General features: G+C 41.0%; 48 protein-coding genes, 1 other RNA gene, 5 pseudogenes and 1 other annotated feature (2 of these 55 cut by a window edge). Of the genes and pseudogenes, 21 read left to right on the top strand and 33 right to left on the bottom strand.

Annotated features, from left to right (window positions below):
• The 4 genes from AC4CVD_RS03645 to AC4CVD_RS03630 form a co-directional block, all read right to left on the bottom strand.
• On the bottom strand, window positions 1-144 hold the 5' end (the start) of the coding sequence (locus AC4CVD_RS03645; RefSeq protein ID WP_000920558.1) for a putative quinol monooxygenase. 159 nt of this gene lie to the left of the window's left edge; 144 of the gene's 303 nt are visible here — the first part of the coding sequence; it begins with the start codon at window positions 142-144; its stop codon lies off the left edge, out of view.
• A gap of 335 nt (window positions 145-479) precedes the next feature.
• Window positions 480-1,310 (bottom strand): S-formylglutathione hydrolase, encoded by an 831-nt coding sequence (gene fghA / locus AC4CVD_RS03640; RefSeq protein WP_490747962.1) that lies wholly within the window; start codon window positions 1,308-1,310, stop codon window positions 480-482.
• Between the two features lie 228 nt (window positions 1,311-1,538).
• A complete protein-coding gene (locus AC4CVD_RS03635) occupies window positions 1,539-2,651 on the bottom strand; it encodes an S-(hydroxymethyl)glutathione dehydrogenase/class III alcohol dehydrogenase (RefSeq protein ID WP_279692524.1) in 1,113 nt (370 codons plus the stop codon).
• A 21-nt stretch (window positions 2,652-2,672) separates the two neighbouring features.
• The gene (locus AC4CVD_RS03630) at window positions 2,673-2,948 is read right to left on the bottom strand and encodes a metal/formaldehyde-sensitive transcriptional repressor (RefSeq protein WP_001133624.1); all 276 of its coding nucleotides are present in this window, start codon (window positions 2,946-2,948) and stop codon (window positions 2,673-2,675) included.
• A gap of 468 nt (window positions 2,949-3,416) precedes the next feature.
• On the opposite strand from AC4CVD_RS03630, the gene AC4CVD_RS03625 reads away from it, so the two are divergent.
• Window positions 3,417-4,412 carry a zinc-dependent alcohol dehydrogenase family protein gene (locus tag AC4CVD_RS03625; protein ID WP_279692533.1) on the top strand — a complete coding sequence of 332 codons (996 nt, stop codon included), beginning with the start codon at window positions 3,417-3,419 and terminating at the stop codon, window positions 4,410-4,412.
• The gene (locus AC4CVD_RS03620; protein ID WP_279692535.1) at window positions 4,402-5,418 is read left to right on the top strand and encodes a zinc-dependent alcohol dehydrogenase family protein; all 1,017 of its coding nucleotides are present in this window, start codon (window positions 4,402-4,404) and stop codon (window positions 5,416-5,418) included. Before AC4CVD_RS03625 ends, AC4CVD_RS03620 begins: the two co-directional genes overlap by 11 nt.
• A gap of 50 nt (window positions 5,419-5,468) precedes the next feature.
• Here the strand turns inward: AC4CVD_RS03620 and AC4CVD_RS03615 are convergent, their stop codons facing one another.
• Complete coding sequence (locus tag AC4CVD_RS03615; RefSeq protein ID WP_279692547.1) at window positions 5,469-6,368, bottom strand: LysR family transcriptional regulator; 900 nt, start codon at window positions 6,366-6,368, stop codon at window positions 5,469-5,471.
• A gap of 135 nt (window positions 6,369-6,503) precedes the next feature.
• On the opposite strand from AC4CVD_RS03615, the gene AC4CVD_RS03610 reads away from it, so the two are divergent.
• From AC4CVD_RS03610 to AC4CVD_RS03600, 3 genes are all read left to right on the top strand, one after another.
• Entirely contained in the window at window positions 6,504-7,244 is a 741-nt protein-coding gene (locus AC4CVD_RS03610) for an SDR family oxidoreductase (RefSeq protein ID WP_279692537.1), read from the top strand.
• Between the two features lie 73 nt (window positions 7,245-7,317).
• Window positions 7,318-8,316: a zinc-binding alcohol dehydrogenase family protein gene (locus AC4CVD_RS03605; protein ID WP_279692539.1), complete on the top strand. Its 999-nt coding sequence runs from the start codon at window positions 7,318-7,320 to the stop codon at window positions 8,314-8,316.
• 20 nt (window positions 8,317-8,336) lie between these two features.
• On the top strand, window positions 8,337-8,621 hold the full coding sequence (locus AC4CVD_RS03600; RefSeq protein WP_004281848.1) for a putative quinol monooxygenase: 285 nt from the start codon (window positions 8,337-8,339) through the stop codon (window positions 8,619-8,621).
• Window positions 8,622-8,786: 165 nt separating this feature from the next.
• Here the strand turns inward: AC4CVD_RS03600 and AC4CVD_RS03595 are convergent.
• Window positions 8,787-9,745, bottom strand: a pseudogene (locus AC4CVD_RS03595) (IS5 family transposase).
• Window positions 9,746-10,291: 546 nt separating this feature from the next.
• Window positions 10,292-11,284, bottom strand: a complete 993-nt coding sequence (locus AC4CVD_RS03590) for a Fic family protein (RefSeq protein ID WP_279692542.1) — start codon at window positions 11,282-11,284, stop codon at window positions 10,292-10,294.
• A gap of 199 nt (window positions 11,285-11,483) precedes the next feature.
• Between AC4CVD_RS03590 and AC4CVD_RS03585 the strand changes: the two genes are divergently transcribed.
• From AC4CVD_RS03585 to AC4CVD_RS03570, 4 genes and pseudogenes are all read left to right on the top strand, one after another.
• Window positions 11,484-12,167, top strand: a complete 684-nt coding sequence (locus AC4CVD_RS03585; protein WP_279692544.1) for a cupin domain-containing protein — start codon at window positions 11,484-11,486, stop codon at window positions 12,165-12,167.
• Window positions 12,168-12,322: 155 nt separating this feature from the next.
• Window positions 12,323-13,054, top strand: coding sequence for a Fic family protein (locus tag AC4CVD_RS03580; RefSeq protein WP_279692545.1), 732 nt, complete (start codon window positions 12,323-12,325; stop codon window positions 13,052-13,054).
• A 284-nt stretch (window positions 13,055-13,338) separates the two neighbouring features.
• Window positions 13,339-14,558, top strand: a protein-coding gene (locus AC4CVD_RS03575) for an IS3 family transposase (RefSeq protein WP_490752047.1) whose coding sequence is annotated in 2 segments (ribosomal slippage) — window positions 13,339-13,615 and window positions 13,615-14,558 — 1,221 coding nt in all. Because the reading frame shifts where the segments join, the coding sequence is not laid out codon by codon here.
• Window positions 13,614-13,730: a sequence feature (AL1L pseudoknot), on the top strand. (Overlaps the previous gene by 117 nt.)
• 298 nt (window positions 14,559-14,856) lie before the next feature.
• A pseudogene (locus tag AC4CVD_RS03570) lies at window positions 14,857-15,072 on the top strand (Fic family protein); the annotation flags it as partial.
• A gap of 114 nt (window positions 15,073-15,186) precedes the next feature.
• On the opposite strand, the gene codA reads toward AC4CVD_RS03570, so the two are convergent.
• From codA to codB, 3 genes are read right to left on the bottom strand one after another with little or no spacing between them, the layout of a single operon-like run.
• Window positions 15,187-16,452, bottom strand: a complete 1,266-nt coding sequence (gene codA / locus AC4CVD_RS03565; RefSeq protein ID WP_279691010.1) for a cytosine deaminase — start codon at window positions 16,450-16,452, stop codon at window positions 15,187-15,189.
• Window positions 16,453-16,472: 20 nt separating this feature from the next.
• The gene (locus AC4CVD_RS03560; protein WP_026070411.1) at window positions 16,473-17,684 is read right to left on the bottom strand and encodes a PucR family transcriptional regulator; all 1,212 of its coding nucleotides are present in this window, start codon (window positions 17,682-17,684) and stop codon (window positions 16,473-16,475) included.
• A gap of 4 nt (window positions 17,685-17,688) precedes the next feature.
• Window positions 17,689-18,963: a cytosine permease gene (codB, locus tag AC4CVD_RS03555; protein ID WP_004730473.1), complete on the bottom strand. Its 1,275-nt coding sequence runs from the start codon at window positions 18,961-18,963 to the stop codon at window positions 17,689-17,691.
• A 1,493-nt stretch (window positions 18,964-20,456) separates the two neighbouring features.
• On the opposite strand from codB, the gene AC4CVD_RS03550 reads away from it, so the two are divergent.
• A protein-coding gene (locus AC4CVD_RS03550) for an IS3-like element ISAcsp5 family transposase (protein ID WP_100607972.1) occupies window positions 20,457-21,586 on the top strand; the annotation gives its coding sequence in 2 pieces (ribosomal slippage) (window positions 20,457-20,709 and window positions 20,709-21,586; 1,131 coding nt in all).
• A 287-nt stretch (window positions 21,587-21,873) separates the two neighbouring features.
• Here AC4CVD_RS03550 and AC4CVD_RS03545 read toward each other — a convergent pair.
• Window positions 21,874-23,103: a tyrosine-type recombinase/integrase gene (locus AC4CVD_RS03545; RefSeq protein WP_490752045.1), complete on the bottom strand. Its 1,230-nt coding sequence runs from the start codon at window positions 23,101-23,103 to the stop codon at window positions 21,874-21,876.
• Between the two features lie 179 nt (window positions 23,104-23,282).
• Window positions 23,283-23,641: a transfer-messenger RNA gene (gene ssrA, locus AC4CVD_RS03540) on the bottom strand.
• A gap of 130 nt (window positions 23,642-23,771) precedes the next feature.
• Here ssrA and glpK point away from each other — a divergent pair.
• A complete protein-coding gene (gene glpK / locus AC4CVD_RS03535; protein ID WP_078426398.1) occupies window positions 23,772-25,256 on the top strand; it encodes a glycerol kinase GlpK in 1,485 nt (494 codons plus the stop codon).
• Window positions 25,257-25,311: 55 nt separating this feature from the next.
• Here the strand turns inward: glpK and AC4CVD_RS03530 are convergent.
• From AC4CVD_RS03530 to AC4CVD_RS03515, 4 genes are all read right to left on the bottom strand, one after another.
• Window positions 25,312-26,402 (bottom strand): IS4-like element ISAba1 family transposase gene (locus AC4CVD_RS03530; protein WP_100607965.1). Its coding sequence is split into 2 segments (ribosomal slippage): window positions 25,312-25,862 and window positions 25,862-26,402, totalling 1,092 coding nucleotides; the frame shifts between segments, so codons are not numbered across the junction.
• Between the two features lie 138 nt (window positions 26,403-26,540).
• Complete coding sequence (locus AC4CVD_RS03525) at window positions 26,541-28,070, bottom strand: DHA2 family efflux MFS transporter permease subunit (protein ID WP_279691551.1); 1,530 nt, start codon at window positions 28,068-28,070, stop codon at window positions 26,541-26,543.
• Between the two features lie 6 nt (window positions 28,071-28,076).
• On the bottom strand, window positions 28,077-29,228 hold the full coding sequence (locus AC4CVD_RS03520; protein WP_279691553.1) for an HlyD family secretion protein: 1,152 nt from the start codon (window positions 29,226-29,228) through the stop codon (window positions 28,077-28,079).
• A gap of 247 nt (window positions 29,229-29,475) precedes the next feature.
• A complete protein-coding gene (locus tag AC4CVD_RS03515) occupies window positions 29,476-29,973 on the bottom strand; it encodes a thioesterase family protein (protein WP_004694841.1) in 498 nt (165 codons plus the stop codon).
• 108 nt (window positions 29,974-30,081) lie between these two features.
• On the opposite strand from AC4CVD_RS03515, the gene hemB reads away from it, so the two are divergent.
• Together hemB and thiO are read left to right on the top strand one after the other, a co-directional pair.
• Window positions 30,082-31,095, top strand: a complete 1,014-nt coding sequence (gene hemB / locus AC4CVD_RS03510) for a porphobilinogen synthase (RefSeq protein WP_005400146.1) — start codon at window positions 30,082-30,084, stop codon at window positions 31,093-31,095.
• A 27-nt stretch (window positions 31,096-31,122) separates the two neighbouring features.
• Window positions 31,123-32,232, top strand: a complete 1,110-nt coding sequence (thiO, locus tag AC4CVD_RS03505; RefSeq protein ID WP_279691556.1) for a glycine oxidase ThiO — start codon at window positions 31,123-31,125, stop codon at window positions 32,230-32,232.
• Window positions 32,233-32,248: 16 nt separating this feature from the next.
• On the opposite strand, the gene AC4CVD_RS03500 is transcribed toward thiO, so the two are convergent.
• The 3 genes from AC4CVD_RS03500 to AC4CVD_RS03490 form a co-directional block, all read right to left on the bottom strand.
• On the bottom strand, window positions 32,249-33,160 hold the full coding sequence (locus AC4CVD_RS03500) for a TIGR01777 family oxidoreductase (RefSeq protein ID WP_279691558.1): 912 nt from the start codon (window positions 33,158-33,160) through the stop codon (window positions 32,249-32,251).
• Window positions 33,161-33,218: 58 nt separating this feature from the next.
• The gene (locus tag AC4CVD_RS03495) at window positions 33,219-33,665 is read right to left on the bottom strand and encodes an ABZJ_00895 family protein (RefSeq protein WP_279691560.1); all 447 of its coding nucleotides are present in this window, start codon (window positions 33,663-33,665) and stop codon (window positions 33,219-33,221) included.
• A gap of 334 nt (window positions 33,666-33,999) precedes the next feature.
• On the bottom strand, window positions 34,000-34,977 hold the full coding sequence (locus tag AC4CVD_RS03490) for a GGDEF domain-containing protein (RefSeq protein ID WP_279670588.1): 978 nt from the start codon (window positions 34,975-34,977) through the stop codon (window positions 34,000-34,002).
• Between the two features lie 397 nt (window positions 34,978-35,374).
• Between AC4CVD_RS03490 and AC4CVD_RS03485 the strand changes: the two genes are divergently transcribed.
• Window positions 35,375-36,628, top strand: coding sequence for an exonuclease SbcCD subunit D (locus AC4CVD_RS03485; RefSeq protein WP_279691562.1), 1,254 nt, complete (start codon window positions 35,375-35,377; stop codon window positions 36,626-36,628).
• 9 nt (window positions 36,629-36,637) lie between these two features.
• On the top strand, window positions 36,638-40,234 hold the full coding sequence (locus tag AC4CVD_RS03480) for an AAA family ATPase (protein ID WP_279691564.1): 3,597 nt from the start codon (window positions 36,638-36,640) through the stop codon (window positions 40,232-40,234).
• Window positions 40,235-40,349: 115 nt separating this feature from the next.
• Here the strand turns inward: AC4CVD_RS03480 and AC4CVD_RS03475 are convergent, their stop codons facing one another.
• The gene (locus AC4CVD_RS03475; protein ID WP_279691566.1) at window positions 40,350-41,084 is read right to left on the bottom strand and encodes a hypothetical protein; all 735 of its coding nucleotides are present in this window, start codon (window positions 41,082-41,084) and stop codon (window positions 40,350-40,352) included.
• A 183-nt stretch (window positions 41,085-41,267) separates the two neighbouring features.
• Window positions 41,268-41,957: a YggS family pyridoxal phosphate-dependent enzyme gene (locus tag AC4CVD_RS03470; protein ID WP_490752042.1), complete on the bottom strand. Its 690-nt coding sequence runs from the start codon at window positions 41,955-41,957 to the stop codon at window positions 41,268-41,270.
• 122 nt (window positions 41,958-42,079) lie between these two features.
• On the opposite strand from AC4CVD_RS03470, the gene AC4CVD_RS03465 reads away from it, so the two are divergent.
• Together AC4CVD_RS03465 and AC4CVD_RS03460 are read left to right on the top strand one after the other, a co-directional pair.
• Complete coding sequence (locus AC4CVD_RS03465) at window positions 42,080-43,117, top strand: type IV pilus twitching motility protein PilT (protein ID WP_004694862.1); 1,038 nt, start codon at window positions 42,080-42,082, stop codon at window positions 43,115-43,117.
• Window positions 43,118-43,143: 26 nt separating this feature from the next.
• Window positions 43,144-44,265, top strand: a complete 1,122-nt coding sequence (locus AC4CVD_RS03460) for a PilT/PilU family type 4a pilus ATPase (RefSeq protein WP_004984301.1) — start codon at window positions 43,144-43,146, stop codon at window positions 44,263-44,265.
• A 60-nt stretch (window positions 44,266-44,325) separates the two neighbouring features.
• Here AC4CVD_RS03460 and fur read toward each other — a convergent pair whose 3' ends face one another.
• Window positions 44,326-44,763: a ferric iron uptake transcriptional regulator gene (gene fur, locus AC4CVD_RS03455; RefSeq protein ID WP_004694866.1), complete on the bottom strand. Its 438-nt coding sequence runs from the start codon at window positions 44,761-44,763 to the stop codon at window positions 44,326-44,328.
• A gap of 112 nt (window positions 44,764-44,875) precedes the next feature.
• On the opposite strand from fur, the gene AC4CVD_RS03450 reads away from it, so the two are divergent.
• Window positions 44,876-45,274: an outer membrane protein assembly factor BamE gene (locus AC4CVD_RS03450; protein ID WP_004694868.1), complete on the top strand. Its 399-nt coding sequence runs from the start codon at window positions 44,876-44,878 to the stop codon at window positions 45,272-45,274.
• Between the two features lie 46 nt (window positions 45,275-45,320).
• Here the strand turns inward: AC4CVD_RS03450 and AC4CVD_RS03445 are convergent, their stop codons facing one another.
• The 3 genes and pseudogenes from AC4CVD_RS03445 to AC4CVD_RS03435 all read right to left on the bottom strand — a co-directional run.
• The gene (locus AC4CVD_RS03445; RefSeq protein ID WP_104222298.1) at window positions 45,321-45,644 is read right to left on the bottom strand and encodes an RnfH family protein; all 324 of its coding nucleotides are present in this window, start codon (window positions 45,642-45,644) and stop codon (window positions 45,321-45,323) included.
• The gene (locus AC4CVD_RS03440) at window positions 45,644-46,726 is read right to left on the bottom strand and encodes a hypothetical protein (protein WP_279691571.1); all 1,083 of its coding nucleotides are present in this window, start codon (window positions 46,724-46,726) and stop codon (window positions 45,644-45,646) included. The genes AC4CVD_RS03445 and AC4CVD_RS03440 overlap by 1 nt, the downstream gene beginning before the upstream one ends.
• Window positions 46,727-46,868: 142 nt before the next feature.
• Window positions 46,869-47,177: pseudogene (locus tag AC4CVD_RS03435) on the bottom strand (bacteriohemerythrin); the annotation flags it as partial.
• Window positions 47,178-47,345: 168 nt separating this feature from the next.
• Here AC4CVD_RS03435 and AC4CVD_RS03430 point away from each other — a divergent pair.
• Both AC4CVD_RS03430 and AC4CVD_RS03425 read left to right on the top strand, forming a co-directional pair.
• Window positions 47,346-47,669 (top strand): helix-turn-helix domain-containing protein, encoded by a 324-nt coding sequence (locus AC4CVD_RS03430; RefSeq protein ID WP_326942925.1) that lies wholly within the window; start codon window positions 47,346-47,348, stop codon window positions 47,667-47,669.
• Window positions 47,670-47,706: 37 nt separating this feature from the next.
• A pseudogene (locus AC4CVD_RS03425) lies at window positions 47,707-48,099 on the top strand (transposase family protein); the annotation flags it as partial.
• A gap of 27 nt (window positions 48,100-48,126) precedes the next feature.
• Here the strand turns inward: AC4CVD_RS03425 and AC4CVD_RS03420 are convergent.
• From AC4CVD_RS03420 to AC4CVD_RS03385, 8 genes and pseudogenes are all read right to left on the bottom strand, one after another.
• Window positions 48,127-48,276, bottom strand: a pseudogene (locus AC4CVD_RS03420) (bacteriohemerythrin); the annotation flags it as partial.
• A 274-nt stretch (window positions 48,277-48,550) separates the two neighbouring features.
• Complete coding sequence (locus tag AC4CVD_RS03415) at window positions 48,551-49,399, bottom strand: class II glutamine amidotransferase (RefSeq protein WP_010326014.1); 849 nt, start codon at window positions 49,397-49,399, stop codon at window positions 48,551-48,553.
• 89 nt (window positions 49,400-49,488) lie between these two features.
• Entirely contained in the window at window positions 49,489-50,514 is a 1,026-nt protein-coding gene (locus AC4CVD_RS03410; protein WP_001988464.1) for an IS30-like element ISAba125 family transposase, read from the bottom strand.
• Window positions 50,515-50,657: 143 nt separating this feature from the next.
• Window positions 50,658-51,560, bottom strand: a complete 903-nt coding sequence (gene argB, locus AC4CVD_RS03405) for an acetylglutamate kinase (RefSeq protein ID WP_004984290.1) — start codon at window positions 51,558-51,560, stop codon at window positions 50,658-50,660.
• Between the two features lie 10 nt (window positions 51,561-51,570).
• Window positions 51,571-52,998 (bottom strand): phosphomannomutase/phosphoglucomutase, encoded by a 1,428-nt coding sequence (locus tag AC4CVD_RS03400; RefSeq protein ID WP_426977549.1) that lies wholly within the window; start codon window positions 52,996-52,998, stop codon window positions 51,571-51,573.
• Window positions 52,999-53,194: 196 nt separating this feature from the next.
• Window positions 53,195-53,647, bottom strand: coding sequence for a dUTP diphosphatase (dut, locus tag AC4CVD_RS03395; protein WP_004694889.1), 453 nt, complete (start codon window positions 53,645-53,647; stop codon window positions 53,195-53,197).
• Between the two features lie 43 nt (window positions 53,648-53,690).
• Window positions 53,691-55,730, bottom strand: a complete 2,040-nt coding sequence (locus AC4CVD_RS03390) for a UvrD-helicase domain-containing protein (protein ID WP_004694892.1) — start codon at window positions 55,728-55,730, stop codon at window positions 53,691-53,693.
• A 126-nt stretch (window positions 55,731-55,856) separates the two neighbouring features.
• Window positions 55,857-56,507 (bottom strand): YiaD family glycine zipper/OmpA-like lipoprotein, encoded by a 651-nt coding sequence (locus AC4CVD_RS03385; protein WP_078389445.1) that lies wholly within the window; start codon window positions 56,505-56,507, stop codon window positions 55,857-55,859.
• A gap of 256 nt (window positions 56,508-56,763) precedes the next feature.
• On the opposite strand from AC4CVD_RS03385, the gene yihG reads away from it, so the two are divergent.
• Window positions 56,764-57,671 carry the 5' portion of a 1-acylglycerol-3-phosphate O-acyltransferase, YihG family gene (gene yihG / locus AC4CVD_RS03380; RefSeq protein ID WP_490752039.1) on the top strand. It continues 25 nt past the right edge of the window, so 908 of the gene's 933 nt are visible here — the first part of the coding sequence; it begins with the start codon at window positions 56,764-56,766; the stop codon falls past the right edge of the window.

Below are 57,671 nucleotides of genomic sequence, written 5' to 3'. Positions count from 1 at the left end.
TGTAGGTCCAAGACGTAGGCCAAACCACGCAACTGTCGCAGGTTCTTCCATTACAATAGGTAAACCGGCTTTAAGGAAAGCTTCCACTTCGTCTTCTTTACCCGGTTTAGCTTCAAGACGGACATATAAAGCTGTTTTAAGCATGACTAAAACTCCACAATTGATTAAAATTAAAACTCATACTGACATTGATAATTTATGTATGTCAGAAAGTTTTGTTGTACAAAGATTAAAAACAATTTTCCATAGCAGAGCCAAAATTTGGATGTTTATTTCGACATAATGCTATGAATTTATTCAAGTTAAGATCATTAACATTTGAATCAAAAAATCAAGATATGAGATGATTAAATTCAATCTTAGTTATATAAGGATCAATTGATTCGTCCTTAGATTTATAAGCTGACCTCTTCATCTGGAAATTATATTGCTCAAGAAGCATTCAAGAACAACATTGTACATCCTCATATCTATGAAAGTTATTTAGCTAGGAATTTGCTGTGAAACTCTATATGTTTCTCTATAAAGCTCGCAATGAAGTAATAGCTATGGTCATACCCTTCTCTTAGGTTAAGTGCAAGAGGATATTCTTGTTCCAAACAAATATCACTAAGAAGCTTAGGCCTTAACTGTTCTTCAAGAAAATCATCAGCTGTTCCCTGATCGACTAAAATAGGTAAATGAACTTCAGTATTTTTGATTAATTCAATCGCATCATAGCTTTTCCATAAAGTTTCGGTTTCACCTAGGTAGTGTGTGAAAGCCTTTTTCCCCCAAGGTACTTGGCTAGGTGCAACAATCGGTGCAAAAGCAGAAATACTTTTATACAGCTCAGGATTTTTTAACCCAATTACTAATGCACCATGACCACCCATGCTATGACCCATAATGCTTTGGACTTGGTTGGTCGGAAAATTCAGATCAATCAGGTTTCTGAGTTCTTCCACAATATAATCATACATTTTGAAATGCTGTGACCAGGGTGCTCGTGTTGCATTTACATAGAATCCTGCGCCTTGGCCTAAATCATAATCTGCATGATCTGGTACATCTTCTCCACGTGGGCTGGTATCTGGTGCAACAATAATGACTTTATGTTCAGCCGCATACTTTTGTGCTCCGGCTTTAGTAATAAAGTTCTGTTCGTTGCAAGTCAGTCCTGATAACCAATATAAAACTGGCAACCGCTCATCTTTGTCATGAGGTGGCAGATATATTGAGAATTTCATTGAACAGTTTAGTGCTATTGACTGATGGCGATACACTTCTTGCGATCCACCAAAAGAAGCATGTTTCTCAATTATTTCCATAATCAATTACCTATGTTGAGCAAGACTTCATGAGAAATCCAGTAAACAAAGAGTCCGACATTCTCCACAGAGAATAGTGATAAAGATTTAAAATGTAGGCAGGTATGTTGAACCTATACACGATGCCTACACAGATAGATCGGTTTTACAGATAATGTGCCGTTTTAGAGGATTCCATGCATGTCATTCATGATGCACATGCATGGAAAACTATAAGGTCTGACGGAATTATTCGTAATGAATTACAGTACGAATTGACTTACCTTCATGCATTAGATCAAAGGCTTCATTGATCTGATCCAAGCCCATCGTATGTGTCACAAATGGTTCTAATTGAATTTTACCGTTCATGGCATCTTCAACCATTCCTGGAAGTTGCGTACGACCTTTTACGCCACCAAAGGCAGAACCTAACCATTTACGACCAGTAACCAGTTGGAATGGACGGGTAGAGATTTCTTGACCTGCGCCAGCTACACCAATAATTACGGATTGTCCCCAGCCACGGTGTGCACTTTCAAGGGCTGCACGCATCACATTCACGTTACCAATACACTCAAATGAATGATCTACACCCCAGCCAGTCATTTCGACAATGACTTGCTGGATTGGTTTGTCGTAGTCTTTAGGGTTCAAGAAGTCCGTTGCACCAAACTCTTTTGCCAGCGCAAATTTATCTGGATTCATGTCAACCACAATAATACGTCCTGCTTTAGCTTGACGTGCGGCTTGTACGACTGCTAGACCAATACCACCTAAACCAAAGACCGCAACAGTATCACCCTCTTGTACTTTAGCCGTGTTGTGTACTGCACCGATACCCGTTGTGACACCACAACCCAGTAAGCAGACATGTTCGTGATTGGCTTCAGGATTGATTTTAGCCAATGATACTTCTGCCACTACCGTGTATTCACTGAACGTTGAGCAGCCCATATAGTGGTAAATCGGTTGACCATTGTAGGAAAAACGAGTGGTACCATCTGGCATTACGCCTCTACCTTGAGTTTCGCGAACGGAAATACACAAGTTCGATTTTCCAGATTTACAGAATACGCACTCGCCACATTCAGCGGTGTAAAGTGGAATTACATGATCACCTGGTTTGACGCTAGTCACGCCTTCACCAACCTCAACTACGACACCAGCACCTTCATGCCCGAGAATAGCCGGAAAAACACCTTCAGGATCATCGCCAGATAAAGTAAATGCGTCTGTATGACACACACCGGTATGGGAGATCTTGATTAATACTTCACCTTTCTTCGGTGGTGCAACATCAACTTCAACAATTTGAAGAGGTTGACCAGGACCAAACGCAACAGCAGCACGTGACTTCATGGAATAATTCCTTATACAGATCTATTTTAAATATGATTTTAGAATCTTGGCGATTTCAGCCAATTCTTCTTTTCGTTGTTGTTCTGTAGTTTCACCTGATACTAAAGTGTCCTTTAAATGAACCTCCAACATTTCATTCATTAAACCATTAATAGCACCACGCACAGAGCATATTTGTTGCAGAATTGCACCACATTCCACATTGTCTTCTAACGCTTTTTCAATCGCTTGCGTCTGACCTTTGATCTTTCTGACGCGTAGAAGAATCTTTTTTTTGTCTTCAACCTGATTAGGCATCAGACCTCCTTACTTGCTAGCATTAATACTATAGTACCCCATAGTATAAAAAAAGCAATATTTTTTATAAATCGAAAATCAAAAAGACCTTTAGCGAAAATTTTCTATCCCTGTTTTTAGTTTTTTTTTAAATTAACATCGTAGAGCTGATGCTAAAGTCACAAAGAATGGGACTTTCAGCTCCCATTTTTTTATTTTGGCTCATGTTCTTTGTGATGCTGTGACCTTTTAGAATTATGTTTCAAATTTTAGCCACTTTGTAGATATTTTGAACATATCAAGCCTTGAAAATACTACCGACAGTTTAGATCAAACTGCCTTTACAGACTGTACTAGAATATTTTTAGTGAGCGGATGATATTTATTATTCATTATTTAGGAATTATTAAATCCTATAAATATCATTTATTGGATTAATTTACTTTGGTACTGTGCATATCATCCCCCAGTTAAGAATAAGGAACAACTATGAATAAGATGATGAATGCTCTTATCCTAGAAAATTTTGGTGATCATGAATTTAAACGTGTAGAACTCCCTATACCTCAACCAGAGGCTGGGCAAGTTCTAGTACGTATTCATGCTAGTGGTGTAAACCCTATTGATTATAAAATTCGTCTTGGTGAAGCACCATATGCTATGCCAGAGCTTCCTGCCGTGTTGGGAACGGATATGGCTGGGGTTGTAACTGCTGTTGGTGAAGGTGTCACCCACTTCAACGTCGGAGATGAAGTTTACGGTCTGATAGGTGGCGTTCGTGGTCTTCAAGGATCTTTAGCAGAATATGTTGTAGCAGATGCTGATCTGATCGCATTAAAGCCACGGAATATCTCTATGCGCGAGGCAGCAGTACTACCATTGACGTTCCTCACCGCTTGGGAAGGTTTAGTGGATAATGCGAAGGTCCAACCAGGGCAAACTGTACTGGTTCAGGGTGGTGCTGGTGGCGTTGGTTATATGGTGGTTCAGCTTGCAAAAGCACTTGATGCAAATGTTTGGGCGACTGGTCGTACAGCTGATCAATCACTGATTTCAGAACTCGGTGCAACACCTCTCGATTACACAACAGCATCTTCCGATGACATTATTGCTGCAAGCCCTGAGGGTCAAGGTTTTAACATTGTTTACGACACTGTGGGTGGTCCAGTACTCGAAGCTTCACTTTCCATGACAACTCACTATGGCCACATTACCAGCTGTGCTGCATTTGGTAATCATAATTTAGCGAGTTCATCTCTACGGTGTGCCACAGTGTCTGGCGTATTCGTCCTAATGCCGATGTTAACAGGCAATCGCCGTGCTCATCATGGTGATATCCTTAAGATCGCGACTCGTCTTGTTGAGGAAGGTAAACTGCGTCCTATTGTTGATCCTCGTCATTTTACTCTAAAACAAGCGATTGAGGCTCATGATGCTGTTCAAGATCGCTCTGCCAATATTAAGGTCGCGATTGATGTCATTTAACGCACTTCAGGCCAAGACTTGGCGCTTCAATAGTATTGGAGATACAGATGTTCTGACATTAGAAACACTTCCTGTTGCTTTACCAGCAGCAGGAGAAGTTCTAATCCAGATGAAAACGATCGGACTTAACCGGGCTGATGTAATGTTTCGGCGTGGTACTTATATTCAAAAGGCAGTATTCCCTTCTCGTCTGGGATATGAGGGAGCAGGCATAGTTCTGGCGATAGGTGAAGGTGTACGCCAATTTTCTCCAGGAGATGCAGTATCGATTCTTCCGACTGACAATCTAGCCAAATATGGGACATATGCGGACAAACTTCTGATTCCAGAAACTTTTTTAGTTCACAAACCCGATAGTTTAAGCTGGGAAGAAGCTTCTTCAATCTGGATGCAGTATTTGACGGCTTGGGGTGGTGTAATCCATGCTGGTGGAGTTTCGAAAGGAAAAACGATCTTGATCACAGCAGCTTCAAGTAGCGTAGGACTAGCTGCGATACAAATAGCTGAAGCAGCGGGTGCTAAGGTCATTGCAAGTACACAAACGATAGAGAAAAAGCAACGTTTACTGGATCTCGGTGTTAAAAATGTTATAGCCAGTGAAGATGAACCAGATTTGTATGAGGCGCTTGTTTCACGTTTGGGGGGAGAATATCTTGATGTCGCCTTCGATGCTGTAGGAGGGCCACATATTGAACAGATTGCAAAAGCGATGTCTTTGGGAGGAACTATGGTTATGCATGGTGCACTTAGCCCGGAGATCACACCATTTCCCCTTAAAGTTGCATTACGCAAGAGCTTAACCATGCGAGGTTTTTTGTTCCTTGAGGTTCTCCATGACCCTGTTCTAAGGGAGCAAGCCAGACGATTTATTCTTAGCAGTATAGGTGCAGGATATCTTCGTCCAGTGATCGACTGTTGCTTTAACTTTGAGGACATGCATGACGCTCAGCGCTATCTTGAATCAAATCAGCAAATAGGAAAAATTGTAGTTACTCTAAATACATGATGGTCTTATCTGATTTCTACTTTCTAGAAAAAAGGTTAGTTCCATCTGATTCAGGTTTCTATATGGCCCAACACTTCCGCTAAGTAATCAAACAATGCTCGGATTCGCAAAGGTGTCGGGCCCCGCTGTGGACGATATAAATACAGGCGCCAAACGGGAGAGGTTTCCTCATGAAGTATCTGAATGAGCTTACCACTCCTAAGCCACGGCAAAACTAGAAATCCAGGCATGTGTCCGAATCCAACTCCAGCGAGAATAGCTTGAAATTCAGCTTCTAGATCATCTGTAATAAAACGAGGCTTTGATGGCGTGAAGCTTCGACTTTCGGTGAATGTCCATGGCCAGTAACGCCCTGTTTTATGATCGAATAGTGCTGTTAGAGGGTATTTATCAAGGTCAATAATTTTTTTGGGCATTCCGACCTTATCAATTAACTCTGGCGTACCCACAGAATAAAAGTTCACTTTAGCCAATTCCCTTGCCACATATCGATTGTCCGGCAAAAATCCAAATCTGATCCCGATATCTATCCGCTCATCGATCACATCCGAGTGTGAATCTGTTAGCACACAATCCACGACAATATCTGGGTAACGTGTGGCAAATTCTGCTAGTGCAGGTACTACCAATTTACGCCCTAACACTGACGAAACAGTAAGACGGACAGTCCCACGCATTTCATCTCGTTTTTCCTTGGTGTCTTTTACAAGCAGAGCATCAATCGATCCCACCGCAAAACGTGCTTGCTTTGCCAAACGCTCACCATCAGCAGTAATTTTAATTTGTCGAGTACTCCTGTAAAACAGAATCTCTCCGCGCTGCTCTTCTAGCTCTTTTATTGCCCGTGTCACTACCTGCGGGGAAATACCGAGCTGAGTTGCTGCCTCTTTAAAATTTCGAGACTCTGCTGCGACACAAAAGATACGCATCATTTCCAATTTGTTCTGCATGTCCAATCCTGTGTTATGGTAATTATTCCGTAAATAGGAATTCTGAAAGATAATATTATTCATTTATTATACCTAATAAGGCTGTAATACTTAATCCATCAAATATGATTGACAGATAGGTTGAAGGTTACTTGTATGAATAATATAGAAAATAAAGTTATTGTTATCACAGGTGCAAGTAGTGGTTTAGGTGAAGCTACTGCTCGCTTACTTGCTAAAAAAGGTGCAAAGGTTGTACTTGGTGCTAGACGTACTGAAAAATTAGAGGCTATTGTTCACGACATTCGTGCTGAAGGTGGTCAAGCTGAATTTATTGGTATGGATATAACCAAACCACATGAAGTACAAGCACTTATTGAAAAGGCATTAAGCGCATTTGGTCAAATCGATGTATTGGTAAACAATGCTGGATTAATGTCTATTGCACCATTAAGTGAGCTAAAAGTTGATGAATGGGATCGTATGATCGACATTAATATTAAAGGTGTTCTTTATGGTATAGCAGCTACCCTACCTGTTTTCCAAAAACAAAACTTTGGACACTTTATTAATCTCGCATCTGTTGCAGGGTTAAAAGTATTTAGTCCAGGCGGTACTGTTTATAGCGATACTAAGTTTGCTGTAAGAGCCATCTCTGAAGGACTTCGTCATGAAGTTGGGGGAACAATTAGAACGACGACTATTGAGCCTGGTGCAGTTGAGTCAGAACTAAAATTCGGTTCTTCTCATAAAGAAAGTTCAGAGTTTGTTACTGATTTCTACAAACAAGCCATACCAGCTGACTCAGTCGCTCGAGCAATTGCTTATGCAATTGAACAGCCTGCGGATGTAGACATTAATGAAATTGTTTTGCGCCCAACGAGCCAAGAGTTTTAATGATTGAATAATAAAAAATGGGAGCACTTCGCTTCCATTTTTACTATATTTTTTTAAAGTTGAGGACAAATCTATGAAAGCCGTATCGTATGTTATCAATAACCATGATGATTTTAAAAATTCATTGGTAGATATTGAAAAAGCGAAGCCTACGCTTAAGGAGCATGATGTACTGGTAAAAGTTCAGGCAATCTCTGTGAATCCAGTTGATACCAAAGTGAGAAAAAATTCGTCTGAAGCAAATAATCGTATTTTAGGTTGGGATGCTGTTGGTGAAATTGTTGAAATTGGCTCAAAAGTTACCGCGTTTAAAGTAGGAGATTCTGTTTGGTATGCTGGCGATTTAACCCGAGATGGTAGTAATGCTGAGTTTCAAGCAGTCGATGAACGAATTGTCAGTCTTAAACCCATTACAGTATCTAATGCAGAAGCCGCAGCATTGCCATTGACTGCAATAACGGCATGGGAAATGTTGTTTGATCGGTTTCAAATTTCAGAAACCGATGTTGGCAGTATTTTGATTATTGGTGGTGCAGGCGGTGTAGGCTCAATCGCTATCCAACTCCTAAAAGCAAAAACCAATCTGACCGTGATAACCACAGCGTCACGAGAAGAAACGAAATCTTGGGTGAAATCATTGGGTGCCGACCATGTCATTGATCATAGCAAAGATTTAAATGCACAAATCGAGACATTAGGCATTGAAAAACCAAAATACGTATTCTCTACAAATCATACAGAAACATATATCAAGCAAATAGTTTCTCTGATTGCACCACAAGGCAAGCTTGGATTGATCGATGATCCACAAACATTTGATATTATGCCGTTTAAGACTAAATCTATTTCTATCCATTGGGAGTTGATGTTCACTCGTTCAATGTATGAAACCGATGATATTGAAAAGCAAGGTGATCTATTGCAACAGGTTGCTCAATTAGTTGACCAGCAAAAAATTAGAAGTACCCTCAACCAAAATCTAGGCAAAATTAACGCTGCAAACTTGGAGAAGGCGCATAAGTTACTTGAATCAGGTAAGTCAAAAGGCAAAATTGTACTAGAAAACTTCTAAAACAAATTAAAGGTGAAATAATGACTATTTCAGTAATTGCGAACTTTAAGGCAAAGTCAGATCAAAAAGAGACGTTAGAAGCGCTTTTAAAAAGTGTAATAGAGCCTACGCTTCACGAAGAAGGATGCTTGAAATATGAGCTTTATATTAGCGAAAATGACTCGAGTAGATATTTCTTCTTAGAAGAATGGCGTAGCAGGGAGGATTTAGATATCCATATAGCGTCTGATTATATTCAAAGTTTATTTGGTAATATCCAATCGCTCATTGAATCCAGTGATATTGTAGAAATCAAAAAAATATAGCTGTATTCGGACATTATGATGAAGTATTCTTCAAAGTAACATAGGAACTTAGAAAGTTAATATAAAAATGGGAGCTCTAAGCTCCTATTTTTTCTGGTTTTTTTCATTTTTAGGGTGTTGTTGCACAAAGATTTGAAAGGCAAAGTGCCCCTAATTGAGCCAAATTTAAGGCGTAACTTGGGTAAGTGGTCGACCTAATTCAGTAAATCTGTTGAGGACAGTTACACGTGCATGAATCTCATTGACTTGGCTATCAAAGCTCCTTGCACTGAGTTTATCTCCTAATAATTTAATGCAGTGCATCTTAGTTTCAACCAAACTTCGCCGATGATAGCCTGACCATTTTTCCATAGTGCCCTGCCTGAGAAGCACTGCTTCGCAAGATTAACTGTTCGAAGTAATTCATTTCGCTCTAGCGAGCTGCTTGTTCTTTGTATCTTTCTATGGTTTCGCATTTTTTCTAGGTGGAATCAGCGCATGCGCTTGCCGATCTGCAATGTCCTGACGGCATCGTTTTGTGTCATAAGCACCATCTGTATAGACAGAATCGATTTGTTCATCTAAAGGGATTTGAGCAAGTAAATCTTCCAGTACCTGTGAATCACAGACATTATTTGCGGTGAGTTGTACAGCACGTATTTGAAGGGTTTTAGCATCGATACCAATATGAAGCTTACGCCATTGGCGGCGATATTGAGGTCCATGTTTCTTGCGTTTCCATTCACCCTCATCTAGAAACTTCATGCTTGAAGAGTCCATGAGTAGATGCAGCCCATCGCTACTTTTTTGGTAGCTAATTGCAATATCAATATGCTTTTGTCTTCTACAAAGCGTGGTGTACGAATATCACTGATATTCGGGGCTGCTCATCCGCAAAGTTTAATCAGACTTTGCACAAAGCCAGTGACCATACGTAAATACAGACGGAATAAGGATTTAATCATTAAGCAGCATTGGATGGCAGCGTCGGAGTAGGTTTGATTTCGTCCTTGTTTGCCTTTTGATTGAGCATACCATTACATAGCTGGATCAAACCAAATGGCAATATTTACATGATTAATGAGAGCTCGGTTATATGAAGACCAAGTGGTTGTATGATAAATTTTAGGTGTAGGCTTATTCATTTGAAAATTATATTGTGGAATAAGCCTTAGATATAGGTTTGTGTAACAAAGCCGAGCTCAAATGAGACCCCATATTTAACATGGTCAAAATATTAGCTAAACGATCAGCTAATCGCTCATGAGTAGAACTATTTTGTTTCATCAATCAATAAGCAAATTTATGTGGGTACATGGACAGATTGTGTCATCGTTATCAATCTTTTACTCTTATTTATTAAAAATTTTAAATGTTGTTTAAAGTTCATTTTATTTCATTAAATAATACAAATTCTCATCTTTGCTGATCGGATAGCGTCAATTGAACTCAAAACCTAACTCATTTATTTTAAAGCTTTTTAATTGAATAAAAAAATTCATTGACCCAATTTTGACCTAAATTAGATTTAGTGCATTGAATCACTTTAAAATCTTGTTCAAATCCGAATTCAGGATTTGAAGTGGCGTACTGACATTATAGCAGAAAATTACACCTAAAAATAAATGAAATATTATAACATTACAATTAGCTCATTATGATATTAATAATCACATCCACCTCAGTATAGTTCAATTTTTTAATTTGTACTTTTGCTTAGGACTCTTAGGCTTATCAGGAAAGGTGCGTTCAATCACACCGGCTTCTAATGCTGGAGTTAAATAATTTTTTTGGAATGTTGCTCGATGGGACAAGTCTAATAGAGCCATAAGCTCAGCTAAGCTATATTCCTTCTGCTCCATCTTCTGGACGAGACGTTTAACTTGATCGCTAACTTGTACCCTAGCTTGAGCGGTATCTTGATCACTGGCATCAGAACTGAGTATTGCATCTAAAATCATCTGCAAAATAAACTCAATAAAAGGTGCTGAATCTGAGCGATCTGTGCTCGCTTGCAATGCATCGTAATAAGCTTTTTGGTTTTGATAAATCAAGCTTTCTACAGGGATATTGAGAAAAATTGGATTCCACTGGCTTAAGATTAAAGTTTGCCATAAACGTCCCATACGCCCATTGCCATCAGCAAATGGATGTATAAACTCAAACTCATAATGAAATACTGAACTCTGAATCAATGGGTGCTCATTGCCTTCAGCCAACCACTGCAATAATTCTCCCATTAAGCGATGCACTTGATTTGCAGGCGGAGCCATATGCACGACTCGATCCCCTGACATCACACCAACACCGCCATGGCGATACTGTCCAACCTCATCAATCAGTCCTGTCATCAATATTTGATGTGCTTTCAGCAAATGTGTTTCTTGATCAGGGTTCCAATTTTGAATTTCTTCATATGCTTTTAGGGCATTACGGACTTCTTGAACTTCTTTAGGTGGCGCGATAATGGTCTTGCCATTCAGGATCGCTGTGATTTGCTCTGTACTCAAGGTATTCCCTTCGATCGCTAAAGACCCTTGAATCGTTCGGATACGATTTGCTTTTCGCAATTTAAGGCTATCTTGAATTTGGGTTAATGCAGTCAAACGCCCTATTGATTCACTAATTTGTGCAATCAAGTGAATAATTCTAGAGGTGATCGTATAAGGCGGTTGATATCTCATGCCATTCCTCATTGATGTAAAAACAAAGCACAGTTGATTAAACTCTAAAATATTAATATTGCATAGCTTAATGAGTAATATCTGCTATTAACCTGCTTATCTTTTCTGAAACAGTGAGATAACTCATCGCTATTTCTTTTAAAATAAACCTATGCATTCTCGTTAAAATACGTAGGTTTTTTCATTACAGGACAGCATTATGTTTATTCATGCCGACTTCTCACAGCCCGTCATCATCAAGCCAGAGGATTACCATTGGGTGAAATCTCCAGGAGGTGAAGTCGATAGAATGATGCTTGATCGTATTGGCAATGAGAAAGCACGTGCAACTAGTCTTGTGAAATACGCGCCAGAATCTGCCTTTCCTGAACATCAGCATCCTTTGGGTGAAGAAGTCCTTATCTTGTCAGGCATTTTTACAGAGAATGCTGAAGATGATTATCCGGCAGGCTGGTATTTACGTAATCCCCATCATTCAACTCATCAGGTTTCCAGTAAAGCTGGTTGTTTAATCTTTGTGAAACTGATGCAAATGACCGAACATGAGATAGAGCCCACCCGAATTAATACCAATGATCCAGCGAATTGGAAGCTTACTAAACATCGGATGAGATGCCCGTTATTTCAATCGGAACATGAACAGACCTATTTAGAAAAGCTAAAACCTGCTCAGATTTTCGAAGAGAAATCAAAACAAGGGATTGAAGTGCTAATTATCAAAGGTCAATTATTTTGCGGCACTGAAATATATCCCGCAGGTTCATGGGTCCGTCTTCCCATCAATAGTGCGGCTAAATTTCAGGCAGGTCTATCAGGCGCAACGCTTTATGTCAAAACTGGTCATCTACAGCATGCAATGGGCGTATGGGGAAATGAACAATAATGGGTTTTCAAAATGAGGCTGTCTCGTGTCTAGAATATTGAAAGCCATCCAATTACTACTTTTATAATCAATACAAAATGTAATGATATATCACTACATTTCTGATATTTCTTTTTTCATGTATGATCGACTAAGATAAATTCAGGGATAAGGTTATGTTTGAAACTATTGATGATTTAAAGAAAAAATTAGATCAACATCGCCCTCTTTCTCCATCAATTGTTAAAAATTTACAAGAAGATCTTATTGTCCGCTGGACCTATCATTCGAATGCAATTGAAGGCAATACACTCACCCTGCTAGAAACAAAAGTAGTACTCGAAGGTATTACTGTTGGTGGAAAGGCATTAAGAGAACACTTCGAAGCGATCAACCATAGAAATGCAATTTACTATGTTGAAGATATCATTCGGAAAGAGGAGCCTTTTTCTGAATGGCAAATTCGTAATATCCATCAGCTTATCTTAAAAAATATTGATGATGATAATGCTGGACGTTATCGTCAGCAAAATGTCCTGATATCAGGTGCGACGTCTACCCCGCTTGATTACACGTTATTAAATGACAAGATGGTTCAATTCGTAGACTGGTATAATAGTGAAGCACATAAGCTGCATCCAATTGAACGTGCAGCCAAAGTACATGCTGATTTTGTAGGTATCCATCCATTCATTGATGGCAATGGCCGTACATCACGTCTATTGATGAACCTCGAATTGATTAAAGCTGGTTATCCTCCTTGTGTAATAACAGTTGAAAACCGATTGGCCTACTATGAGGCCCTAGATCAATGGATGGCTTATGGAAAAACTGAAGCATTTATCCACTTGGTTTCCGATGCGGTACTCGAAGGATTTAAACCGTATCAAGTTGTTTTAGGTCTTTAAAATGAAGACTTGGTTTATACTTAGTTTATACAATAGTATCAAAATTCTACTTATGCCGATCCATAATTTTATGGGCTTATAAATTATGAACAAACTCGAATTCATGATTTAATATAATCTCGTGCTTTAATTTCTTTTTCACACAATAAACATGAATTTTTTTATAGAATCAAAACCACCTACTTCCGATGATATTAATACTAGATCTCTTTCATAAATCAAAAAATGATCTACTGAACCGTACCGGGTTTGTCGGAGAGTCAATATTCTGAGAGACTATCCCGATGACAAAATTAAAATATACCCCTGAAATCAGAGAAAGAGCGGTTCAATTACTAATTGAATCTGAAAAAGATTATCCTTCTACTTGGGCAGCAATCACAGCTATTGCTCCTAAAATCGGTTGTACTCCTGAAACACTACGTGTTTGGTATCAAAAATATTTAGATAAACAAAATCCAGTTAAAGTACAGCAGCTTTCAGACCAAGAACGTATCAAACAACTCGAACGCGAAAATAAAGAACTGCAACGCGCCAATGAGATTCTACGTAAAGCAGCCGCTTTTTTCGCCCAGGCGGAGCTCGACCGCCCACACAAATAATGGTGGATTTTATCCATAACAATAAAGATCGATATGGTGTTGATGCGATTTGTAGGATTTTACCGATCGCAGCTTCAACCTATTACCGAACTTTAGATCTCGCTGACAATCCAGAACATCGAGCGAAACGTGCTCTGCATGATTTACATCATGCAGAGCAAATCAAACGTATTTGGAAAGAAAGTTTAGGTCGATATGGTGTACGTAAAGTTTGGCAAAAATTAAAACGTGAGGGTTATGTTATTGCACGTTGTACAGTTGCTCGATTAATGAAAAAGCTAGGTATACAAGGTGTTTGGCGAGGTAAGAATAAACAAACCACCCGTAGCCGAGATGACCAAAAACGGGCAGATGATTTAGTGAAACGTAATTTTAATGCTGATCATCCAAACCAACTATGGGTGGGTGACTTTACGTATATTCAAACTCATTCAGGCTGGGTATATACCGCATTTGTTATTGATGTGTTCTCACGAGCAATTGTTGGATGGAAAGTATCTACACGGATGAATACAGATATGGTGCTCGATGCATTGGAGCAAGCATTGCACGATCGAGGTATGCCTAAGAATGTGATTCATCATTCAGATAGAGGTGTTCAATATCTTTCTATTCGCTATACCAATCGTTTAGAAGCTGCAAATTTACGAGCATCAGTCGGTACAACTGGTGATTCATACGATAATGCTCTGGCTGAAACGGTGAATGGCTTATACAAAACAGAGGTGATTGAATATTTAAAAGCAGATTGGCAAGGTTTAGCAGATGTACAACTTGCGACACTAAACTGGGTAGATTGGTTCAATAAAAAGCGTGTACACAGTGCACTGGGTTATGTATCGCCTTTTGAGTTTGAAGCAATGTACTATGATAAGATTAACCCGTTAGGTCAGGTGGCCTAACTTAAATAAAAAAGTCTCCGACAAACCTGGTACGGTTCATATCTCTAAATAAGCCACAATCCTACATAGCAAAAGTGGAAAATTTCGATAGGAGGCTTGATGTTTTAGAGCTTTATGATTGGCTCAAGTGCTTAAATGTTCCAATTATTTCTTTTTTAGAAAATATTTTTTAGTTTGATTAATAATCACTTTTGAACACTTTAATTAAGATACATATAAATAATACATACTATGCATTTTTAGAAGATGATATTTATCAATTACTTATATCGCATATACACAGTATTCACTATAAATAGTTGATGGCAATGGCCGTACATCACGCCTATTGATGAACCTCGAATTGCTTAAAGCTGGTTATCCACCTTGTGTGATTACTGTAGAGAATCGTTTAGCTTACTATGAAGCATTGGATCAATGGATGGCTTATGGAAAAACTGAAGCTTTTATTCAGTTGATTTCCAAAGCAGTGGTCGAAGGATTTAAACCGTATCAGGTTGTTTTAGGAATTTAGGCGAACTCTGTCTTTCAAAGCTTTGTGCAACAAAGCCCTTAGCTTTTAAAACTTTAGTAAATTAGCTCTATAACATTGAAAAAACCGATGTATAAACATCGGTTTTTTATTTAATTATGCTGGTGTAGTTAGATTCTCAACTTTGGTTAAGTTCACTTGCTCCTGATATCTTTGCATAATAATTTTACCATTACGCACACTTAAAATAGCTTTTGTTTGATTCGCAACAACCTCATAATCATTTTTAGCCGGCATAATAATGAAGCTTGCTGGACGTCCGACCTCAATCCCGTATTGATCACCTAGACATAAAGTCTTGGCCGAATTATATGAAACAAAATCCAAGCAACGTTGTAAGTCTTCGTAACCCAGCATATGACAGATATGTAAGCCAGCATCCAGAATACGAATAATATTACCGTTTCCTACTGGATACCAAGGATCACGAATTGAATCCTGAGCAAAACAAATATTCATGCCTGCACGGTCAATTTCTGGTACACGGGTCAAACCTCGGCGCTTTGGATAGCTATCAAATCTTCCTTGCAAATGAATACTTTCTGTAGGGCACGAAATAAAGTTAATTTTAGAACGTTTTAGTAAGCGGAATAACTTGTAACAATAGGCATTGTCATAAGATCCCATGGCTGTAGTGTGGCTAGCTGTTACACGTTCCCCCATACCTCGTACATGTGCTTCATCTGCCAAAACTTCCAAAAAGCGAGATGCTGGATCATCAATCTCATCACAGTGTACATCCACCAGACAGTTATATTTTTCAGCTAAATCCATCAAGAAATGAACTGAACTTACACCTTTTTCACGGGTATATTCAAAATGTGGAATGCCACCAACTACATCAGCACCAAGCTTTACGGCTTCCTCCATTAAAGCACGACCATTTTTAAATGACTCAATACCTTCTTGTGGAAATGCTACAATCTGCAAATTCACTTTATCTTTGATTTCTTCTTTAACTTCAAGCATAGCTCGCATTGCAGTTAAGCTTGGATCAGTGACATCGACATGTGTACGCACATGTTGAATACCATGCTCAATGAGCATATCTAGCGTTTTTAAAGCACGTAGTTTAGTATCTTCAAAAGTGATCGTGGCTTTACGTTGCCCCCAACGTTCAATCCCTTCAAAGAGTGTACCTGACATATTCCACTCAGGCTCACCCGCAGTGAGTACAGCATCTAAATGAATGTGTGGATCAACTAAAGGAGCCATGACTAATTGTTGTTGTGCATCGATAGTATCTACATCAACTGTTTGAATGAGACTAGCCTGTTTTTCAATGGCTTCAAAGATGCCATTGTTGTAAGTAATACTAAATAGCCCTTCTTGTTGACGTAAAACTGCATTGATAATTTTCATGTTGGTTCCTTTTAAAATAATTAATGACTCATGTGCCAGATCAGTAATGCCATTGAAGCATTTAGACGGAAATTTGCCTCAGTTAAGACCTGATTTGTCAGTGATTCAATTTTTTGAATCCGTTGGTTTAAGGTGTTTCTATGGATACCAAGTCGTTTGGCTGTATCATTTAAGTTGCCATTTTCTTTAAGCCAGGCATCTAACGTTTCGAGTAGTACAAATGGATGCTTTTTATCGCTAATGAGAATACCCACGGTTTCATGCATGAATTGCTGCAATACGCTTTTGTTCGGAATCGCTTTTAAAAGTTTTAGCACCCCCAAATCACGATATTGGCAAATACTATTTTTCATCTGCATTTCAAAAGCAATTTCCTGAGCTTGGGATGCTTCCCAAAATCCTCGTTGAAATGCCACTGCAGAATTCACTTCATTTGATAACCCTGCAAAGACCTTAAGGTTATTATCAAGTTGACTCATTTGATCGATCACTTCTATGAGTGATTTTTTCCACGCATCGATATCATGATCATCAAGGTTGAGTACCAAACTAAACTGATCCCCCTGACGGATGACTGGAATTTTTTGCTTCCACTGTTTGGACCATTTTTCCAAGGCTTCATAACACTGTTGTTTAATTCTGAAAAAATGATTTTCATGCACAGCATCAGTATCGGTATGAAACAAGGCATGAATATTGTGTAAGCGCAGTACTGTAATCACATGACGTCCAAGTAAGTTAATTTTTAACTGTTTGGCACGAAGTTGAATTGTCTCTACCGATGGAAAATCCCCTGTCAGTAATTGAGAGATTACATCTTCACTCGATTTTTTGACTTGAGAAAACTGAACTAGCTGTGTACCAATCGCATGCGTAACTTCAACCATCTTCAAACTGTAAGGTTGCTCAATTAACGGTAAACCAAGCTCATTTGCGCGTGAAATAAGTTTAGGTGGAATTTCATGGATATATTCCTGACCTGTCATAATGACAAGCGCAGCTACATTTCGTTCATATGCCTGTTCAAGTAACCCTAAGAGATTATTTTCATCACGGGTATAGTTGATTCCCGTAACAAATACAATCTCTCCACCCTCAATCCATTCAGCGATTCCTTCATTTTCTGCTACATAGAACCAGCGGACAGGCCGATGAATATTTTCTGTTCCACCACATAATTTTAGTGGGTAAAGTGAAGGTAGATTCAGGATATCTTGAACGGTCATATTCATCGCATTACTCCACTGCATCTACTATATTTAAGACAGATGATTCCTGACGTAATGGGAATAAATAATTCAACACACTATAAGTGGTACATGCCACCACAATACCCACAATAGGTGCAATCCATGGTGATACATAGGCAACAATTGCGCCTGTGAAATAAGCAATCAAACCAATCCAGTTAAAATTAGGAATATTTGCTTCAGCTAATAATGGATATTTTCCTTTATGACGAATCCAGTAATCCGCCATGATCACACCACCAAGTGGAGGAATAATTGCGCCAAGGAGTAATAAGAACGGAATCAATAGCTCATACATACCAGCAGCAGCTAAAATGATCCCCGCAACAGCAGCTACAAGCACCATGGTTTTACGGCGTTCACTTCTTACCATATGGCAAGCAGCAGTTGAAACACTATAGATTGCTGGGCCTTGGATCGTCCATAAGTTCAGGCAAAGCATCACTACTGCAGCAATAGATAACCCTTGTAAGACTAAGACCTCTACAATATCGGGTTGTTGATAAACGATTGCCATCCAAGCGCCTGCTAGGACCATTAGACCATTACCAATTACAAAGCTCACTAGACATGCCCAAATCGCGATTTTTCCGCTCTTAGACATGCGCGTCCAATTGGTAATTTGTGTTGCACCACTAGCAAAGGTACCAAATACCATGGTAATGGCTGTTGCCAATGTGAGTGTTTCTGTCGGTTGAACACTAGTTAAACCAGTCCATCCACCAATTTCTTTGGTCGCCAAGACAATAGAAGTAACGAGCAAAATAAACATTAAAGGAATCGATACACGGGATAGATATTCAAGTCCTTTAAAGCCAACAATTGCTGTAATGGAAAAACCGAGTCCAAATAGCACCATCAAAGGAATGAGTAAACTGTCAGAAAATCCTAATATTTTTCCAAGTGAAATCGCCAGAGTTGCTGTTCCCCAAGCAAACCAGCCTAATTCAGCAAAACCTAAAATAAAGTCTGATAATTTACTGCCCCAGTTGCCAAAGCAGAAACGTCCCATTAGAACTGTATTTAAGCCACTACGTGCAGAAATAAATCCCAAGGTCGCGGCATAAGCTCCTAATAGCAAGTTGCCTATGGCTACAATCCACAAAATATCAGTGAACTCAAAAGCCACCCCAATTTTTCCACCAGCGAACATAGTTCCTGTGAAAAAAGTAAAACTAAATAACACTAAGGCTATTGGGAAAAAGCCTTTACGTTGTGAAAGTGGTGTTTCTGTTAAAGGCGACTCTGCATGCGCGCTCATATTCAACACTCCTACTATTCAATTAAAATTCTTGAGCGCTGTATTGCAAGAGCTATGCCAATTTTTTAACGTTTAAATTTATTTAGGTTAAATTGTTAAATGTGGGCAATTTGCACATATTTTTACTTTTCATGCAGAGTAAATGGGTAAAATACTGTGCTTTAATAACATTCAGTGATTTTATTTTGTGCATTTTAGAAACTGTAAATATTACAGAACATGCTGATATTAACGGACAGATAAGGAGACTATTACAAATGTAAAATTTCGGGTTGTTTTTCTATTTTTGTTTGATCTTACTCATTTCGACGCTCTTGTATGTCAGATGTCATTTTTCTCTTTCTTGAACGCTTTTTTCTTGGCAGTAAATGGATTTTTTGCACAAAGATGTGAAAACTTGTCCCCCCATTTTCATAGCAAAAATTTCACTTATTTATTAATACATAGTTTTTAAATAGTTTGAAGAGGGGTGGCGTCAATTGAACAAATTTGCTAAATAACTGTTTTATATAATTTAATATTTATACAAAAATCACAGTGTACACCACAGTGTACAGATTATCTGTTGCTAGGCCATTTCTCTGAGTTTAGTTGTTATGCTGGGTGGCGAACTCAGGAGTTAAAAACACTCCTTTTAGCGGATCGAATTATGAGGCTCGTTATTTGGCTTCCTCCTTTTGGTGGAGCGAAAAACTAAATATTCGATCTGCTCATCTTATTGGTGGCTCAGGTACTCACTTGGTCACATTTGAAATGCGCTCAAATTTGAGCATATCCCCCAATGGGGGTAGTCCTGTGTTCAGGCTATTTGCAGAAGTAAACCGCCCGAATAATCACGCTGTAATTCTATTGGGATTTTAAGCCTTAAAACCACATTTCCGCACATCCCTCGTGCGCGTGTTTGTTGACTGAGTGACTTTAAGGTACTCACTTGGTCGCATTTGAAATGCTCCCAAGTTTGGACATATCCCCCAATGGGGTAAATGTTCCCGATCCGCTACTACACTTTAAAGGTAGTTAAGAGATGCCCTCAGATTTGAGCGTATCTTTGAGCTACTCACAAAAACTCATATTCAAAATGGAGATGCCCCCAAAGTTGGGGTTATCTTTGTGAGTGACTGATAGTCACGTGCAATACAGGAAATCCTGTATCGGGGTGTGCAGCTTTTTGGAGATGCCCCACTGAACGCAATTTTTCGTCCAGTGAATACCGTTGCTCACTTTTGAGCATCGCTTTTAGGGGTGGTCATTTTGACCATACCCACACTGTGTGACTGTACGAAAGTTTCGTAGTTCATTAACCAACGCAATTTTTCGCTGGTCTACTACGGAAAACTCAGGTTTCGGAACAACTACGCGCGCGTGTAGGTGGACGCAATTTTGCGCTGTCATACTGTTATAGGACTGATGTGGTTCTAGGATTTTAGACCACGCCTATAAGTGATAATCTACTCCCCAATAAGCATGGGAAATGCTTGTTTTTGGAGTCAACCATGACACGAAGAAAACGTCGTAATCATTCAGCAGAGTTTAAAGTTAAAGTTGCTCTCGCAGCAATTAAAGGCGACCACACACTCGCTGAACTTTCTACTCAATTCGATTTACATCAAAACCAAATCATCGATTGGAAAAATCAACTGCTTGAGCAATCAGTCAATATTTTTTCACGACCAACAGCACAACAAGAACCAGAGATTGACCTCAAAGCTCTACATGCCAAGATAGGACATCAGGCATTGCAAATTGATTTTTTAGAAGGTGCGCTCAGAAAAATAGGGCAGCTGAGCGGCAAAAAATGATCGATAAGACCCATCAACTTTCGGTACGACAACAATCGCAATTGATTCAAATCAATCGCAGTACGTTGTATTACAAGCCCAAAGAGATTTCATCAACTGATTTGAGTTGGATGCGTCTAATCGATGAAATTCATCTCGACTACCCCTTTATGGGCAGTCGAATGATACGAGATATGCTACAGCGTCAAGGACATCAAATAGGTCGGCGTAAAGTCCGACGTTTAATGCGCTTGATGGGAATACATGCCTTGTATCCAAAACCCAATACCAGTAAGCCTAATCTTGCACACCGTATTTTCCCATATCTGTTGAAAAACATGGTCATCGATCACTCTAATCAAGTCTGGTGTACAGATATCACGTACATTCCTATGGCTAAAGGCTTTGTCTATCTGTGTGCAATTATAGATTGGCATAGTCGTAAAGTACTGGCTCATCGAGTATCGATCAGTATGGAAACAGACTTTTGCATAGATGCGTTGCAAGAAGCAATTGTGAAATATGGTTGTCCTGAGGTGTTTAATACAGACCAAGGCAGTCAATTCACAAGCGAGGCATTTTTGAATGAGTTAAAATTGCGAAATATCCGTATCAGTATGGATGGGAAAGGACGATGGATGGATAATGTGATGATTGAGCGTTTATGGCGCAGCGTGAAGCATGAGGAAGTCTATTTGAAGGCTTACGATACGGTTAAACAAGCGAAACAATCAATTGCTGAATATTTGGATTTTTATAACATGATACGTCCTCATTCAAGTTTGAATAAGGCAACACCGGATGAATTTTATGATCAACATTTACTAAAAGTAATGGCAGCATAATTTAAATATTTAGAGCGGATTTATCATTTATAAAACTGAATTGAGTGGTCTAATTAACGGAACCATGTCATTAAATCAGACAATATTCTAACTGAAGGATTATTTAAGTCTAAATTTAGAGTTCTAGTGATTAATTGCATTGCGCCTCCCACAGCACCCCAAAATGATGCTAAGCCAATCGGATTGGGTGTCCGACTTTCGGGAGCTAACCTAGACTTAGCAAACTAAATATAATCTATATTTCCCTATATTTGTGCATTTATTGGCTAGTAGTGCGACAAGTCTTGTCACTTCGCCTTTTTAAATTGAATAATGCTCTGATCCGCAATTTCTTCTAAATGGTTCGCATACCATTGCATCATGCTTGCTCTGTCATCTAAATATTGAGCCTTGTTATACACCCCTGCCACGCCGTCCTTTACGTGTGCCAGTGCTGCCTCGATATGACGTTCATCAAAACCACGATTGTTTAATAAGGTGCTGGCAATATGCCTAAATCCATGCGGTGTCTGTCTGCCCTCATACCCCATACGGCGCAAAGCCATAATAAAAACCGTGTCTGACTTTGGCTTACTCTTATCCGATCTGCTCGGAAATAAATAATCTGAATTAGTTTGGTAGGTCTGCAACTCTTTTAATATTGCTAATGCTTGAGTGGATAAAGGTACGATATGCTCACGGCGTTTCTTCATACGCTCGGCTGGTATATTCCACACCCCTTGATCTAGGTCGAACTCCTGCCACTTGGCTTCTCTTAGCTCGGTAGGTCGGCAGAACAACATAGCTAAAAGCTGCAATCCCATCCGAACGTCCATAGTTGGATAATTATTGATTGCCCTAAGTAGTGCTGGGAACTCCTGTTCACTCACATGCGACATATTTTGTTTAATACCTTGCTGTAGGAACTTTTGCAGCCCCTCCAGTGGATTATAATCAATACGGCCTGTCACCTTTGCAAAATCGTATATATCACGACACATAGCCCGAACTCGATTTACTTGTTCATAGATGCCCTGCTTTTGTTGAATACCTTTTAAATGATTCATCCATTCAATCGGTTTGATTGTGGTGTACAAGCGTTTCCCAAAAATCGGGAATATATGTTTTTCTAATGCACCCTTGTTTCTGATCATGGTGTCATGTACCCAAGTATTTGCTTTTGTGTCCAGCCATTCACGAGCCAATACTTCAAAGGTGGCATTATTCTGCTCAAGCTCTTTGCGCTTGCGTTCTTGTTTGGTAATGATTGGATTATCGCCGTGCGAAATGTCTTGAACTATCTCAGATGCTTTTTTTCTTGCGCCTTTGCCTGACAATTCAGGATAAGTACCTATCCCAAGCCATGACCATTTACCATCAGCTTTTTTATATCTGAATAACCATGCTTTTTTACCATCGGGCTTTACACGAAAATATAAGCCGTCACCGTCCAGCTCCCTATACTCTTTCGATTCGGGTTCAAGGTTAGCCAGTACGGTATCTGATAACGGTCTACGTTTAATTTCTGTTCTTTTCATGGCTTGTACACCAACGGATTCAATAAATCTTGCAATGTACAAGGCAGTGTACACGGTGCATGTACACTATAGCTAGTTATATTTGGTTATGTTTAGGCAAGAAAAAAGGCTTGAACCCTTTAGATTCAAGCCTTTCATCTACTATTTAAAACATATTTGGGTATGTTTTGTTAGGTATTTGGTGGAGGTGGCGGGAGTTGAACCCGCGTCCGCCAGCACTACGCTCGAGAATACTACATGCTTAGATATCGTCTATTGTTTTAACTCTTTGTGACCCGACGAACAGGGTACAAATCGCGATCCTCTTAATTTAGTACAAAACCCCGAGGCTTGGTTTTATACGGACTTGTGTGCGTGCGCTTCAGTCGGACTCTCTAACCACAAGTATTCGGAGAGGCGGACAAGCTGCCCTTAGGCAGCTAGAGCGTATGATTCGTCGTTTGCGACTAAAAAATGCAAATTTGATTTACGAGAGAAAATGCGCTCTCGACATGCATCTATGAGTTTCATCACCAGCGTCGAAGCCAGAAACACCCCCAAAGTAGCGGCAATCATAGCATAGTTGCTAGAAAATACGATCTATTTTCTAAACAAACACACATATTGATGCGCTTAATTACATAATTGCGCTAATATTTTGCTTTTCAAGTCCAACAATAAAATAATTTATGAGCTACTTACTTGCACTCGACCAAGGAACCACTTCGAGTCGTGCCATTATTTTCAATGAACAAGGTCAAGTTCAGGCAACGGCGCAACGCGAAACACGTATACATACCCCCCAATCAGGCTGGGTAGAACAAGATGCCCAAGAGATTTGGAGCTCACAAATTGCTGTTGTACAGCAGGCTCTGGCTTCTGCTCGTATTTTAGCCAAAGACATCAAAGCAATTGGTCTTACTAACCAAAGAGAAACGACTGTCGTATGGGATAAACGTACAGGACAGCCGCTTGCACCAGCCATTATCTGGCAAGACCGTCGCGCATTTGAATGGTGTAATCAGCTCCTACAGCAAAACTTAAAAGATAAGATTCAATCCAAAACTGGACTCCGAATTGACCCTTACTTTAGTGCAGGAAAACTGGTCTGGTTACTTGAGCATGTCAATGGTCTACGCAGATTGGCTGAACAGGGGCATGTGGCCTTTGGCACGATTGATAGTTGGCTGATTTGGAATCTTACCCAAGGTGCTCAACATGTCATCGAAGTCAGCAATGCTTCTCGCACCATGCTCATGAACTTAAGTACCCAGCAGTGGGATGAAGAGCTATTAGATTTATTTAATATTCCGTCTGCATTACTGCCGAAAATCATCAACTCAGATACCTACGTCGCAGATACCGCGGCAGGCTTGCTCGGTGCCAATATTCCGATCACAGGCATATTAGGCGACCAGCAGTCTGCACTATTTGGACAGTCCTGTTTTGACATTGGGACTGCAAAAAACACCTATGGCACAGGTTGTTTTATGCTGTTCAATACAGGCGAGACCGTTCAATACAGTAAAAACAAACTGCTTTCGACACTGGGTTGGAAAACGCAACATCAAACCACTTATGCCCTAGAAGGCAGTGTATTTATGGCAGGTGCGATTGTTCAGTGGTTACGGGATAATTTAGGCATTATTCAAAAAAGTAGCGATGTTGAAAAATTAGCTTGTACAGTTCAAGATACCGATGGCGTCATGCTGGTTCCGGCATTTACTGGACTCGGTGCACCACATTGGGACAGTGAAGCGCGTGCCCTCTTATGTGGAATGTCACGTGGAACCAACAAAGCCCATATTGCTCGTGCAGCCTTAGAATCCATTGCCTTTCAAGTCTCTGATGTACTGACCGCCATGCAAGCCGATATTCAGCAGCCGCTGAAAGAGCTCCGCGTCGATGGTGGCGCCAGTCAAAATGATATGCTGATGCAGTTTCAAGCCGATATTTTGAATGTGCCTGTACTACGCCCTAAGATGCAGGAGTCGACTGCATGGGGTGCGGCGGCCATGGCAGGCTTAAGGTGTGGCGTATTTTCAAGTTTGGATGAAATTGCACAGTCTTGGCAGCTTGAACGTGCTTTTGAACCCAAAATGAACACAGATCAACGTGAATTTCACTTACAACAATGGCAATCCGCTTTAAGACGCGCAAAGTCAGAACTTTGATTATTTAATTCTATTGTTTTGAAATATTCAAAACATCCTCTGTACACGACAAATTTCACAGAACCCTTATCCTATCAGGATTCTGCCTTCTTAAAATTGCCAAAATTTCCTTAAACTCTTCTTTTTTCCCAAAACCAATTAAACGCTGAATCGCCATTTGAACATAGTCTAAACCATAGCGAAATAAACTCATTGAGAGTCGTCCATGCTTCTTTATTTTTATCGCTTTTTTTTGATCATGTTGCCATTCACCCGTTAAGTAACACCAACAGAAGCTTATAGCTAACACCGCAATCAATTTTTTCACTCGTCTAGGGTCTGTCAAGCGCGTATTTTCAAGATTAAACCCGCGTCCTTTGAGACAACTGAATAAGGTTTCAATTTCCCAGCGTAATGCATAATCCTGAATAGCATTGGCATTAAACTGAGGAGAAACGACGAGTAAAAGCTCTCCATTTTCTAACTGTAGTGCACTTATATATAGTTTCACCCGACCAACCAAAATCCGTCGTTTACGACATTCAATTTGACCAACTTTAAGATGGCGAAATAAATCACTAATTTTATGATTCTTTCCTAAATGATTGGTGACAATGAAGTTTTTTTAACACGAATGCAGAAGTTGATGTCTTGTTCAATTAACCATGTAAACCACTGCTCACCGATAAACTCTCTGTCTGCGAACACATTCACAATACGGTCTTTACCAAAAATGGCTATAAAGCGTTGAATCAAAGCAATGCGCTCTTTCGTATCTGAATTTCCACGTTTATTAAGCAATGTCCAAAGGATAGGTATCGCTATTCCACGATAAACGATTGCGAGCATCAGGATATTAATATTTCGTTTTCCCCATTTCCAATTGGTTCTATCTAAAGTCAGTTGCACTTGGTCGAATGAAAACATATTGAAAATCAACTGAGAAATTTGACGATAATCAAAATACTGACCTGCAAAGAAGCGCTGCATACGTCGATAAAATGATTGTGGTAAGCACTTGATGGGCAAGGCTTTAGATGCAGAAGAAAGATTACATGTTTGCTTTAAAATAATCACAAGCATGATGAGCGCAAAGCACTTTAAATGTGACTTGTTCCATTTTAGAGATTTGTTTAAGATAAGATATAACTCATTGAGATGTATCATAGTATTCGTCGTTAGAAAACAATTATTGTGACATTATTTCAATGAGTTATCTATTTTTGTCGTGTACAGAGCAAAACATCATAAAACTGCATAACATGCAGAATAAAAAACCGCTTCTAAAAGCGGTTTTTTATTACCCTAATGCGCATGTCCGCCACCGCCTGCCCCTATTTTAGGTTTAGGACAGAGCCAAATAATGGATGCTGCAAATAGAAACACCAAAGCCAAGATCAGGAAAATATAGTTTGCCGACAAGGTCAACGCTTCTTTATCCACCAAACTAGAAATATAGCCTAATGCACCTTCCGCGCTCATTCCCTGCTGCATCAACACCGACTGAGTTTGATCTGCATGCAAACTGCCGACCATTTCACTACGTGCAACTTTAGTATGGTCGTCCCAAATAGTGACAGCAATAGATGCGCCTATCGCCCCTGCCATGGTTCTTAAGAAGTTCATTAAACCTGCGGCAGATGCCATTTCATGTGGTAATACCGATGACAGTGCCATGTTTGATAATGGGATAAAGAAAAATGGTACAGCAAAGCCCTGCAAGATTTGCGGAAGTGCTAATGCAAAAAAGTCAGCATCTGTGGTCCAGAACGAACGCATCAAAGTCACCCCGCCCAAGATGCTCAAACCAAAACTGGCCAGTGCACGTTGGTCATATTTGGTTGCCAATTTCGCCACAATGGGTGACATGGCTAAACTACCAAAACCCATGGTTGCGGTTAAATAACCAGCCCAAGTTGCGGTATAACCCAAATTGATCTGTAACCACTGCGGAATCAGTACAATACTGCCAAAAAATGCGCCAAAGCCAAAGGCCAGTGCCAAGACAGAAATCGTGAAACTACGGTATCTAAAGATTTGGATATTCACCACTGGATGCCGTTCGGTCAGCTCCCAAATGGTAAAAATCACCAAGCCAATCACAGCCGTTAAAGCCAGTACCACGATCGCAGGGCTATTAAACCAATCACGTTCATGCCCCAGATCGAGCATGAGCTGTAATGCCCCAATCCATAAAATCAGGAGGATCAATCCACCGCGATCAATTTTGAGTTTGGCCGTTGCGGTTTCCGCAGGTTTAAGCAGACGCATCGCTGCAAAAGCACATGCGATCCCAACAGGAATATTAATAAAGAAAATCCAATGCCAAGACATGTTGTCACTGATGGTTCCCCCTAAAATTGGACCAAGAATCGGGCCAACCACTGTCGTCATTGCCCACATGCCCATCGCTTGGGATTGCTTTTCTGGAGGGAAAATCCGCATCAGTAACATCTGACTGAGCGGCATGATCGGGCCACCAAATAAACCTTGACCAATTCGGCAGAAAACCAGCATTTCTAAGCTGGTCGATAAACCACACAGTACCGAAAATATGGTGAAGCCAATCAGACTTAAGGTAAAAACCCTCACGCCACCAAAACGACCTGCGAGCCAGCCTGTTAAAGGGACACAAATCGCTTCAGCCACGGCATAAGAGGTAATCACCCATGTCCCTTGCGAACTCGATACTGCAAGGCTTCCCGTAATATGAGGCACAGAAACATTGGCAATGGTCATGTCCAGCACGACCATAAAGTTGGCCAATGCAAGGACGAAGGCCGCCAACATCAGGCGACCACCCTTTAAGTCACCATAGGGAACATAGCTATTCATGTGCAACTACTTCGATTTCAAATCGATTTGAGCTTCCATCGACAAGCCAACACGTAAAGGATGTTCAGCCAACTCTTTCGGGTCGAGTTGAATACGCACAGGTAAACGCTGTACCACTTTAATCCAGTTGCCTGTGGCATTTTGTGCAGGAATCAGCGCGAAGGCAGAACCTGTTCCACCGGAAAAGCCCAAGACCGTGCCATGGAACTCAACTGAGTCACCATAGAGGTCTGAGGTTAAAACTGCTTTTTGGCCTGGGCGTACATTTTTAAGCTGACTTTCTTTAAAGTTAGCGTCGACATATAACTGTGAAATTGGAACCACCACCATGAGTACCGAACCCGGTGCCACACGCTGTCCAACTTGAATTTTTCGGCTCGTCACCACCCCATCAAATGGTGCTTTAATTTCAGTACGTTCTAAATCAAGTAAAGCTTGTTTCAGTTTTGCTTGAGCAACCAAAACATCGGGAGTCGAATTTTCATTGCTGCCTTGAATTAAAGCTTCATTTGCAGCCAAATTGCTTTGCGCAGCTTTCTGACTGGATTTAGCCTGCGCCCAACCCGCTTGCGCCAAGTTATAGCCCGCTTGTGCATTATTTAAAGCAGCTTGTGCCGTGCTTAATTCTTCTTTAGAAATCGCGCCTGTCGCACTCAACTGCTGACGACGGTTCAAGTCATCTTGCGCTTTATCTAACTCCGCTTTGGCTTTAGCCACTTGCGCTTCAGCACTATGAATGGCGTCATCGCTAACAAAGACTTGCGAGTTTAAAGAGCTGCTGTTGGCCGCACTTTGTTTATACTGGCGCTGTGCTTTAAGTAATTCGGCCTGAGCTTGGGCTACAGCAATTTCAGCATCACGATGATCGACCAAAACCAGCACATCGCCTTGCTTTACAGTTTGCGTGTCACTGACCAACACTTTTTCAACTTGGCCAGTCACCATAGAAGTAATCGAGGCCGTTTCCGCCCCCACATAAGCATTATCAGTTGAAACCGAATGGTTAAAGAACAGTTTCCAAATCAAGAATAAAATGGCAGCAATGATCAGGATCATAGCTACGAAACCTAAGCTTTTCTTACGTTTAGCTTTCAGTGCTTGATCATTGATTTGATCGGCTGGATCAGTATCTGGCAGTGTATTTGGGGCATCTGTCATTGATTTTTCCTAAATCTAACAGACTTGGTCAGCCGGCATCATCCCGACGAAAGGGACATCAGACAAGTATTGTCTGCATTGGTGTCGATGAGAAAGTCACAATAAAATTTGATGCATTCTAAAAGCAAATAATCACATTTTGAGAAAATAAATTGTAACTTCTCAGTCTATTTTAGTTTTCAGCATCCAACTTCCTATTAGATGCTGTAAATTTCACTTGAATATTAACTACTTAATTAATTTAAAACTAATAAGCATAAGAAGCAATCGCTGTTGCAATCGATTTGCCTTCATCATTGACCATGGTCATGCGCATCGTGCAGCCTTTACGCCCCAATCTTAGAGTTTCAGCACGGGCAATAAAGTATTTTCCACGTCCCGGCGCGAGATAATCGACCCGCATATCGACTGTAGCTAAACGGGATACTTTTTTAATGGTGTCCGCAATCGTGTCAGGTTCCGCTTTTTTATACAGCTCTCCCATCGCCACAATGCCACCAATACTGTCCAAAACCGTTGCAGCCACGCCTCCGTGTAGAATTTGGAACGCAACATTGCCAATTAAGTAATCTTGCATATCGATATAGGCTTCAATTTGCCCGTCAACGACTCGCATAGTCATGGTGTTGTGCTTAAAAAATGGCGACGCATTAAAAGCCTTAACCAACTGCTCAAAAACCACATCAATATCCACTTTTGCTCCTAAGTGTATGCTGCCCGTCCAGCTTTTTTCACCACTACTCATAACAATCTGCTTCACTCTTAAAACAATAAAAACCCGTCAATATGTGCCCAAAGCCATAAGATAGGTCTACAATACTGACCTAGTTTAATACCGATTATCGAGATTTGTATGACCTATACGTTCAATCGTCCCGCCTTCCCTGCTACTCGCATGCGCCGTATTCGTAAAAATGAACATCTGCGCTCTATGGTTCGCGAGACCCATTTAACGACAGATCATCTTATCTATCCAGTATTTGTCCTGCCAGGACAGAACCAGACGCAAGACATCCCCAGTATGCCGAAGGTGCAACGCCTATCTGCGGACTTACTCTTAAAAAAAGCAGAACGTTTACTTGAACTTGGCGTATCGAAACTGGCGCTATTTCCAGTTACTCCCCAAGAAGATAAAAGCTTAAGTGCCGAAGCAGCATGGCGTGAAGATGGTGTGGTTCAAAACACGCTACGTCTGCTCAAAAAAGAATTACCTGAAATGGTGCTGATTACCGATGGCGCACTTGACCCGTATACTACGCATGGTCAAGACGGCATCATTGATGAAACAGGTTATGTACTCAATGACGAAACCGTTGAAGCACTGATCAAACAAGGCTTAAGCCATGCTGAAGCTGGCGCAGATATTTTTGCGCCAAGTGACATGATGGATGGTCGTATCGGTGCGATTCGTCAAGCCTTTGAAGCCAATGGTCATATCTACACCTCAATCATGGCCTATTCAGCAAAATACGCGTCAAGCTTCTATGGCCCTTTCCGTGATGCGGTCGGTTCATCCAGCAACCTTAAAGGTGGCAACAAATACAACTATCAAATGGATGTCGGCAACCGCGCAGAAGCATTACATGAAATTGCCCTTGATATTCAAGAAGGGGCTGACATGGTGATTGTGAAACCGGGTATGCCGTATTTGGACATTGTCCGCGAAGTCAAAGACAACTTCGGCGTGCCAACTTTCGTTTACCAAGTCAGTGGCGAATATGCCATGCTCGCAGCGGCCATCCAAAACGGCTGGTTATCGGACAGCGTGATTATTGAATCACTGATGAGCTGCCGCCGCGCGGGTGCAGATGGCATCTGGACCTATTTTGCAGAAGAAGCGGCACTGAAACTAAAAGACATGAAATAACAGCACGTTTAAAAGGATTGAATTTCAATGCATATTGCCATCATTGGCGCAGGAATCAGTGGTTTACTGACAGCGCTTGAGCTGATTGAACACGGTTGTTCGGTTGATATTTTTGATCAACAGCAAGCCGGACAAGCGGCTTCATGGGCAGGCGGAGGGATTCTCTCCCCGATGTACCCATGGCGCTATCCACAAAGTGTCAATGACCTCGCCAAATATGGCAAAAGCATGTATCAAGCATGGAATGAAAAAATTAGTCCGGTTTCCGGGATAGATTTTGAAATCCACGAAACAGGTATGCTGATTTTTGACGAAACTGATTTTGACATTGGCCTAAATTATAAAGACCAACATCAAGAACCGATGCAGCATTGTGAACTTTTGCAACACGAACAACTGGAACAGGTCAATCCGCGCATTTCCTCGCGCTTTCAAAAAGCTATCCATTTTCCACAGTTAGCCAATGTCCGTAATCCTCGACTGCTCAAGTCGATTGTGGAATACCTCAAACGGCAGCCACAAGTCACCTTTCATGAGCAAGCGTGGGTACATACCTTTGACATGCTCAATCAGAAAGTTCAAGGGATAAAAACTGCCGATGGACAAAGCTACCATGCAGATCATGTGGTGATTGCAACAGGCGCATGGTCACAGCATTGGTCCGAACAACTCCAGTGCAGCATTCCAGTGAACCCCGTACAAGGGCAAATGTTACTGTTTAAAACCCCGGAAAACTGGCTACCAACCATGTGTATGAATCAAGTTATGTATTTAATTCCACGTTTGGACGGTCATATCGTTTGTGGTTCAAGCATGGCGGATGTCGGTTTTGACCAACGCCCTTCACTACAGACCCAGCAAAATATTTATAAAGCCTGTTTGGACATGGTGCCCGAACTGGCCGATTTCCCAATTGTGAAGCATTGGGCAGGTCTACGCCCAAGTTCGCCAACGGGCGTCCCTTATATCGGAGCATTTCCTGAAATAGCCAATCTCTGGGCAAACTTCGGTCACTATAGAAATGGTCTATGTATGGGGCCTGCATCTGCACGACTGCTACGAGAATTGATGTTAGGCCAAAACTTAACGGTTGATGCGACTGCCTATACTCCAGAACGTTTAGCACATTTTGCGTGATGATGCTTCGCCACAATCAGGCTTTGGGCTGAATGAGATGAAGCAATCCTTCTTTTAAAGTCTGATACTTAAACTCAAATCCCTGTGCTTTCAATGCTTCGGGGCGAATAAATTGACCATTCAACACCAGTTGAGACTGCTCGCCTAAAAGTAATTTCAACACAAAAGCGGGTAAAGAAAGTACAGGTCTACGTTTTAGAATTTGCGCTGCAGTTTGTGCAAATGCTGACTGGGTAACTTTTTCTGGACTGACGACATTAAAGACTTGTGCAGTGGTTTCATGCAACATTAGAAACTCAATCGCTCGCAGTACATCTTGAATATGCACCCACACCACAGGTTGCCGCCCCAAACCAATACGTCCACATAAGTTCATTTTGATCGGAAACAACATTTGCGGCAAAATGCCAGCCCCACGTCCAAAGACCACACCTAAACGGATAATTTTGGTATTTTGCGATGTGTCTTGCCGTGCAGATTGTTCCCATTTTTGACACAACTCTGACATAAAAATAGACTGCGGCGCTGACTGCTCATTACAACACTCTGTCCATTGTTCAGTCGGATCGATACCATAATAGCCCACCGCTGAACCTGAAATAATACATTTCGGTTTGATCTTTCTTTTAGCGAGATATTGATAGAGCATCGTCGTCATTTCAACGCGACTGGCGATCAGCTTTTGTTTGCGGGCATCTGTCCAACGCCCCTGAGCAATACTTTCCCCAGCCAAATTCACCACATAATCAATGCGATCATGCTTGAGTTCTTCTAAAGCTCGAATCCAAGTTAAATGTGGGTGAATTTTAGGCAAATTTTTCTGTCGACTTAAGCCGATCACTTCATAATCTTTTTCTAATAAATAATCGAGCAAGTTTGAACCAATAAAACCACTTGCTCCTGTCACCAATACACGTTCTTTTTGCATAGCGTGATCTCAAATGATGCTTTTGATCAACTATAGCATTTAGAAGAAAGCTTTACGATTAATCGATTATTTTTGCTGCCATACGCTCTGCTTGTTTGCCATAAAACCAGTACGTCAGCAGATACAGGGGAATCGCGATCAATAAAATCAGAATCACCACCATACTGATAAATTGCGGTTGTTGGACGTAGAGCATAAAGTTTTGCCAAACTTCAGCATCTCCCTGCGCAAAGATAAATAAACCTAACATGAGAAAGGCAAAGTTATAGCTCCAAAAAATCAAACTAAAACCTAAAGTGAATTTTTTCCGTTCTACTTGGGTTGGCGCACGGCGTTGTTGCTTAATAAATTTAAGTAAAACCCAAATCATGGCCACCAAATAAGGTACAGCCGTTAATACCGCTCCCATCCCTGTCGGAAGTAGAGCAGCGAGTACACCACAGACACAACTAAAGACAAAACATATGAAAAAAAACCAGAGAAAATATCGTGTTAGCGAAATCATAGCGCTACTTTAAACCCAGCCAAAAAATCATTATAAAAAAAATTCAGTTTTTTTTCATTTTCATGTCAACCAATCGAAGTTGATGTGCGTTAAATAGGGTACAAGGTCGCAGCAACCGTCAACATTGTACCGGCATCCACAATACGTACGGTGACCTTTCCTAGAGCAATAAGATTGGCTCCAAATTTAAATGTTGTCAGCAGCCGACATTTAAGCGTGAAGCAGTTTTCTTTGACCGACGATTTCATCATCACTCGAATCGTCGGTCTTTATTTTTTTGAGGACTGATTTTTCAGTGCTCCCTCACCTCAATAGATCAAGAAGCCCTTAAAAGTTAATATGAGTTTAAGTGCTGGACGTCTTCTGCATCCTGAATGACATAACCATTACGTCCCCGCTCTTTGGCCAAATAAAGATTCTGATCGACCTCTTTTAAAAAGGCCATTTTGTCATTTTTTTGCGTTGGGATAATGGTCTTCACCCCTAAACTGACCGATAAACGCTGATCCAATGGTGATGTACTATGGCAAATATCAGCGGTACGGATACTCTGTAAAATACGCTCCACCACTTCAATTGCAGACGCTTGTGTTGTATCAGGCAATATCAAAATAAACTCTTCCCCGCCAAAACGTGCGACCAAATCACGTGGTCTTGAGACACTTTTTTTCAGTATTTGTGCAATTTGTTTCAGACAAGCATCACCGAGAAGATGACCATTATGATCGTTGTATTGTTTAAAATAATCGATATCCAATAACATGAGGGTCAAAGGTTGCTGTTCACGCTGGGCATTGAGCCACTCACGTTGGTAGCTATCTTCAAAGAAGCGACGGTTGGCAATCTCCGTCAGACCGTCTTGATACGAATATTCTTCCAGTTGTTTTTTCAGTATTTCTAACTCTTGTTCCTGTTTTTTACGCTCCGAAATATCGAACATAAATCCAACCAAACTATCGACTTCCCCATTGGGTTTGCGCACTACATGCACCACATCGCGAATCCAAATATATTCTCCATTTATGGTCAGTGCGCGATAATCCGCCTCATGATCAACCCCAGAAATCGACTGCGCCACACAAAAATCAACCACCCATGCACGATCATTTTCATGCATTCGCATCGCCCAATCTTCGACTGTTCTCCACGAGTCTTGCTTCCAACCCAGCACTTTTTCAATTTGTGGGCCAATATAACTAAACTTTTTGGTACCCCAATCAATACTCCAAGGAATAGCAAGTGTTGATTCAATCAGCGTCTTATACACCAGATCATTAACAATACGGGGCGAACTGAAAATAGAATCAGACATAGTTATGTTCTCCTTATACCTTGTCCTATTCAAGGCATAACTTATTTTTTAGACATTCTGCATAAATCATTCTTATAAAGTCTCAAAATTGAATCTGTGATCGATGTTCACATTTCATTTACGACTTCGACACGATATACAATTTCACAGAATTACATAATACCCCATTAAAAGAACATTTTTTAATCAAAATTTATCTTTTTACTATGGTGTTAATCAAATAAACCCATCACATTCTTTTTCACATAATCGCTCAATAGTTTTTCTGTGCAATTCAACTTAAAAATAGGCACTCAACTATCAGGTCAAAGATTGTCGTCGTAGCGACAATTATCCATCGCATAATTTTGATTTATGTTAGCTTATAGCTCTATTGCGCTTTGAGCTTGGGGTATCTATGGCTGTTCGTTTTTTTCATACATCTGATTGGCATTTGGGACAGTTTTTTTATAACCATTCCCGTCAGTATGAACATGAACAGTTTTTAGCATGGTTACTGGAACAAATCAGTGCAAGACAGCCAAATGCGCTTTTGATTGCAGGAGACATTTTCGATGTCATCAACCCTGCATCGTCCGCACAAAAGCAACTCTATCAGTTCTTAGCAGATGCGCATGCACGTGCACCGCATATGCAAACCCTGATGATTGCAGGCAACCACGACTCAGGCTACCGAATTGAACAAGTTGAACCGTTACTGGCCAAATACAATGCCAAAGCCGTGGGAGTGATTCATAAAAATAGCCAACAGCAGATCGATCTTGAGCATTTATTGGTGCCAATTTTAGATGAGCAACAAAATACTGTGGCATGGTGTCTGAGCCTGCCCTTTTTACGTCCTGCTGAAATTACAGGCTTTAATGAACACACCACCAATAGCCAAAATGCGATTGCCTATTTGCATCAACAACTGATTGCTGAGGCCAAAGCCCGCAAAACAGCAGATCAAGCCCTGATTTTAATGTCTCATGCACATATGCAAGGCGGCGAAACCTCTGACTCTGAGCGTCCTATAGTAATTGGGAATGAAGAAGCACTCTCCACGACATTATTTGATGAAATCATTGACTATGTGGCACTCGGGCATTTGCATAAACCCCAAAAAGTCGGTGAAGAGCATATCCGCTATAGTGGCTCCCCGATTCCACTATCTTTTAGTGAAATTAACTATAAACATCAAATTGTTGAAGTGACACTTGATCCCACACAAAACGATTCATCCCGTTTTCAATTGAATGTTTTAGCAATACCACGAAGTATTCAACTGCATAAAATACGCGGTGAACTCAATGAAGTACTGGAAAAGCTGCAAGCACTGCCTCAAGGTGCCATCCCAGAGATTGATCAACGTGAATATGTCGATATTGAATACCATACTACTGTTCCACCGCAGCCCAATTTAAGACAACAATTCGAAGAGGCTCTACCCAAAGACCGTTATCGTTTAGTCCGTATTTCACGTCAATATTTAGCGACTGAGCAAGACCCCAATGCACCCGCTAAAGTAAGTTTAGAACCGCCTACACCAGAAAAACTGTTTCAGCAAATTTGGGAAAAACAGGGTTATCACAATGATGCAGAAGTGTTGAACGATTTTATGAGCTTAATGCGTGAAGCAGAACAATCCCTTGCAGATGAACACGAGGCTTAAAGGTTTAGTATGAATATTTTATCGATTCGAATTAAGAACCTTGCTTCACTTTCTGGCGAACATTTGATTGATTTTGAAAGTGATCCCTTAGCCAGTGCAGGTCTGATTGCCATTGTAGGGAAAACAGGTGCAGGTAAATCCACCATTTTAGATGCCATGTGCTTGGCATTGTTTAACCGTATTCCACGGCTAAAAGACAGTGATGGCAAACTTCAAGATGTCGATGGCTCAGAGCTACTTACCAACTCCCCCTTGACCGTACTGCGTCGTGGCACTGCACATGGCTATGCCGAGCTATGCTTTATTGCACAAGACCAAAAGCGCTATATCGCGCGTTGGGAATTAAAACGTTCACGGGAAAAAGCAGACGGAAAACTGCAAAGTGTGCAGCGCTCTTTAAAATGTGTCACCGATGGTGTTGTGGTTGCGGATAAAGCCAAAGCCGTCGATGAAAATATTAAACGCATCACTCAACTCAGTTTTGAACAATTTACTCGTGCCGTTTTATTGGCCCAATCTGAGGTCACTGTTTTTTTAAAAGCACGGGACAATGAACGCGGCGAATTGCTGGAATATCTGACCAATTCCGCTATTTTTGGGAAAATTGGTCAATTGGCATATGAAAAAACCAAATCTGTCGCCACGCAGCGCAAAGAACTGGAAAATGTACTGGGTCATATTGAACTGTTAACCGATGAACAAGTCACTGCATTATCGACAGAGTTTCAGCAGTGCGACAGGGATTATAAACAGCTTGAAGCTCAAAAGTCGCAATTGGAAAAACAACAACAATGGTTCGAACGCAAACATAAACTCGACAGTGAAATCATTAGCAAACAACAACTCTTCGATACACAAAGCAAGTTACAACAAGATTTAGCTCCTGAGCGTGAACACTTGGCTCGTTTGGAGATCTTTTCAGAAATTCGTGCTGTAGTATTCCAACAACAACAATTACAGCAAACGGTGCAGCAACTGACGCCCCGTATTCAACAACAGCAACAACTGTTCGATCATTTACAGCTTAAATTTGAAAGTGAAAAAGCCCAATTTACTCAAGCTGAAATAGCAGTGAATGAACTACAACAGTTTGAAAGTACCCATCATGATGCATTGAATGAGGTGCGTAAATGTATTCAAGAACGTGATTTTATTGGGGCTGAGTTTAAGAAAGTTCAGGAAAAATTGCAGGCTTTAGAGCAGTCTAAGCTGCCCCTAACTCAGCAACAACAAAAGCTTGAACAGCTGATTCAACATATTGATCGACAGCAAACCGAGTGTAAGCAGCAACTGGAAAGCTCACAACAGTTTGTAAACTTAGACAAAGGTCTCAGCGCCCATACTCAACAGCTAGAACAGTTCATTCATCAATATCAAAAAATTGAACATCAACTCGGGCCTCGTGCTCAAGCGGAACATCGGCTAGCATCAGAAAAACAACAATTACAGCAGTCGATTCAACAGTTCGGGACGATCGAACAACTTGAAGTCAAAATTGCGCAGACACAACAACAACGTGAGTTGAAAATTAATCAGCTCAGTCAATTCGAGCTGATTCAGCAGAAAATTCAGCAGTTTTTTGACCTACAAGCTGAATCTACAGAACAGCAAGTACTGCTCGACAATGCCAATACACAGCTTCAAGCCGTGCAGCACAATAGCCGACAAGCAGAACAAGCCTTTCAATCTGCCAAAAGTGAACGCATCCAGCTACAACAGGTGTTGCAACAGCAACGACTTTTACATGCTAAAAATATCGAAGATTTACGCTCGGCACTCCAAGACGGCGAACCCTGTTTAGTCTGTGGCAGTACCTCACATCCTTATAAAGTGGAAGATACTGCGCTCTCCAAGGCCCTGTTTGAGCTTCAACAACAGCAGGAGCAACAGGCAACACTGAAAGAACAAAATTGCTTTGATGGCTGGCAATACGCCCAGCAGCAGCTGACTAAACTGAATACTGCAATAGAACAACGGCAAACTTTAATTCAGCAACTTTCTGAAAAAATTAGTACTTTGCAACACGTGTTAATCGAGCACAGTCAAACGACAAATATAGCGCTCGACTTCACCCTAACAGCATCGGAGTTGAAGACTCAGTTCATGCAAATGGCTGAGCAATATCACTCGGATTTGCAACAACTCAAACAACAGTCTGAGCAGTTCCAACACAATATTAAAATCCAGCAACAATGCATCCAAGACATTCAAAAAATTGAACATTTACTACAAACAGCGAACGGTTTGCACAACCAAGTTCAGCATATCGTGCAGTGCTTCTCTGAGGCTGAGAAAACAGCTTGGCAACAGCAGCCCCCCCAAACCGCTCAGCAAATCTTGATACGTCTAAATACCCGTTCACAACAACTGGAACAGTTGGAACAAGGGCGTCAGCAACGCGAACAAACCACGCAACAGTTCAAGACCAATCAACTGAATATCGAAAATACCAGTAGGCACATCGCTGAAACCAACAAGCAGCTCAGTGAGATCAAACAAAGAGGACAGCAAAATACAGAAATAGCCAATCAATTAATCCAACAAATGACAGGCTTAACTGAAATCAAAGCCAATGAGTGGCTCATCCAGCACGATCAACATCGCCAGCAGACGCAAAGCCATTATCAACAGCTGAAACAGCATTTTGAGCAATTGCGCCATCAATTCGAACAGGAAAAAAATCAGCTAGAACAGCTTAAAGCACAGTTGCAGCAGAATCAGACCAGTGCCAATCAAGTAGAAAATACCCTTCAACACTGGCTCAATGCGCACCCTGATTTCCATAAGCCTGATTTAGATGCACTGGCTCAAATTAGCTCGGCTCAGGAACAACACATCCGTCAGAAATTACAGCATGCAGAACGCCTAGTAAATGAAGCACATGCTGCATTGAAAACCATGCAAGAGCAGTTGAGTGAACATCTGGGCCATCAACCTGAAATTGACCCAGCACAGTTACAACAGCAAATGCAGGAGCATCAAACAGCACTGCAAACACAACTTGAAATACGCGATCAGCTCAAACTTAAACTTGAGTTGCATCAGCAAAATGTCGCAAAACAAAAGCAATTTGCAGATCAGATTCAAGCCATACAACAGGAAGAACACCGTTGGGGGAAAATTTCAGGCCTCATGGGAGATGCCACTGGCAAAAAATTCCGTGATTATGCGCAGCAATATAATCTCGATATTTTACTGGAACATGCCAACCAACAGCTCAACCAACTCTCACAGCGTTATACCTTAAAGCGTTTAGAGCATTCGCTGAGTCTAGCTATTATTGATCATGATATGGATGGAGAGACCCGCTCCGTTGCATCACTTTCTGGGGGCGAGTCTTTCCTGACTGCCCTTGCCCTATCTCTTGCCATTGCCAATATGGCCTCAGGGTCAATGAAAATCGAATCTCTATTTATTGATGAAGGCTTTGGAACTTTAGATGCATCGTCCCTGCACATGGTCATGAATGCTCTCGACCAATTACAGAATCAAGGTCGTAAAGTGGTGCTGATTTCACACATCCAAGAAATGCATGAGCGTATTCCTGTGCAAATCCAAGTCAAAGCTTTGGGCGCAGGTGCCAGTACCATTGAGGTAGTGGGATAATTTTAGATTTTTGAAAGTCAAAGTTGGATTTGTTTTAAGACACCATCTCTCAGTTAAAAATAAAGGGAGCATCTTACTTAATGTAAGTGCTCCCTGTGAGATCCAAACGAATGCTTTAATCCGCTGGGAATGCTTTTGGTGGAGGCGCATATTTAGATGCATCTACTGCTTTGTCTGTAGTCGCCACAGACTGTAGCGGGTAAATCACAGTACCAATCACACCTGTATTTTGGATGGAACCATGATCTGAGTTTGCAGCATAGGCATCTTCCGGTCGACTAAAGGTAAAAGATGCCACCGCAGAGTCACTCTTACGGAAGCCTTCAACAATCAACTCCCCCTGTGGACGAAGCACATAACCTGAATTGCTACGTGATGCTGCACGTCCATCAATAACATCTAAACCATCGACACTGGCAACCACTTCAAACGTGCTATTGCTATGGTTTTGGTATTTGAGTTGATAACTTTGTCCATCTTTACCAGATAAATAATACTGCTGACCATCTCGGAATAAAGGCAGTGGACGCTGCGCATCATCTACAATCGAAAAACTGATCTTTCCAGCGGCCAATGACAGACTGTTCACGGCCTTACCCACATATTTTTTGCTGGCATAGCGAACTTGTGATTCAGCAATTGGGCTACTGGATAAGCGTTTTAAATTGACTTCCGTGACGTTTGAACTAATCTCATCACCCCACTTGGTGCCTAATTTTTCACTTTTAGCGACCTGAGCATTCTGAACCGTAGATTCCGCACTCATCTCACTCATTTTGGTATTTGTACTACTACAAGCTGCCACAAATAAGCTCAAAAGCAGGGAGATAAATAAATAGAGTTTTTTCATTTTGGCCTCATCCTAAATGCAATTTTTATCGTTGTCAGGCAATCATTGTTCATCTGTCTAATCTATAGACGGTTCAATTCATGAGTTTAAATTAAGCCTATTTTTTCAGCAGCCTATTAGTTTTATATAATTGTAAGTTAAGCGCTTCTCACTGCCTTTAAGCACAAGAAGCCCTATTTAGACTTAATGCTGTGAATAATCTCTCGCTCCGAACAAGGCAGTTCCAACGCGAACCATAGTCGACCCAGCTGCAATCGCATCGATCATATCGCCTGACATGCCCATGCTTAAGGTATCCCAGTCTTCAGGATGTACATGCCGCTCTTTCACTTGGTCAAATAACGCTTTTGCGGCCTTAAAGGCTTGGGTATTGTTCGGTGCAGGAATCACCATCAAACCACGCAGCTTGATGTGAGGCAACTGACTGATACTTTTTACCAACTCAGCAACCTCGTCAGGTTGGCAGCCATCTTTGCTGTCTTGAGCATCGATATTGACCTGTAGACAAAGATTTAATGGTGGTTGTGTTATCAGACGCTGCGCCGATAAACGCTCTGCAATAATTAAACGATCAACTCCATGCACCCATGCAAATTTTTCAGCCAAATGTTTGGTTTTATTGCGTTGTACATGCCCAATAAAATGCCATTCGATCTCTAAATCTTGTAGCGCCTCTATCTTCTGCAAAGCCTCTTGTAGGTAGTTCTCACCAAAGGCGCGTTGACCACAAGCGTACATGTCTCGTAACACTTCGCTCGGATGTGTTTTAGAAACCGCCAAAAGTTCTACAGACTCCACGTCACGCCCTGAAATTTCGCAGGCCTGTTTAATTTGGGATAACACGTATTGACGTGAATTTTGCAAGATATTCATTGACGAGGGTCTCATTTCGGTCATCTTTTTTGCTTTGCCTTTCAACAAACTGTTGGTTAAGTTGATTGAAAGCCTTATTATTCTATCAAAATAATTAGCATTTAAATGAACTCGGGGAAATAATGGATATCACAGAATTACTAGCCTTTTCGGCTAAGAACGGGGCATCAGATTTACACTTATCTGCAGGTATGCCACCGATGATTCGTGTCGATGGTGAAGTTCGTCGTATCAATTTACCAGCTTTAGAACACAAAGAAGTGCATAAACTGGTCTATGACATCATGAATGACAAACAACGTCGTGATTTCGAAGAAAAATTAGAAACGGACTTTTCCTTTGAAGTTCCAAGCATTGCTCGCTTTCGTGTGAACGCATTCAACCAAAACCGCGGTGCAGGTGCAGTATTCCGTACCATTCCGTCTAAAGTCCTGACCATGGAAGACTTAGGTTTAGGACAAACCTTCAAAGAGTTATGTGAATTGCCACGTGGTTTAGTTTTAGTGACGGGGCCTACCGGTTCTGGTAAATCTACCACATTGGCGGCAATGATCGATTATATTAACGATAACCGCTATGACCATATCTTAACGGTTGAAGACCCAATCGAATTTGTACACCAGTCAAAAAAATGCTTGATCAACCAACGTGAAGTGCACCGTGATACACATGGTTTTAACGAAGCACTGCGTTCAGCACTACGTGAAGACCCCGATATTATCCTCGTGGGTGAGATGCGTGACCTTGAAACTATTCGTTTGGCGCTCACAGCAGCAGAAACGGGTCACTTGGTCTTCGGTACACTACATACCACCTCTGCGGCAAAAACCATTGACCGTGTGATTGACGTATTCCCTGCTGAAGAAAAAGACATGGTTCGTGCCATGTTATCTGAATCGCTACAAGCCGTGATTTCTCAAACCTTACTTAAGAAAAATGGCGGTGGCCGTGTTGCCGCGCATGAAATCATGATTGGTATTCCTGCCATTCGTAACTTAATTCGTGAAAACAAAGTGGCACAGATGTATTCTGCTATTCAGACTGGTGCAAACTACGGTATGACCACACTGGATCAAAGTCTGAAAAACTTGGTCACCAAAGGGGTGATCAGTCCACAGACTGCGCGTACAGCTGCCAAGCAACCTGAAACCTTCTTATAAGAAAACAATGGATTTGGGGTATAGATATGGATTTTAACGACTTACTCAATTATATGATTCAACAAAAAGCGTCGGATTTATTTATCACCGCTGATGTTGAGCCCTCCATGAAAATTAATGGTCAAATTGTGCCTGTGGCTAAGGGTAAGCTGACGGGTGATGTCGCGGGGCAACTGCTCAACTCGATTATGAGTGACAAGCAGCGTAAAGAATTTGCAGACACACGTGAGTGCAACTTCGCGATTATGAATCGGGATAAAACTGCACGTTTTCGTGTCAGTGCCTTTCAACAGCGTGATATGCCAGGTATGGTTTTGCGTCGAATTGAGACGCAAATTCCAACCATGGATGAGTTAAAACTCCCGCCTGTACTCAAAGAGTTGGCCATGACCAAACGTGGCATCATCATCTTTGTGGGTGCAACAGGTACGGGTAAATCGACCTCTTTAGCTTCGATCATTGGTTACCGTAACCAAAACTCAAAAGGTCATATCATTACCATTGAAGACCCAATTGAATTTATTCATGAGCATGCAGGCTGTATCATTACCCAGCGTGAAGTGGGCATTGATACGGACTCTTTTGAAATCGCACTGAAAAACACCTTACGTCAGGCACCCGATGTAATTCTGATTGGTGAGATTCGTTCCCGTGAAACCATGGATTATGCGATTGCCTTTGCTGAAACAGGTCACTTGGTATTTGCAACGCTGCATGCCAACAATGCCAACCAAGCCATCGACCGTATTATTCACTTCTTTGAAGCAGACCGTCATAGCCAATTGTTTATGGACTTGTCTTTAAACCTTAAAGCGATGGTTGCACAGCAGTTGATTCCAACACCTGACGGTAATTCACGTCGCGCTGCGATTGAGATTTTGATTAACTCACCGTTAATTTCCGATTTGATCCGTAAAGGTGAAATCCACGAAATTAAAGACCTGATGAAACGTTCTCGTGAACTCGGTATGCAAACCTTTGACCAAGCCTTATTCGATTTGTACAAAGCCAAGCAGATTACCTATAAAGATGCGCTGAAACACGCCGACTCTCCAAACGACTTACGTTTACAAATCAAGTTGTCCGAAGAAGGCGGTGATCGTCTATTGCATGCCAGTGCAAACATCACGTTTGATGGACAAGCTTAAGTATTCCTTTAAACAATAAAAAAGGGCTTCTCATGAAGCCCTTTTTTTAGATCTAAGTGATTACTTTTTACGAAGTGCTTCTTGGCACTCTGCAGCATCACAGTAACCGTATAGGTTTAGGGAGTGACCTGTTAAAGTAAAGCCATGCTTTTCAGCAACTTCGTGCTGCTCATGCTCAATCACTTCGTTGCTAAACTCAACCACTTTGTTGCAGTTTTGACAAACGATATGATCATGATGATCGTCTTGCATGATTTCGAAAACAGAATGGTTATTTTCAAAGTGATGGCGCTGAATAATGCCCGCTGCTTCAAACTGCGTTAACACGCGGTAAACAGTTGCTAAACCGACATCTTCACCTTGTTCAAGTAAAGTCTTATAAATATCTTCCGCACTTAAATGGTGTTGTTTTGAATTTTCTAGTAGTTCTAATATTTTAATTCGTGGAAGTGTAACTTTAAGTCCAGCTTTGCGTAGATCTTGATTTGAAATTGGCATGTAAAAAGGTCTCTCAACAAATTTAAAGTTAGAATATGCAACAAAGTGTAGATGCAGTATGATCTATCCGTGGCTCAATTGCATCATAATTAATTTGGGATAGTGTAGCAAAATGCAAAAAATCATGTTGGCGTTATTCGTCACTTCACTGCTCGCAGGCTGTTCGACCTTGGGCGTTTATAAAGTTGATATTCCTCAAGGTACGCCATTAACTCAAGCACAAGCGTCAAAAATACAAGTTGGCATGAGCCATCAACAAGTTCGCTTTTTGCTTGGCAGCCCGACAGTTTCAGATCCAATGAATCCGCTACGTTGGGACTACATCTACAATTATACCCCAGGAACGTATGCTAAAAAAGCCAAGATTCCTGCTGCACAAGGTCAACACCTGAAAGTCTATTTCGACCCAAACGGTATTGTGCAAAAAATTGAAGGCTTAGAAACCATTCCTGCATCTCAGCCGGGCTTACCAGCATCGAAAGAAGCGATTCTAAACGCGCCCCCACTATAAAGCCTTATTCTAAAAAAGAAACCCCTCGACTGAGGGGTTTTTCATATCATTTCGATTGTTTTAAGCGATTGCCTTTGGCAAAGCGCCCCACGGGGTTATTTTGTGCACGTATCCTTCGAATATCTTTAGGATTAATGCTCAAAGGGCGATAAATTTCAACACGATCCCCTACCTGTAAAACCTGTTGAAGGTCTTTCAATCGGACACCAAAGATGCCCAATTGTAAAGGCTCAGGCAATTCAACCTGCGAGCCTATACCACTCAGTTGAATCGCATCTTGTGCCGTCATTCCCTCAGAAAACGGCACACTAATATGAAACTGCTGGTCTGCTGTTGCATAAGCAACCCAGACTTGTTGAAGCATGCGCATTAAATCAGTTTTCCAAGTACGGCTACAATTGCCAATACGATAGAAACAGTTAATACCACACGCACGGCAATGCGCCAAATATTATAAAAAGCTTCATTACTAAAGTTCATCGACTTACGTAAATGGCTAATTTTCATAATCCAACCAGCAAAAATGGCATAAATCAAACAAATCACTAAGCCCCACAGCATCAGTAAGATGTTAAAAATCGGGCCAGTGGCTGGAATCAACCACACCAACGTTGCAGCCAGCAGCACGAGCCACTGAATCACAATATTTAATTGGCGCTGTGCCAACTGCTCACGTGCCATCTGTAACAGCACGGCTGCCGCTGCAACCGCAGTTAAAGCAATCGCATACGCAGGTAATGCCGCTTGGACTGCAAAAAATGCAAAAGCAACTACCGCCAAAATTTGTGCAATCCAAATCGGTAAAACAGTCTTGCTTGCAGCATCTTGCTGCTGAACTTGTACCAAACTATTTTGCCAGTACAGGCCGAGTCCTAAACCACTTGCCACCAAAGCCAATACCGTTGCACTGCCCCATTCTGAAAATTCAACCGGTGTCACTTGCCACTCAGCGGTTCCTGTACCAAAAAGGTTTGCAAGCACTAAGGAGATCAGCACACCGACCGCCATTAACGCTAAGGTCAACAGACGTGGGGCAAAAGACAACGCGATGGCAACCACAGCCAAAGCAATAAAGATCACGGACGATGTCATATCGGCCAATGCATATTGATTTAATAGTTGCGCAGCATTAGACAACATGCCGCCCGCTAAAAAAGGAATAAAAACGACAGCAAGCCATCCCACAAGACGCCACGTCTGTGAAGCATCGGCATCACGTGTCAAACTCGACAAAGCATTCAATGCCGTGGTTTTTGAACGCTTGGCTAAGGCAATTTCTAAGTAACACACAGGTAAAGCCAAGATCACCATGGTCACTAACCAAAGTAACCAAAAGTCGAGCTGACGTTCAACCTGAATTCCCACCAAGGGTGCAAGTGTGGCAATGATAATAAATGATAAACAAAATGCCATCAGCGGCGATAACCATCGTGACAGAGCATTGTCTTGCATGATGCGTTCCTTCAATAAGTCTTGCGCTATTTTGCCTTGCTCGCTTCTGAAAATCAAAAACAAAAAGCAAACCATCAAAACTGATGATTTGCTGCGCTAAATATAATTAAAATTTATTGTTTTTATCCCTCGTTTGGCTCACTTATGAAAAGAAACGAGCAAACCAATTTTTCCCTTTTTTCTTTTCTTTTTCTTTGATAATGCCCATCATATTTTCTTTTACGGCACCGACATAATCTGCATCATCGTGCTGGATATGATTAATTAGCCATTTCGACAACACTTCATGCAGCTCAGCTTCGATTGAATGACCCAGCTCAAAACGGTCACGATAAGATTCAATTTTTTTTATAAATAAATCATGTACACGTTTGTGTGGCACACGATATTTATAACCCGCTTCTTCTTGGAGAGACTCTTCAAAAGTGAAGTGAGACTGTGTGTAATCAATAGACTTCCGTCATAAATCAAAAAACGCACAATTTATTTGATCTTAAATTAATCAGCAAAATTATTTAATTCAAGAGATAATCCTTGGATGAAATTCAAAGATATTCAAAAATTATCAGACGTTAAGTTTCGTAGGCTTACCGGTGTTAGTTGGGCTACATTTAACCTCATGTTGGCCGAGCTAAATAAGCATTTACCTGGTCATATTGGTAAAGGACGACCGCATAAATTACCGTTGGAAGATCGTTTGCTCTTATGTATAGAATATTGGAGAGAATATCGAACATTTTTCCATCTTGGTATGAGTTACGGTGTATCTGAAACGAGTGCAATTCGTATCACACGTGTTATTGAAGATACCTTAATCGGTTCTGGAAAATTTAACTTGCCAAAACAACTTCCTAATCGAGATGAAGTGGATTGGGAAGTTGTTGTGATTGATGCAACTGAAATATTAGTTCAACGTCCAAAAAAAACAGAAGAAATGGTATAGCGGTAAAAAAAAGCGACATACCTTTAAATTTCAGCTATCTATGCACTATACAACAGGTGAAATACTGAGTGTATGTGGAAGTCATGGAAGCATGCATGATTTTAAAATATTTAAAAAAAGCATGAGGAAATTAAAATTTAAGCCCTTTTTTATCGTTGATAAGGGGTATTTAGGGATAAAGAAATTGGGTTTTGGATGCCTCATGCCATCTAAAGCAAAGAAAACTGAAAAACTAGATTCTGAATTAAAAAAGTTAAATAGAGAGATTGGTCGTAGACGAATTCAAGTAGAGCATGTATTTGGAAGGATGAAATGTTTTAAGATTTTATCTTGTGTATATAGAAATCGTCGTAAAAGATTAAACCTGCGGTTTAATTTACTTGCTGGCATATACAATTTAGATTGGGTGAAAGATAAACAATTAAATTGATTGAAAAATGATTTATGAAGGAAGTCTAATAATATTTTCTAAAATCTGTTTCACGCGTTCACGGTCAGTATTGACATCAATCGCATCAATTTCATTGATATAATCAAGAATACGACGGTGTTGATCGTCAATCACATCGATACCAGTATTATATTCTGGAACCCACTTCATTATCATTCCGACCACCCAATAAAAATTAATAGATTAATTACATGAATTAATCATATCGACTATAATTAAAAATAAAAGTGAATCAAATTGGTTGGTTTTATACTATTTTCACACAATTAAACTTAAGTATATATTTTAAATAGGTAAATAAATTTAAATCCGACCAAAAGAATAAGTTATTATTTAATCGATTTTATTATTTTATAAGTATGTATCAAAATAAAAGCATGTTTTATATTATTATCAACATGCTTTTATATTCTAATCATTTTGAAATAAATTAATATTGATCTGCTTTAGTGACGCGTTTTAAAGACGGATCTTTGGCTTCTCGGATTAAACGTTCCACATGGGTCATTTGGTGGCGGATCGCTTTGCCATATTGAAATAAAATCATTTCCCCTGGTGCAAAGGCTGTCCACGCTTCATTTTGAGTCAACGGTTCGGTAGTAATCACGGCCACGCGATCCTCTGCGGTAGTCACTTGACTAAAATCGACTTCAACATCAATGTCGATCAGCTGCGCAGGTTTAAATGGGTACTCACGCACCAACCAATGCAGTTTGGTAATGGCATAACTAAACAAGGCTTGTCCATTCGATAAACAAAAATTGAACGTGCCATGCTCCGCAATCCGTGGAGAAATATCCGTTAATAAATCAAAAACTTGATCTAGACTTGGCTCGATATAGCCAAACTTGTTCACCAGCTGATCAAGTAAATAGCAAAATGCACGTTCACTGTCGGTATTACCCACTGGGGTAAAGCGTCCTGAAAGTACAGGATCAAAGTCATGCAAATCGCCATTATGGGCAAAAATCCACTGTCGTCCCCATAACTCACGACTAAATGGGTGTGAGTTTTCTAAGTTAATTTTTCCCTGCGTCGCTTTGCGGATATGTGCAATCACATTGCGTGATTTGATTGGATAATTACGAATTAATTCAGCAATCGGTGACTCAACTGCAGATTGATTGTCAACGAATAAACGGCAAGCTTTATCCTCAAAAAAAGCAATCCCGAAACCGTCACAATGGTCTGAAGTAATCCCCGCGCGCTGTGAAAAGCCTCGAAATGAAAAGGTAATATCAGTCGGTGTTGCACAATTCATTCCGAGCAGTTGGCACATAATCTTGATCTTATTTAAACATATTTATTTATGATGGTTTTATTGTGCATGAGTCCTGACTGGCTTGCAATTCACAATGCTTGGCGAATTCAAACATGAGGTGCGACAGTTTCAAAAGCCATATGATAATCAACAAGCTGAGCAAATTTCTCTAATGGTGTAAGCCAATCTAACGCCTTTCTAGGACGAGTATTCAGTGACATGGCAACTTGATTTAAATAATGCTGATCTGCCTGATTTAAATCAATCCCTTTAGGTAAATATTGCCTAATTAAACCATTCATATTTTCGCATGTGCCTTTTTGCCAGGGTGAATGTGGGTCACAGAAATATACATCTATGCCTAAATCTTCTTCGAGTATTTTATGTTCTGACATCTCACGTCCACGGTCATAGGTCAACGTTTTACGCAGTTCTGCAGGTAAATATTTCAGAGCTTCAGTTAAAGCCTTGCGCACTGATTCTGCCTTTGCATCAGGTAATGTTGCCAAGATACAGAGCCGTGTATTTCGTTCAATAAGTGTTGCTATCGAACTTTTATTGTCTTTACCTTTAATTAAATCAGCTTCCCAATGACCCGGTATTTTTCTTTCTTGAACTTCGGCTGGGCGCTCATGAATAGTTTTAATATCCTGTAATATAGAATCTTTTTTAGGTTCACCGTTAGCTTTTCGCTTTTTATTTTCATGACGTAGACAGGATAATAAGTCTTTTTTCAACTCACCCTTGGGTAATGCTCGTATCGTTGAATAAATCGTTGTATGGCTTACATTCATTGTTTGATCCAAATCAGGAAATGTCTTTAAACGCTTTGCTATTTGCTGAGGAGACCATAAACAACGGATCGCTTCAACAATAAATTTCCAGAGGATTGAATCGATTTTGAGTTTTCTGTGACCACGTCTACGTCTAGCAAAAGTGTTATCAGAAGCATATTGAGCTTGATAAACGTCATTGATGCTATTTCTTTTAAGCTCACGATAGATCGTACTAGGATGTCTTTTAATAAGTTCAGCAAATTTTCTGGCTGAAAAGCCTTCTTTTCTTGACTCAAGCATTAATGCAGTACGATCTTCAAAGTTAAGATGATGGTATGACAATTTTATATACTCCATAAACCCTTTAAATTAATTAGGTGGTTTATGTCGCACTTCAAGTTTTACTCTGCCCTTCATAACCCGAACACATTCACGCATAAAACTATTTTTATAAAATGCATCGGCCTAAAAAAAGCCTCCGAAGAGGCTTTTTTAAAATGCTAGTGTTTATTACTGCGATTGGTAATTAATGTACCGACACCATGATCGGTGAAAATCTCCAACAACGTTGCATGTGGCACACGACCATCCACAATATGCGCGCTTACCACACCGCCTTTCACCGCATCTAGAGCACAACCTACTTTCGGAATCATCCCGCCATAAATCACGCCCGTTTCAATGAGACGGTCAACTTCTTGGGTGGTTAGACCCGTGAGTAGGTTTTTATTTTCATCTAAAACACCTGATATATTGGTCAACAAAATCAGCTTTTCAGCACCGAGAGCTTCAGCCACTTTTCCAGCCACTAAATCTGCGTTGATGTTATAGGTATTGCCCTCTTCATCCACACCTAAGGGTGCAATTACAGGAATAAAATCACCACTGGTAAACATTTCCAATACATCAGTTTTAACACTGGTCACTTCACCGACTAGGCCAAGATCAATTTTTTGTACCGTGCCATCTTCCGCAGTTTTTTCCATCAGTAACTTTTGTGCACGCAGTAAATTACCATCTTTCCCCGTTAAACCAATGGCACGACCGCCATGTTGGTTAATCAAGTTCACGATGGATTTATTCACACTACCACCCAACACCATTTCAACCACTTCCATGGTCGCTGGATCGGTCACACGCATGCCATCTATACGGTCAGACTCACGCCCCAATTGCTTTAAAAACGAGTCCACTTGTGGACCACCGCCATGCACCACGATTGGATTTAAACCGACGGTTTTTAACAAAACGATGTCACGTGCAAACGAGCTCTCAAGCTCAGGATCGGTCATTGCATTGCCACCATATTTCACTACTAGCGTTTTTCCAGCAAAACGTTGAATGTACGGCAAAGCTTCAGTCAGGACTTGTGCTTTGTCGAGGCCAGTATGTTGATGTGGCATGTGCCTCTCCTTAATGGGCGTCTAATAGGTCTTGTGCAATCTGCGGATAATCTGCCGTCAGCATGTGCACAAAGTTATGGCGAATTTGATGGAGCCGCTGATCACTGTCCGCGTCGAAACGCACAGTAAAATACTCGCCCGTATTCGATGCTCGAATAATGCCAAATCCATCCTCAAAATCAAGTCTTACGCCATCAATTTTACTCATTTCCGCTTGAAAGTGCTGACTTTGTTTTTCCACATTCGCTAAAACCAGCGCGGGTGAAATCTGATGGGTGCTGATATAAATATCCTCTGTACTGGCACGCTCTGGGTAGTCTGCCAGTGCTTCCGACAAAGTGCATTGCTTCAAGCTTAAGTATTCCAACACACGTAGTGCGGCATATAAACCATCGTCATAACCAAAACCACGACCATCATTAAACACATAATGCCCTGCATATTCACCGCCAAAAACCGCATGTCCTTTAGATTGCGCCAAATATTTCCGCAAAAAAGAACTGCCTGTACGAATCATTTTTGGAATACCCTGATGGGCCAGTACTGTATTTCGAACCATGGTGGAACATTTCACATCAAAAACCACTTCATGTGCTGGATGATCAGCCAAACACATGTGCGCAAACAAGGACAATAAACGGTCTGCTGAAATGATTACGCCCTTTTCATCAATCAATACAACACGGTCACCATCCCCATCAAAGGCAATACCGATATCGGCATGCTGCTGTTGCACGGCGTTTCGTAGCAGATCTAGATGTTTGGCTTGAGATGGATCGGGGGCATGTTCAGGAAATTCACCATTGGCCTCACAGCGTAAAGCATGCACCTCACAGCCGAGTTTCTTTAAGACCAAAACGGCACAACGCCCCGCTGAACCGTATAAACCATCCACCACAACTTTATAGGGTCGCGGTTGAGGCATGAGCTGTATATCATTGAGCAATGCCGCCTGATAAGCCAGACAATATTCAGGCACGATCTGATGTGGCAACGTTTGCCAGTTCATCTCTGCATGGCTGTCAAAATATTCATTTGCATCGCGTGCCACCTGCTGGATTGCCTCAGGTAAAGGAGGCTCACTCTGCATAATCCATTTGATCCCATTATCCGACTTCGGATTGTGGCTGGCTGTCACCATAATGCCATTGCCATCAAACTGGCGTGCCGTGTAATACAACACAGGACTAGCACAACATCCGATGATTTGCGCATCTAAGCCCTGTTTAAGACATTCTTTGTAAATAATTTCTGCAAAAGCAGGACTGCTTTGTCTAGCATCATAACCAATGGCTAAACGTGTCTGCCCAGTCTTTAAATATTGAGTTGCGAGCGCTTGTGCAATGGCACGAATCAGCTCAGCACTCATAACATCCAATTTGCCACGAATGTCATAGGCACGAAAAATATGTGCAGGAAATTTTGGCTGAAAATCCATAGGTCTAACTTCTAATTTATTCAGATCAACAGCTCTTTCAGCTGTCCTTGTTGTTATGCTTAACGCTGGGTTTAATTTTACTAAGGATTCAAAAAAGAGTTGTAACTTTTTATGAACTAAAAATGATCATTCAGCATTAAAACAACAAAGCCTCTTTCATGGAGAGGCTTTGTTGTTTTACTTTATCACTGAGAGATTAGTTTTGACCAGTATGTCCGAAACCACCTGCACCACGTTCTGTCGCTTCAAATTCATTTACAATATCGAACTGTGCTTGAATCACAGGTACGAGTACATACTGTGCAAGACGTTCACCTGGCTCTAAACTGAAAGCTGTTTGGCTACGGTTCCAAACCGACACCATCAATTCACCTTGATAGTCCGAATCAATTAAGCCCACCAAGTTACCCAAAACAATGCCGTGCTTATGACCTAGGCCTGAACGCGGTAAAATTAAACCCGCAAAGTGTGGGTCTTCAATATAAATAGATAAGCCCGTTTTGACCAAAACAGTTTGTCCCGGTTCAATGACGGTCGCAGCATCGACACATGCACGAAGGTCTAAGCCTGCTGAACCCGTTGTCGCATAGGTTGGCATTGGCCATTCATTGCCTAAACGTGAATCCAACACTTTAACCTGAACTTTCATTCTCTTTTTCCTAGTACAATAAATTTCTAAAACAAAAAAATATTTAGCGCTTAATCAACGCACGTAAATTGTCTAAATAATGCTGCGCTTGTAATTTCGGATCGACATTGCCCGCCAGTTTCTTTTTACGCCCCAGCCATTCCAACTCATCTTGCGGCAACTCATCCAAGAAGCGACTTGGTGTCATTTGCTTCATTTGACCGCCCGCCTTACGTTGTTCTGCAAGCGTGATGGTTAAACCCTGACGCGCACGAGTGATGCCCACGTACATCAGGCGACGCTCTTCCTCAACTGTATCTGCGGCAATCGAGTTTTTATGCGGCAGTAACTCTTCCTCAAGACCAATCAGATAGACATATGGAAACTCAAGACCTTTGGATGCATGAAGCGTGAGCAGGTTTACTTTGTCAGTGTCTTCTTCTTCTTGCTGCTGCTCTAACATATCCAGCAACACCATTTTACGAATTACACTTTCAATGTTTTTCTCATCAACATCTTCAGCACGGTTAATCAAACTTTGAATACTGCTATACAGCACTTCAATATTATCAAGCTTGGTTTTTTCTTGCGCAGGCGTCGCCGCAGACTCTTTGACATAGTCGATATAACCCGCTTCAACCATCATCTTGCGAATAATCGGTACAGGTTCATCATCCTCAAGCAACTCACGGGTAAAGGTGGTAATGAAGTCTGCAAACTCCGCCAACTGCGTGGTGGCTTTTTTAGGAATCACCATGGTGAGACGTTGATCACCTGCGGCAGAGAGCAAAGACAAATGATTTTCTTGTGCAAACAGCCCCAGCTTTTCTAAAGTCACAGGCCCAATGGCACGTTTAGGTGTATTGATGATCCGTAAAAATGCACTGTCATCTTCAGGGTTAATAATGACGCGCAAATAGCTCATCACGTCTTTGATTTCAGCTCGTCCGAAGAACGACTGACCACCTGATAATTTGTACGGAATCTGCATTTGACGCAGTTGTGTTTCCAATGCACGTGCTTGGAAGTTACCCCGATACAAAATGGCGTAATCCTTCCAATTTTTACCATTCATCAGTTTATGGGTAATTAAGTCTTTCACTACGCGTTCTGACTCATCGTCATCATTGCGGCACGTAATCACTCGAATCACTTCACCATGGCCTTTATCTGACCACAGTTTTTTATCAAAAATATGCGGATTGTTACCAATCACGGTATTGGCCGCTTTTAAAATACGACTGGTCGAACGATAGTTCTGTTCGAGTTTAATCACTTTTAAATTGTGAAAATCTTCATTCAGCAAAGCCATATTTTCAGGCTTGGCACCACGCCATGCGTAGATCGATTGGTCATCATCACCCACCGCAGTGAACTGTCCCATCACCCCGACCAGCAATTTCACCAAAATATACTGTGCGGTGTTGGTGTCTTGATACTCATCGACCAATAAATAGCGAATGCGATTTTGCCAGCGCTCACGGACTTCTGCATTTTCTTGTAAAAGACGCGTCGGCATCACGATCAGGTCATCAAAATCAACCGCATTATAGGCACGTAAATTACGTTCATACAGTTGATACAAGTGCGCAAACTGAACATCTTCTGCTGTTTCACAGGTGGTGTGTGCTTGCTCAGGCGGAATCAGATCGTTTTTCCAATCTGAAATCATCTTCATGGCTTTGGCAATCAGTTCTTTACTTTCCGCACCGGATAAATTGTCACGGTGCATCAAGTCCATCAAAATACGCTTACAGTCGTCCGCATCTAAAATAGAAAAATTATTTTTTAATGGCGTGTGTTTCAGCTCTAAACGCAGCATGTTTAGACCGAAAGTATGGAAGGTCGAAACTGAAAGCCCTTTTGCCTCTTCACGTGACAGCAACTTGGTGACACGTTCTTTCATTTCACGTGCTGCTTTGTTGGTAAACGTCATCGCGGTAATACGATAAGCAGGAATGCCGCAGTGTTTCACCAAGTAGGCAATCTTACGGGTAATCACCGAAGTTTTACCTGAACCAGCCCCTGCAAGTACTAACAAGGGTCCTTGAGTGTATTTCATGGCTTCAAGTTGCTTGTCGTTTAATTGACTTGCCAGTGACATAGTCTTTCCTCTATTTCATTCCGAGCTCGATTATAGTCATCTCCGCTACAGATGCATAATGCAAATTCATATTTTAACAGTCATAAAAAAACCACCCGAAGGTGGTTTTTCAGTCTTCAATAAAAATTATTGAATTGCGTAGATGCTGATTTCTACACGACGGTTTTGCTCACGGCCTTCAGCAGTCGCGTTAGACGCGATTGGGTTTGCTGAACCTTGACCTTGTGCATTAATACGTGTTGTAGAAACACCTTGAGATGCCAAGTAGCTTGCTACAGATTGCGCACGCGCTTGAGACAGAGGAATGTTGATTGAATCATTACCTGTACTGTCTGTATAACCTGTTACAAGAATACCGCTCTTGTTATCTTCAGTTAAGGTTTGCGCAACTTTGTTTAAAGTTGAATAGAAGTTCGGCTTGATGTTTGATTTGTTGGTATCAAAAGTAATGTTACCCGGCATGATTAAGCCTACAGAGCCATCTGGATTACGGTTAACTTCTACACCAGTCCCCGCCATTTGTTGGCGAAGTTTCTTCTCTTTGTTGTCAAGGTAAACACCAGTTGCGCCACCAAGTACAGCACCAATCGCTGCAGCACGGTTATTCTGACGACTCGTGTTTGCGTTTCCTTTAGAAACACCATAACCTGCAGCAGCACCAATTAAGGTCCCTAGAGCAGCTTTATCGTATTCTACACCGCCAATGTTATTACCAGTGCTTTGACAACCTGTAAGAACCATTGCCCCAACGACTGCGGAAATTGCTAGTGCACGCATCGCATGCCTCCTTCTTTGTGTGTTTTGTTTATAGACCGAATATTGTCGTAAAACGATGATCTAGACCATTGATTTTTTGTTAACAATAAAGCCTTTATTTACAATATGTAATAAAAAATTTCCTTTTCAAGGCTTTCTTCGTCACAATTTCTACACAGTTAATGCTTGGTGCTTTTCTATTTGATCATCCCGTACTATATTGAGCTTTAGAAATAGAACGAGTTGCGAAACGCATTATATTTTAGGGTTTATTTTTATGTCATCACCAAACCAAAAACAACCTTTATTAAAAAAAATCACACGTGGTTTAACTGTTGGTTCAGTCATTACAGGCAGTACTTTTTTTCATGGCCCTCCAGTGCTTGCGCTTGGCCTGACCAAACTGTTTAAAAAATCTAAAAAGGTGGATGAGACGAATATTCAAATCACTAACAGTTGGCTGGCTGTGAACAATTATTTAATCGATCATGTCTTGCCCAGCACGAAATGGGATATTTCTGTCGATGATGGTCTTGAGCTGAGTATGCAGGGTCGTTACCTGATGACCTGTAACCACCAAAGTTGGGTCGACACCACGGTTAACCAATATTTTGGTTTAACCCGTATGCCCCTTACCCGCTTCTTTACCAAGTGGGAACTTATTTTTATTCCATTTGTCGGCCAAGCCTTTAAAATTCTAGGCTTCCCGATGATGAAGCGGCATAGTAAAGAACAAATTGCGAAAAATCCTGCGTTGAAAACACGCGATATGGAAGAGGCACGCAAGTCTTGTGAACAACTGCTTAGCCAACCATTCACCCTGTTAAACTATTTGGAAGGCACGCGTTTTACACAAGAAAAACATGCACAGCAGCAATCGCCATATCAAAATTTACTTAAACCGAAAGCGGGTGGCTTGGCCTTAGCCTTAAGTATTTTAGGTAATGACATTGATGCCTTGGTAGATATGACCATTGTCTATCCCGACGGCGCACCTGGCTATAGCGAATTTTGGCTCGGGGAAGTCCCACGGATTGCGGTCAATTTACGTAAAATTGATATTCCTGCATGGGTACTCGCTGGAAACTATGAAGACGATGCAGACTTTCGTGAACAATTCCAACAGTGGGTCGATCAACTTTGGACTGAAAAAGACCAGTTGATTGAAAAAATGAAAGCCAAATA

The organism is Acinetobacter sp. LipI_23, assembly GCF_058243045.1.
Note: the sequence above shows the minus strand (reverse complement) of the source record. Positions and strands in the feature narration are given on the sequence as shown.

Coding starts and splice junctions, on each gene's coding strand:
- AC4CVD_RS03635 (WP_279692524.1), bottom strand. CDS start 2,651: ATGAAGTCACGTGCTGCTGTTGCGTTTGGTCCTGGTCAACCTCTTCAA.
- AC4CVD_RS03385 (WP_078389445.1), bottom strand. CDS start 56,507: ATGCGTGCACTAGCAATTTCCGCAGTCGTTGGGGCAATGGTTCTTACA.
- AC4CVD_RS03470 (WP_490752042.1), bottom strand. CDS start 41,957: ATGAATATCTTGCAAAATTCACGTCAATACGTGTTATCCCAAATTAAA.
- thiO (WP_279691556.1), top strand. CDS start 31,123: ATGCATATTGCCATCATTGGCGCAGGAATCAGTGGTTTACTGACAGCG.
- AC4CVD_RS03590 (WP_279692542.1), bottom strand. CDS start 11,284: ATGAGATATCAACCGCCTTATACGATCACCTCTAGAATTATTCACTTG.
- AC4CVD_RS03450 (WP_004694868.1), top strand. CDS start 44,876: ATGCAAAAAATCATGTTGGCGTTATTCGTCACTTCACTGCTCGCAGGC.
- AC4CVD_RS03620 (WP_279692535.1), top strand. CDS start 4,402: ATGTCATTTAACGCACTTCAGGCCAAGACTTGGCGCTTCAATAGTATT.
- hemB (WP_005400146.1), top strand. CDS start 30,082: ATGACCTATACGTTCAATCGTCCCGCCTTCCCTGCTACTCGCATGCGC.
- AC4CVD_RS03520 (WP_279691553.1), bottom strand. CDS start 29,228: ATGACAGATGCCCCAAATACACTGCCAGATACTGATCCAGCCGATCAA.
- AC4CVD_RS03580 (WP_279692545.1), top strand. CDS start 12,323: ATGTTTGAAACTATTGATGATTTAAAGAAAAAATTAGATCAACATCGC.
- AC4CVD_RS03390 (WP_004694892.1), bottom strand. CDS start 55,730: ATGTCACTGGCAAGTCAATTAAACGACAAGCAACTTGAAGCCATGAAA.
- AC4CVD_RS03490 (WP_279670588.1), bottom strand. CDS start 34,977: ATGTCTGATTCTATTTTCAGTTCGCCCCGTATTGTTAATGATCTGGTG.
- argB (WP_004984290.1), bottom strand. CDS start 51,560: ATGCCACATCAACATACTGGCCTCGACAAAGCACAAGTCCTGACTGAA.
- AC4CVD_RS03625 (WP_279692533.1), top strand. CDS start 3,417: ATGAATAAGATGATGAATGCTCTTATCCTAGAAAATTTTGGTGATCAT.
- AC4CVD_RS03560 (WP_026070411.1), bottom strand. CDS start 17,684: ATGAATATGACCGTTCAAGATATCCTGAATCTACCTTCACTTTACCCA.
- AC4CVD_RS03465 (WP_004694862.1), top strand. CDS start 42,080: ATGGATATCACAGAATTACTAGCCTTTTCGGCTAAGAACGGGGCATCA.
- fur (WP_004694866.1), bottom strand. CDS start 44,763: ATGCCAATTTCAAATCAAGATCTACGCAAAGCTGGACTTAAAGTTACA.
- AC4CVD_RS03630 (WP_001133624.1), bottom strand. CDS start 2,948: ATGCCTAATCAGGTTGAAGACAAAAAAAAGATTCTTCTACGCGTCAGA.
- fghA (WP_490747962.1), bottom strand. CDS start 1,310: ATGGAAATAATTGAGAAACATGCTTCTTTTGGTGGATCGCAAGAAGTG.
- AC4CVD_RS03605 (WP_279692539.1), top strand. CDS start 7,318: ATGAAAGCCGTATCGTATGTTATCAATAACCATGATGATTTTAAAAAT.
- glpK (WP_078426398.1), top strand. CDS start 23,772: ATGAGCTACTTACTTGCACTCGACCAAGGAACCACTTCGAGTCGTGCC.
- dut (WP_004694889.1), bottom strand. CDS start 53,647: ATGAAAGTTCAGGTTAAAGTGTTGGATTCACGTTTAGGCAATGAATGG.
- AC4CVD_RS03445 (WP_104222298.1), bottom strand. CDS start 45,644: ATGCGCATGCTTCAACAAGTCTGGGTTGCTTATGCAACAGCAGACCAG.
- AC4CVD_RS03500 (WP_279691558.1), bottom strand. CDS start 33,160: ATGCAAAAAGAACGTGTATTGGTGACAGGAGCAAGTGGTTTTATTGGT.
- AC4CVD_RS03610 (WP_279692537.1), top strand. CDS start 6,504: ATGAATAATATAGAAAATAAAGTTATTGTTATCACAGGTGCAAGTAGT.
- AC4CVD_RS03400 (WP_426977549.1), bottom strand. CDS start 52,998: ATGGATTTTCAGCCAAAATTTCCTGCACATATTTTTCGTGCCTATGAC.
- AC4CVD_RS03585 (WP_279692544.1), top strand. CDS start 11,484: ATGTTTATTCATGCCGACTTCTCACAGCCCGTCATCATCAAGCCAGAG.
- AC4CVD_RS03525 (WP_279691551.1), bottom strand. CDS start 28,070: ATGAATAGCTATGTTCCCTATGGTGACTTAAAGGGTGGTCGCCTGATG.
- AC4CVD_RS03475 (WP_279691566.1), bottom strand. CDS start 41,084: ATGAAAAAACTCTATTTATTTATCTCCCTGCTTTTGAGCTTATTTGTG.
- AC4CVD_RS03515 (WP_004694841.1), bottom strand. CDS start 29,973: ATGAGTAGTGGTGAAAAAAGCTGGACGGGCAGCATACACTTAGGAGCA.
- AC4CVD_RS03615 (WP_279692547.1), bottom strand. CDS start 6,368: ATGCAGAACAAATTGGAAATGATGCGTATCTTTTGTGTCGCAGCAGAG.
- AC4CVD_RS03415 (WP_010326014.1), bottom strand. CDS start 49,399: ATGTGCCAACTGCTCGGAATGAATTGTGCAACACCGACTGATATTACC.
- AC4CVD_RS03430 (WP_326942925.1), top strand. CDS start 47,346: ATGTTGGCCGAGCTAAATAAGCATTTACCTGGTCATATTGGTAAAGGA.
- AC4CVD_RS03480 (WP_279691564.1), top strand. CDS start 36,638: ATGAATATTTTATCGATTCGAATTAAGAACCTTGCTTCACTTTCTGGC.
- AC4CVD_RS03440 (WP_279691571.1), bottom strand. CDS start 46,726: ATGCAAGACAATGCTCTGTCACGATGGTTATCGCCGCTGATGGCATTT.
- AC4CVD_RS03410 (WP_001988464.1), bottom strand. CDS start 50,514: ATGGAGTATATAAAATTGTCATACCATCATCTTAACTTTGAAGATCGT.
- AC4CVD_RS03485 (WP_279691562.1), top strand. CDS start 35,375: ATGGCTGTTCGTTTTTTTCATACATCTGATTGGCATTTGGGACAGTTT.
- AC4CVD_RS03495 (WP_279691560.1), bottom strand. CDS start 33,665: ATGATTTCGCTAACACGATATTTTCTCTGGTTTTTTTTCATATGTTTT.
- AC4CVD_RS03545 (WP_490752045.1), bottom strand. CDS start 23,103: ATGAAAAGAACAGAAATTAAACGTAGACCGTTATCAGATACCGTACTG.
- AC4CVD_RS03460 (WP_004984301.1), top strand. CDS start 43,144: ATGGATTTTAACGACTTACTCAATTATATGATTCAACAAAAAGCGTCG.
- codB (WP_004730473.1), bottom strand. CDS start 18,963: ATGAGCGCGCATGCAGAGTCGCCTTTAACAGAAACACCACTTTCACAA.
- codA (WP_279691010.1), bottom strand. CDS start 16,452: ATGAAAATTATCAATGCAGTTTTACGTCAACAAGAAGGGCTATTTAGT.
- AC4CVD_RS03600 (WP_004281848.1), top strand. CDS start 8,337: ATGACTATTTCAGTAATTGCGAACTTTAAGGCAAAGTCAGATCAAAAA.